General features: G+C 28.6%; 41 protein-coding genes (2 of these 41 running past the window's edge). 9 read left to right on the top strand and 32 right to left on the bottom strand.

Going from position 1 to position 57,671, the window contains the following annotated elements; all coding sequences use genetic code 11:
* The 5 genes in view from AELL_RS01775 to AELL_RS01755 are tightly spaced (at most 12 nt apart) and all read right to left on the bottom strand, a layout consistent with a single transcriptional unit that may run on beyond the window.
* A protein-coding gene (locus tag AELL_RS01775; protein ID WP_118916292.1) for a flagellar basal body-associated FliL family protein crosses the window boundary here: on the bottom strand, nucleotides 1–56 show its 5' portion. The gene continues 472 nt to the left of window position 1, outside the view; 56 of the gene's 528 nt are visible here — the first part of the coding sequence; it begins with the start codon at nucleotides 54–56; its stop codon lies beyond the left edge, outside the window.
* 1 nt (nucleotide 57) lies between these two features.
* Complete coding sequence (locus AELL_RS01770) at nucleotides 58–543, bottom strand: MotE family protein (RefSeq protein ID WP_118916291.1); 486 nt, start codon at nucleotides 541–543, stop codon at nucleotides 58–60.
* A 12-nt stretch (nucleotides 544–555) separates the two neighbouring features.
* Nucleotides 556–960, bottom strand: coding sequence for a hypothetical protein (locus AELL_RS01765; RefSeq protein WP_118916290.1), 405 nt, complete (start codon nucleotides 958–960; stop codon nucleotides 556–558).
* Between the two features lies 1 nt (nucleotide 961).
* Nucleotides 962–1,222 carry a flagellar biosynthetic protein FliQ gene (locus tag AELL_RS01760; protein ID WP_118916289.1) on the bottom strand — a complete coding sequence of 87 codons (261 nt, stop codon included), beginning with the start codon at nucleotides 1,220–1,222 and terminating at the stop codon, nucleotides 962–964.
* Nucleotides 1,223–1,224: 2 nt separating this feature from the next.
* The gene (locus AELL_RS01755) at nucleotides 1,225–2,445 is read right to left on the bottom strand and encodes a hypothetical protein (RefSeq protein WP_118916288.1); all 1,221 of its coding nucleotides are present in this window, start codon (nucleotides 2,443–2,445) and stop codon (nucleotides 1,225–1,227) included.
* A 90-nt stretch (nucleotides 2,446–2,535) separates the two neighbouring features.
* On the opposite strand from AELL_RS01755, the gene AELL_RS01750 reads away from it, so the two are divergent.
* Entirely contained in the window at nucleotides 2,536–3,591 is a 1,056-nt protein-coding gene (locus AELL_RS01750; RefSeq protein WP_226806003.1) for a flagellar basal body P-ring protein FlgI, read from the top strand.
* Nucleotide 3,592: 1 nt separating this feature from the next.
* A complete protein-coding gene (fliM, locus tag AELL_RS01745) occupies nucleotides 3,593–4,690 on the top strand; it encodes a flagellar motor switch protein FliM (RefSeq protein WP_118916286.1) in 1,098 nt (365 codons plus the stop codon).
* Between the two features lie 15 nt (nucleotides 4,691–4,705).
* Here the strand turns inward: fliM and pyrC are convergent, their stop codons facing one another.
* The 5 genes from pyrC to amt all read right to left on the bottom strand — a co-directional run bounded on the left by pyrC (nucleotide 4,706) and on the right by amt (nucleotide 9,038).
* The gene (pyrC, locus tag AELL_RS01740) at nucleotides 4,706–5,734 is read right to left on the bottom strand and encodes a dihydroorotase (protein ID WP_118916285.1); all 1,029 of its coding nucleotides are present in this window, start codon (nucleotides 5,732–5,734) and stop codon (nucleotides 4,706–4,708) included.
* Nucleotides 5,734–6,072: a P-II family nitrogen regulator gene (locus tag AELL_RS01735; protein ID WP_118916284.1), complete on the bottom strand. Its 339-nt coding sequence runs from the start codon at nucleotides 6,070–6,072 to the stop codon at nucleotides 5,734–5,736. Before AELL_RS01735 ends, pyrC begins: the two co-directional genes overlap by 1 nt.
* An 88-nt stretch (nucleotides 6,073–6,160) precedes the next feature.
* On the bottom strand, nucleotides 6,161–7,348 hold the full coding sequence (locus tag AELL_RS01730) for an ammonium transporter (RefSeq protein ID WP_118916283.1): 1,188 nt from the start codon (nucleotides 7,346–7,348) through the stop codon (nucleotides 6,161–6,163).
* Nucleotides 7,349–7,471: 123 nt separating this feature from the next.
* Entirely contained in the window at nucleotides 7,472–7,810 is a 339-nt protein-coding gene (locus AELL_RS01725) for a P-II family nitrogen regulator (RefSeq protein ID WP_118916282.1), read from the bottom strand.
* 13 nt (nucleotides 7,811–7,823) lie between these two features.
* Nucleotides 7,824–9,038 carry an ammonium transporter gene (gene amt, locus AELL_RS01720; protein ID WP_118916281.1) on the bottom strand — a complete coding sequence of 405 codons (1,215 nt, stop codon included), beginning with the start codon at nucleotides 9,036–9,038 and terminating at the stop codon, nucleotides 7,824–7,826.
* Between the two features lie 183 nt (nucleotides 9,039–9,221).
* Here amt and AELL_RS01715 point away from each other — a divergent pair, with 183 nt between their 5' ends.
* Nucleotides 9,222–11,147 carry an ankyrin repeat domain-containing protein gene (locus AELL_RS01715; protein ID WP_118916280.1) on the top strand — a complete coding sequence of 642 codons (1,926 nt, stop codon included), beginning with the start codon at nucleotides 9,222–9,224 and terminating at the stop codon, nucleotides 11,145–11,147.
* A gap of 93 nt (nucleotides 11,148–11,240) precedes the next feature.
* Entirely contained in the window at nucleotides 11,241–12,128 is an 888-nt protein-coding gene (locus AELL_RS01710; protein ID WP_118916279.1) for a hypothetical protein, read from the top strand.
* 39 nt (nucleotides 12,129–12,167) lie between these two features.
* Here the strand turns inward: AELL_RS01710 and AELL_RS01705 are convergent, their stop codons facing one another.
* Nucleotides 12,168–13,925, bottom strand: a complete 1,758-nt coding sequence (locus AELL_RS01705; protein WP_118916278.1) for an ATP-binding protein — start codon at nucleotides 13,923–13,925, stop codon at nucleotides 12,168–12,170.
* A gap of 191 nt (nucleotides 13,926–14,116) precedes the next feature.
* Here AELL_RS01705 and AELL_RS01700 point away from each other — a divergent pair, with 191 nt between their 5' ends.
* Both AELL_RS01700 and AELL_RS01695 read left to right on the top strand, forming a co-directional pair.
* Nucleotides 14,117–14,869 (top strand): sigma 54-interacting transcriptional regulator, encoded by a 753-nt coding sequence (locus AELL_RS01700; RefSeq protein ID WP_118916277.1) that lies wholly within the window; start codon nucleotides 14,117–14,119, stop codon nucleotides 14,867–14,869.
* The gene (locus tag AELL_RS01695) at nucleotides 14,866–17,406 is read left to right on the top strand and encodes a [protein-PII] uridylyltransferase family protein (RefSeq protein ID WP_118916276.1); all 2,541 of its coding nucleotides are present in this window, start codon (nucleotides 14,866–14,868) and stop codon (nucleotides 17,404–17,406) included. The genes AELL_RS01700 and AELL_RS01695 overlap by 4 nt, the downstream gene beginning before the upstream one ends.
* Before the next feature lie 7 nt (nucleotides 17,407–17,413).
* Here AELL_RS01695 and AELL_RS01690 read toward each other — a convergent pair whose 3' ends face one another.
* From AELL_RS01690 to AELL_RS01680, 3 genes are all read right to left on the bottom strand, one after another.
* Nucleotides 17,414–18,157, bottom strand: coding sequence for a CRISPR-associated endoribonuclease Cas6 (locus tag AELL_RS01690; protein ID WP_118916275.1), 744 nt, complete (start codon nucleotides 18,155–18,157; stop codon nucleotides 17,414–17,416).
* Between the two features lie 90 nt (nucleotides 18,158–18,247).
* Entirely contained in the window at nucleotides 18,248–21,727 is a 3,480-nt protein-coding gene (locus AELL_RS01685) for an acyl-[ACP]--phospholipid O-acyltransferase (RefSeq protein ID WP_118916274.1), read from the bottom strand.
* Nucleotides 21,724–22,365: a MerR family transcriptional regulator gene (locus tag AELL_RS01680; protein ID WP_118916273.1), complete on the bottom strand. Its 642-nt coding sequence runs from the start codon at nucleotides 22,363–22,365 to the stop codon at nucleotides 21,724–21,726. The genes AELL_RS01685 and AELL_RS01680 overlap by 4 nt, the downstream gene beginning before the upstream one ends.
* 171 nt (nucleotides 22,366–22,536) lie before the next feature.
* On the opposite strand from AELL_RS01680, the gene AELL_RS01675 reads away from it, so the two are divergent.
* Both AELL_RS01675 and AELL_RS01670 read left to right on the top strand, forming a co-directional pair.
* Nucleotides 22,537–24,027: a SulP family inorganic anion transporter gene (locus AELL_RS01675; protein WP_118916272.1), complete on the top strand. Its 1,491-nt coding sequence runs from the start codon at nucleotides 22,537–22,539 to the stop codon at nucleotides 24,025–24,027.
* A gap of 61 nt (nucleotides 24,028–24,088) precedes the next feature.
* A complete protein-coding gene (locus AELL_RS01670; RefSeq protein WP_118916271.1) occupies nucleotides 24,089–24,493 on the top strand; it encodes a DUF350 domain-containing protein in 405 nt (134 codons plus the stop codon).
* 13 nt (nucleotides 24,494–24,506) lie between these two features.
* Here AELL_RS01670 and AELL_RS01665 read toward each other — a convergent pair whose 3' ends face one another.
* The 11 genes from AELL_RS01665 to AELL_RS01615 all read right to left on the bottom strand — a co-directional run bounded on the left by AELL_RS01665 (nucleotide 24,507) and on the right by AELL_RS01615 (nucleotide 31,165).
* Nucleotides 24,507–24,836 (bottom strand): YnfA family protein, encoded by a 330-nt coding sequence (locus AELL_RS01665; RefSeq protein ID WP_118916270.1) that lies wholly within the window; start codon nucleotides 24,834–24,836, stop codon nucleotides 24,507–24,509.
* Nucleotides 24,837–24,843: 7 nt separating this feature from the next.
* Nucleotides 24,844–25,077 carry a thioredoxin family protein gene (locus AELL_RS01660; protein ID WP_118916269.1) on the bottom strand — a complete coding sequence of 78 codons (234 nt, stop codon included), beginning with the start codon at nucleotides 25,075–25,077 and terminating at the stop codon, nucleotides 24,844–24,846.
* A gap of 4 nt (nucleotides 25,078–25,081) precedes the next feature.
* Nucleotides 25,082–26,041 carry a permease gene (locus AELL_RS01655; RefSeq protein WP_118916268.1) on the bottom strand — a complete coding sequence of 320 codons (960 nt, stop codon included), beginning with the start codon at nucleotides 26,039–26,041 and terminating at the stop codon, nucleotides 25,082–25,084.
* On the bottom strand, nucleotides 26,034–27,179 hold the full coding sequence (chrA, locus tag AELL_RS01650; protein WP_118916267.1) for a chromate efflux transporter: 1,146 nt from the start codon (nucleotides 27,177–27,179) through the stop codon (nucleotides 26,034–26,036). Before chrA ends, AELL_RS01655 begins: the two co-directional genes overlap by 8 nt.
* 2 nt (nucleotides 27,180–27,181) lie before the next feature.
* Complete coding sequence (locus tag AELL_RS01645; protein ID WP_118916266.1) at nucleotides 27,182–27,592, bottom strand: arsenate reductase ArsC; 411 nt, start codon at nucleotides 27,590–27,592, stop codon at nucleotides 27,182–27,184.
* Nucleotides 27,593–27,601: 9 nt separating this feature from the next.
* The gene (locus AELL_RS01640) at nucleotides 27,602–28,075 is read right to left on the bottom strand and encodes an arsenate reductase ArsC (RefSeq protein ID WP_118916265.1); all 474 of its coding nucleotides are present in this window, start codon (nucleotides 28,073–28,075) and stop codon (nucleotides 27,602–27,604) included.
* Between the two features lie 21 nt (nucleotides 28,076–28,096).
* Complete coding sequence (locus AELL_RS01635) at nucleotides 28,097–29,347, bottom strand: arsenic transporter (RefSeq protein ID WP_118916264.1); 1,251 nt, start codon at nucleotides 29,345–29,347, stop codon at nucleotides 28,097–28,099.
* Nucleotides 29,348–29,704 (bottom strand): gamma-glutamylcyclotransferase family protein, encoded by a 357-nt coding sequence (locus AELL_RS01630; protein WP_118916263.1) that lies wholly within the window; start codon nucleotides 29,702–29,704, stop codon nucleotides 29,348–29,350.
* 2 nt (nucleotides 29,705–29,706) lie between these two features.
* Nucleotides 29,707–30,021 (bottom strand): ArsR/SmtB family transcription factor, encoded by a 315-nt coding sequence (locus AELL_RS01625; RefSeq protein WP_118916262.1) that lies wholly within the window; start codon nucleotides 30,019–30,021, stop codon nucleotides 29,707–29,709.
* A gap of 87 nt (nucleotides 30,022–30,108) precedes the next feature.
* Entirely contained in the window at nucleotides 30,109–30,822 is a 714-nt protein-coding gene (locus AELL_RS01620) for an LrgB family protein (RefSeq protein ID WP_118916261.1), read from the bottom strand.
* Complete coding sequence (locus tag AELL_RS01615; protein ID WP_118916260.1) at nucleotides 30,812–31,165, bottom strand: CidA/LrgA family protein; 354 nt, start codon at nucleotides 31,163–31,165, stop codon at nucleotides 30,812–30,814. Before AELL_RS01615 ends, AELL_RS01620 begins: the two co-directional genes overlap by 11 nt.
* 109 nt (nucleotides 31,166–31,274) lie before the next feature.
* Between AELL_RS01615 and AELL_RS01610 the strand changes: the two genes are divergently transcribed.
* Nucleotides 31,275–33,734: a transporter substrate-binding domain-containing diguanylate cyclase gene (locus AELL_RS01610; protein WP_118916259.1), complete on the top strand. Its 2,460-nt coding sequence runs from the start codon at nucleotides 31,275–31,277 to the stop codon at nucleotides 33,732–33,734.
* 36 nt (nucleotides 33,735–33,770) lie between these two features.
* Here AELL_RS01610 and AELL_RS01605 read toward each other — a convergent pair whose 3' ends face one another.
* From AELL_RS01605 to AELL_RS01575, 7 genes are all read right to left on the bottom strand, one after another.
* Entirely contained in the window at nucleotides 33,771–34,163 is a 393-nt protein-coding gene (locus AELL_RS01605; protein ID WP_118916258.1) for a tautomerase, read from the bottom strand.
* 12 nt (nucleotides 34,164–34,175) lie between these two features.
* Nucleotides 34,176–35,027, bottom strand: coding sequence for an NAD(P)-dependent oxidoreductase (locus tag AELL_RS01600; RefSeq protein WP_118916257.1), 852 nt, complete (start codon nucleotides 35,025–35,027; stop codon nucleotides 34,176–34,178).
* 126 nt (nucleotides 35,028–35,153) lie between these two features.
* Complete coding sequence (tkt, locus tag AELL_RS01595) at nucleotides 35,154–37,070, bottom strand: transketolase (RefSeq protein ID WP_118916256.1); 1,917 nt, start codon at nucleotides 37,068–37,070, stop codon at nucleotides 35,154–35,156.
* 84 nt (nucleotides 37,071–37,154) lie between these two features.
* On the bottom strand, nucleotides 37,155–37,955 hold the full coding sequence (locus AELL_RS01590; RefSeq protein ID WP_118918595.1) for a sensor histidine kinase: 801 nt from the start codon (nucleotides 37,953–37,955) through the stop codon (nucleotides 37,155–37,157).
* Between the two features lie 64 nt (nucleotides 37,956–38,019).
* The gene (locus AELL_RS01585) at nucleotides 38,020–55,167 is read right to left on the bottom strand and encodes a Calx-beta domain-containing protein (RefSeq protein ID WP_118916255.1); all 17,148 of its coding nucleotides are present in this window, start codon (nucleotides 55,165–55,167) and stop codon (nucleotides 38,020–38,022) included.
* Nucleotides 55,168–55,278: 111 nt separating this feature from the next.
* Nucleotides 55,279–56,706, bottom strand: coding sequence for an HlyD family type I secretion periplasmic adaptor subunit (locus AELL_RS01580; protein WP_226806002.1), 1,428 nt, complete (start codon nucleotides 56,704–56,706; stop codon nucleotides 55,279–55,281).
* 3 nt (nucleotides 56,707–56,709) lie between these two features.
* A protein-coding gene (locus tag AELL_RS01575; protein WP_118916254.1) for a type I secretion system permease/ATPase crosses the window boundary here: on the bottom strand, nucleotides 56,710–57,671 show its final stretch. The gene runs 1,198 nt beyond the window's last position; 962 of the gene's 2,160 nt are visible here — the last part of the coding sequence; its start codon lies beyond the right edge, outside the window — the gene reads right to left on this strand; its stop codon occupies nucleotides 56,710–56,712.

The raw sequence follows: 57,671 nt of genomic DNA, 5'->3' as shown, positions 1-57,671 counted from the left end.
ATAATTAAACCTTTTCCTCCACCTGAACTTTTAACTTCTTGATTTTCTTCTGCCATATTAATCCTTTTTCTCATTTTCTATATTATAATTCTCAAGCTTTTGAGTAATTATAGATGCATTTGTAACACTTAGAAATTTCATTATTTGAGTTACATTATTCTCTTTAAGTTTCAAAATTATATCAAAAACATCATCAATTTTGCCTTCATCTATCATTTGGTCAAAAATTTCAGCAGCATTTTTTGCCTTCATTGCATTATATATTTTAGCTGTTTTATTTTCAACTTCATTTCTTATATCTTTTAAAATTTGAAGATTATCATCATGTAATTTTTTGATTTGATTTTTCTCTTTTTCAATTTGAACAAGGATATTTTCTAACTCTTTTTTTCTATCTTGATACTCTTTTTCTTTTTCATTATAAAAATTATTTAACTCTTTTTTTAATTCCATAACTTCAATTTTTTGTCTTGTTAAAGAACTACTTGTTTCTTCTGCATTTAGGGAAATTCCTAAAAAAAGTAATATTATAATTTTTTTCATGAAATTCAACTCTTATCCTTTTATATATTTACTTTGCATATATTCATTAGCGGCCTCTTCTTCTGCTAATAATATCTTTTTAAAGGCCTCTTTTTTTTCTTCATCTAAAATATATTTAAATTGTTCAGCCTCTTTTTGAAGTTCAATTATCTCTTTTATCAAAGCTTGAACTTGTTTATTTAAAATTTCTTCTTCTTTTCTTAATTTTTGTATATGCATTTTCATTGTATTTTTATGAATTGTTAAAATCATAAAATCTGAAATTGCACCATGTTTTTCAACTGTTGCAGTATCTATTTTATTTTGAGTAAAAGCTATTTCTAAATTTATTTGTTCAATTTTTGATTCTAACTGAACCTTTTGCATCAACTTCTGATCAGTTTGATTCTTTTTTAGATTATATAACTTTTGAATCAAATTAATTTCCAAATATCAATATTAAATTCCACAAATCTTTTGTATATGTTTCAATGTGATCTCCAATCCAAGGAAGAGATATTAAAATAAAAGCCGAAACAAATATCATCTTAGGAACAAAAGATAAAGAAGCATCACTTACTTGTGTTACTGCTTGAAATATAGAAATTATAAGTCCAATTACCATACTTACAATTAAAGAAGGCAATCCTAAAATTAGGATTATTTTTACGGTATTTTCAGAGATCGCTATTAAATCCATACCTAATCTTTAAGTTTTATGGTTATCTCTAACGTTTTATTGTTTAGTAATTTAGAAATCAATAATGATAATTCATCAATATTTGAACTAGAAACATTTATTGTTTCATTATTATTTTTTGAAATTTCACTTTTTGTTTCTACTATATTACTATTTGAACTATTGTCATTTGTAATATTTAAAGCCTCTAATAAATCTTTTTCATTTAAAGAATCTAATTCAAAAAATTCATCATCACCCATTTTTTCTCCTTTTAAAGGCTCATTTTTTTCAACCTCAAATTCATCTTCTTTTGAAAAATCAAAATCTTCAAATTTTTCTTCTATCTCTTCTTCAAAATCTTCATTTTCAATATCTTCTTCTTTATCTTTTTTTGAAAATATTTCATCTAAAAAATTTACATCTTCAAATACTTCTTCAACATAATCTTCTTCATTAAATTTTTCTTCCTCAAGATTTTCATCTAAAAAGTTTGATAAAAAATCTTCATCACTAACTTTTTCACCTTTATCGTTTAAAATATCGTCATCGTCATTATTATTTACAATATCTTCATCATCATAGTCAAATGATATATTATTTAATCCAAAACTATCATTAAAATCGACCATATCGCTATCTGAATTGTTTTTCTCTTCTGTTCCAATTAAATTTTCCAATTCATCAAGATTTACTCCACTATCCATAGAACCAAATAAATCATCAAAATCATCATCTTTTTTTACTTCAAAATTATCATTTATACTTTTTTCTTCATATTCAATATTTTCTACTGGTTCTTCTTTTGCTAATAACATAGCAAGTTCATCATCTAGCTCTATTTTCTCTTTTTTCTCTTCTTCTTTAATTTCTATTTTTTCTTCTTTTTCTGCTTCTAATTCTCTATCTTCTTCATATTTTTTCAATATATATTTTGGTATTTCTTTTAATGAATTTATTGATAAATCTGCAATTCCACTATCAAGTAAAAACTCTTCATCTATTGCATCTTTTGGAGTTAGAAATTTTATTTTTTTGTTTAAAGAATTTTTTTTAATAATTTTTTCATCATCTATTAAATATATATCTTTAGGATTATTTTTAATGGTTTCTTTTAGCTCTTTTAAAGAGTCTATTTCTTTTATATAAGAATTCCCATCAAGTTTAAATTTGATATTTGAATGTTCTAATGTTTCTATAATCTCTTTTTTAAAACTTTGATTACCATAAATATAAATATTCAATATATAAACCCTGTAAAATAATTTTATTATGATTGATTATACCTTTTTTTATTAAATTTTCGATAAAATAAATCTAACTAATAATGGAGGATGATATTGAAATATTTTTTCATCGTAACACTTTTTTTATCATCGTTGTATTCGCAAACTATCAAAGATATTTCAAATGTAATAGGAATTAGAGAAAATCAGCTTATTGGTTATGGATTAATTGTGGGTCTTCCAGGAACTGGAGACAAATCAAAATTTACAATGCAATCTTTGCAAAATCTTCTTAGAAACTCTTATATAAAAATTCCAGCAGGTTCAATTAATTCTAAAAATATTGCAGCTGTTATGGTTACAGCTGATTTGCCACCATTTTCAAGACAAGGTGATAAAATAAAAGTTAAAGTTTCAACAATTGGAGATGCAAAATCTATTGATAATGGTGAACTTTTAATCACTCAATTAAAAGGTGTTGATGGTAATGTTTATGCATTGGCACAAGGTACTATTTTAGCTAATGAAAATAATAAAACTACTGGTTTTATTTATGATGGTGCAACTGTTGAAAATGAAATAGATTTTAATCTAAGAGATGAAACTTCTTTACAATTAAGTTTATTAAAAAATTCTGCTAAAAATGCAGATTTAATTGAAACAAAAATAAATGAAAAATTTGGAAAAAAATTAGCAACAGCTCTTGATACAAGAACAATTGAAATTAAAAAACCAGCAGATATTTCTATGGTAAAATTTTTGGCACTTGTACAAAATATTGAGTTAGATTCTACATTTAAAAAGAAACTTATTATTGATGTAAGTAGAGAATCTGTTATAACTGGTGGCGATATTCCAATTGACCCAGTAACAATTGCAAGAGATAAATTTACAATAAAAATTGCAAAAACTGATTTAGACAATAATCAATGGAATGACCCAAAAGAGAATCCTGGAGTTAGTGTTGATAAAGACGTTAAAATTGCTGATAAACCTATTATTAATATTGATAATGCAATGATAAATACAAAAGGAACACCTACAATATCTGATTTAGTTCGTTCAATGAAAGTTATGAAACTTCCTATGACTGAAATAATTGACACTATAAAAATGATAAAAGAGATGGGTGCAATTGATGTTGATATAGAAGTAAGAGGATAATATGGCAGAATTTTTAAGTCAAGATGAGATTGATGCACTATTAGATATTGCTGAACAAGGGGAAGATATTGATGGTAGTAATCCTCTTGATAAGGTTGTATCTAAAGAAAAAAATTATTCAATTTATGACTTTAAAAAACCAAATAGGATTACTGTTGAACAATTAAAAGCATTTTCTACAATGCATGATAAAATGTTAAGAGATTTTATTAACGATTTATCATCAATGCTAAGAAAACTTGTTGATGTAAAACTTTATTCTATTGAACAAATGACTTATGGGGAGTTTATCTTATCAATTCCTCAAATTACTTCACTAAATACTTTGTCTATAAAACCTCTTGATGGAAGAATTGTAATTGAGTGCAACCCAGCTATTTCACATAAAATTATTGCTGATTTATTAGGTTCTGGAGCTGTAAATACAACAGATAATATTGATAGAGAATTAACAGAGATTGAAGTTGAAATTCTTGAACATTTTTATAGAATGTTTATTAGAATTTTATATAAAACTTGGAGTGATATTTCAAGTTTAAATTTTAAAATTGAATCAAGAGATACAAATGCAAATGCAATTCAAATTGTATCAGACCATGAAATTGTTCTGCTTGTTGTATTAGAAATTACAATTGATGAAGAATCAGGATTTTTATCTATTTGTTATCCTATTTCATATTTTGAACCTCTTTTAAATAAAATTGTTGAAAAAATATTTACAGAGGGTAAAAATAGAAAAACAAGTAGAAAAAGAGATATTAAAACATTGATTTCTGGTGCAAGGATGAAAATAGAATCAATTATGGCAGAAACTGAATTAACTACTCAAGAAATTTTAAATTTAAGAGAAGATGATGTTATTGTATTCAATAAAAATGCAACCTCTTCATCAGCAACAATTTACATAAATAAAAAAGAAAAATTTAGTGCAATTTCTGGAATCTCAAATAATAGAAAAGCAATACAAATAAAAGCTAATTTAGATAGAGAAAAACAAGAGACTTTAGATACTCTAAGAGCAATGAGAGAAGAAAGAGAAATAAAAGCAAAAGAGACAGCAGAAAATATTAGAAAACTTCTAAATCAAAGAAATAGTTAATTTTAACTATCTCTTTTAATTTATACTTTCAATACTCCAAGAAATTGTTTCTCCTGCATACATAGGAACAACATTTTCATTTTTATACTCATAAATAGCTGGAACTACAAAATCTTTTTTTACTAATTTAATAGTTTTTTTCTCTAAATTTAAGTTATAAATTTTTTGTGCATTTAGTGAAACAAAAGCATTTAATTTATCAAGTGCATTATGTTTCTCAAAAAGTTCTGTTAAGACTTGTAAAGCAATAGGTGAAGTAAATACACCTGCAGCACAACCACAACACTCTTTTTTATGTTTAGGATGAGGAGCTGAATCACTACCAAACATAAGTTTTGGATGAGCTTTTAGTGCTGCATTTAATAAAGCACTTCTATCTTCAGGTCTTTTTGCAATAGGTTTACAAAATAGATGTGGATTTAACATTCCTCCTGCAACATCATCAAGTGTAATTATTAAATGATGAAGAGTTACTGTTGCGAATAAATTGTCGTATTTATCCAATAATTCAATAGCATCTTTTGTTGTAATATGTTCCATAATGATTTTTAAATCAGGAAAAGCAATTGCAATTGCTTCATAAATTGGCATAAACTCTTTTTCTCTATCCATTACAAAACCATTTGTTTCACCATGAATACATAATGGAATTCCCAGTTTACTCATAGATTCTAAAGTTGGTCTTAAAACTTCAACATCCATTGAAGCAACACCTGTTTCAGAATTTGTTGTAATTCCTGCTGGATAAAGTTTAATACCAATAATATCATCTTTTATATCAGCTAAAAAATCATATGAATAATCATTTTTAAAAAATAAAGTTACAAAAGGTTCAAATTTATCAGCTATACAAGCCTCTTTAATTCTTTGTTTGTAAGATAATAAAGCTTCTTTTGTTGTAATAGGTGGCACTAAATTTGGCATAATTAATGCACCACTAAATGTTTTAGAAGTTAATGGACCAACAAGTTTTAACATATCTGCATCTCTTAAATGAAGATGCATATCCAAAGGTTCATTAATTTCAAATGTTAATTCAGCCATTAAATAGCTTCCTCATCTTGCTCACCAGTTCTGATTCTTACTATTTTTTCAACTGGCGAAACAAAAATTTTACCATCTCCAATTTTCCCTGTTTTTGCTGCTTCAATAATTACAGAGATAATAGAATCAACACTATCATCTGCAACAATCAAGTCAATTTTAATTTTTGGTAAAAAATCAACTACATACTCAGCACCTCTATAAAGTTCACTATGACCTTGTTGTCTTCCATAACCTTTTACGTCTGATACAGTCATACCTGTTACACCAGCTTGTGCTAATGCATCTTTTACATCTTCTAGTTTAAATGGTTTAATTACAGCTTCAATTTTTTTCACTATTAATCCTTTTTTTAGTTAATATATTTTAACAAAAATTTATTAAATTAATATTATCTAACTATTTTGTTAGATAATATTAACAACTTTAGAATGCACGTTTAAATTCTGGATAAGCTTCAATTCCACATTCATCAACATCTAATCCTTGCATTTCTTCATCATTTCCTGCTCTTAAAGGTATAATTTTATTGATAATAAATAAAACAATATATGAACTTACAAATGCAAAAATAGCAATAAGTAAAATTCCTTTTAATTGACCTAATAAAGTTATATCATCTCCATTTGATGCAAAAATTCCAACAGCTATTGTTCCCCAAATTCCATTTACAAGGTGAACAGATAATGCTCCAACTGGATCATCAATTCTAAGTTTATCAAACATAGAAACACCTATTACAACTAATACTCCACCAATTGCACCTATTAAGATAGGTGTATAGATATCATATAAATCTGGACCTGCTGTTATTGCAACTAAACCACCTAATGCACCATTTAAAATCATAGTTAAATCTAGTTTTTTATACATTATTTGCATAATTATTGCAACAATTATAGCTCCACTTAAACCAGCTGTGTTTGTATTCATAATTGTTAAAGCAACTAAATCTGCATTCTCTTTTGATGCTATTGAACCAACACTTCCACCGTTGAATCCAAACCAACCAATCCATAATAAAAATGCCCCAAGTGTAACTAAAGGAATATTTGAAGCAGGAATTACTCTAATTCCACCTTCAGGAGTATATCTTCCACGTCTAGCACCAATAATTAAAATTGCAGCTAATAATGCCCAACCACCTGTACTATGAATTACACTTGAACCAGCTAAATCATACATTGATAATTCTAAAACCGTTCCTTCAAGAAAATTTGAACCCCAAGTTACATTTACAACTAATGGATATAAAACTGCTGCCATAATTACTGTAAATATTGCTAAAGGAATAACTTTAGCTCTTTCACTAACTCCACCACTCATGATATTTATTACTTTTCCAACGAATGCCATTTGAAATAAGAAAGCTGCATATTTACTCATTGTATCACTTCCTAATTCACCAAAGGCTAATGAATATCCAAATAATAAAAATGATAGTGATGCGATTGCATAAATAAGTGTATTTATAGTTAGTACTGCTGTAACATTTTTTGTTCTAACAATTCCTGCTTCTAACATTGCAAAACCTGGAACCATAAAAATGATTAAAGTCATTGCAAAGATTGCATACAGAGTATCAATAACGTAAGATAATGATTCTATACCCATATAATATTCCTTATAGTTTTTTGAATATTATAACAGTATACTTTTTATAATGTGAGTTAAGATTGTTTATATTTTATACACATATAGTAAGGAAAGTTTATTTCCTTACTATTGGTAGAAAAATTAAACTGCTTCGCTTCCTCGCTCTTCAGTTCTAATTCTTACTACTTCATCTAAAGATGATACAAAGATTTTACCATCTCCAATTTTTCCAGTTTTAGCTGAATTAACAACTGCATTTATAACTGTTTCAACCATCTCATCTTTTACCACTACATCAATTTTGATTTTTGGTAAAAAATCAACTACATACTCAGCTCCTCTATAAAGCTCACTATGACCTTGTTGTCTTCCATAACCTTTTACATCATAAACACTCATACCTGTAATTCCAGCTTCAACTAAAGCATCTTTTACATCTTCTAATTTAAAAGGTTTAATTATAATCTCAATTTTTTTCATTATTTATCCTTAATTATGCTCTTTTAAATTCTGGATAAGCTTCTAATCCAGTTTCATGAATGTCAAGACCATTTACTTCAGTTTCTTCATCAACTCTTAATCCAATGATTAAGTCTAAGATTTTCCATACAATGAATGATGAAATGAATACAAACGCACCGATTACAACAATTCCTTTTACTTGTGCTAATAAAGCAACTTCTGGATTGAAAATACCAACAGCTAATGTTCCCCAAATACCTGCAACTAAGTGAACAGATAATGCTCCAACTGGATCATCAATTCTAAGTTTATCAAAGAATGGTACTGCAAATACAACTAATGCTCCACCAATTAAACCTTCAATAAATGCAATATTCATACCTAAATCAGGACCTGCTGTACAAGAAACAAGACCAGCTAAAGCACCATTTAAAACCATAGTTAAATCAACTTTTTTATAGATAAGTTGAGTTAAAATAGCCGCCATTATAGCACCTGCACAAGCTGCCATATTTGTACTTGCAACAACTGATGCAATTCCATCAATATCCTCTTTAGAACCTAATGCTAATTGAGAACCACCATTAAATCCGAACCATCCCATCCATAAAATGAATGTACCTAAAGTAGCTAATGGTAAATTTGAACCAGGAATTGGTTTTACTTGACCATCTTTAGTATATTTTCCTTTTCTAGCACCTAAAATTAATACTCCAGCTAATGCAGCCCATCCACCAACAGAGTGAACAATCGTAGAACCAGCGAAGTCAGAGAATCCAGCAATTAATCCACCTAATTCACTTCCTCCCCATGTCCAGTGACCTTGAATTGGGTAAATTAAACCTGATAACACTACTGTAAAGATTAGGAAAGGCCATAATTTCATTCTTTCAGCAATTGTTCCTGAAACAACTGAAGCAGCTGTTGCAACAAACACTACTTGGAAAAAGAAATCTGCCATTACTGGATATCCTAAAGCTTCACTTGTTTTACCAGAAAGCATAGCACCACTACCAATGAATGAACTTCCTTCACCATACATGAAGTTATATCCTACAAAATAGAACATAATACAAGAAACTGCAAATAAAACAACATTTTTAGTTAAAACTGTTGCTGTATTTTTTGTTCTTGTTAAACCTGATTCTAACATAGCAAAACCAGCCGCCATCCACATTACAAGGATTCCTGCGAACACAAACAGAAAACCATCTAAAATATATTTTACATCAGTAAAATTTTCCATAAGACTCCTTTGTCAATTTATCTATTCAAATTATAGAAATTTTTAGACAATAAGTAAACATATATCTGTATATTTTTTATACATTATATTTGTTTTTTATTTTTATAGTTTTGAAAATTGAAAAATTTAAAATTTTTATTATATAATGTCTATTAAATTAAATTGCAAATAATGGGAAAAATAATGTTTAATAAACTTCTTAAGAAGACCAAAATAACCGAAGATGAATTTATAAAAGAGCTATTGAGTTCTTCTTTCAATTTAGAAAAAATAACTAAAATTTACACTCAATTAGACATTAACTTAAATTCATACTATTACAAAGATGAACATATTTTACATTATTGCTGCAAAAAAGAGTTATTTCAATCAGTTCAATGGCTTCTTGAACAAGGAGTTAGTCCTGAAATTGAAAATGCTCAAAAAGAGACTGCAATTTTTTATTCTATTCACTCTAAAAGTAGTGCTATTATTCAATTATTAGTTGATTATAAAGCAGATATAAATCACCTAAATATATATAAAAGAACTGCGTTACAAGATGCTGTAATAAGTGCAAATAATAGAATTGTAAATTATTTGATAGAAGTTACAACAAACTTAGGAAATTGTGATGTTCACGGAAACAATCTTATTTTTGATGCTATTGCTAATGGAAATTTAGAAATTATAAAAAGAGTCGCTTCGTTAAAAGAGGTTAATCTTAATCAAATTAATGAAGAGGGAAATACAATTTTACATAAAGAAATTGTATTAAAAAACAATAGTTTAGCTCTATTATTGATGGATTTAGGAGCAGACCCTACAATATTAGATAAAAATGGTAAAAATTTTCTATTTTATGCCATAACAAAAGGTATTGAAAATATTAGTATTATTGAAAAAGCTGTAAGTCTTGGATGTAATATAAACAGTAGAAGTTCTCAAAATACAACTTTATTGATGGAATCAGTTAACTATTTTTTAAATACTCCAAAAGAAGATATTGAACAAAGAAATAGCCATTTTGAGATGATTAAAGAACTTATAAATCTTGGTATAAATGTTGAAGCCTTAGATAATAAAAATGAAAATGCGCTTTTTTTAGCTACAAGAAGTGAAGATAGAGATTTGATTAATCTATTTTTAGAAACATCAAATATTCACTTAAACCATGAAAATAATAATGGTGAAACTGTTTTATTAATTCTAGTTTTAAATGGTATTAGAAACAGTGATTTAATAAAACTTTATTTGGGAAAAGGTGCAAATCCAACTTTAGTAAATAAATTTGGGAAATCTATTATTGAAATTTTAATTGATATTATTTTACATATTCAAAATAGAAAAGATTTAGACTTTGAATATAAAATTGTATTAAATGATGATGCTGAATATCCAACTGTTTTAGAAAATCTTTTAAGAAATTGTAAGATTGATTTAAACCAGTTGAATTCAATGGGAGAGCCTATGTTTTTCCAATCTATTTTGCATTTTAATTTCAAATTATTTAAAATTCTTAGAATAAAAAATATTAACCTAAACCAAAAAGATAAAGATGGGAATAACATAATCTTTAAATTGATGGAATATAACTACCAAGGTAAAATAAAAGACAAAAAGTTATACTTAAATACTTTAAAAAGCCTTATAAATTCAGGTGTTGATATAAATGCAAAAAATAATGAAGGCTTAACTGCTTTACATGTTGCTGTTACAGAAAAATGTGAATATACAATAAGATTATTATTAGAATTAAGAGCTGATTGTTATATTACAGATACAAAAGGAAGAAGTATTATTCATAATTGTATTTGGAAAAATACTACAAAATATTTTAAATTAATTCATAACTACAACAAAGAAATAGTAAATATTCCTGATATGTTTGGAGTTAGACCTATAAATTATGCAGCTTTTATGGGTAAAAAAGATTTTGTTATTGAACTACTTGATGAAGGTGCTTTAGTAAATAATCCTATGAAAAAAGACCCTAAAATACTTAAGTTTCTTGAAAAATACCATTCAAATATTATAAATTTGACAAAAGGTGTAGAAAAAGAAGTTGATAAAGCAAACTTAAAATTACTTGCAGACAATATGATTAAAGAGTTTGGTATTAAAATATAAATTCTTAACTGATTAGTTAATAAACAATATATTCTCTTTCCTATGGTAAATTTTTTATATAATTACATAAAAAATATACAATAGGAATATATTATGAAAGAATTTTTTGAAACCTATATACAACACCAAGAAGATATTGAATATTTTTTACAAGAGAGTTTAAAAAATATTGGGAGTTTATCATCTCACAAAAAAAACGATTTTAAACAGCTTTATAAAATATTTCCATCTTTAGAATTAGTTTATATTATCAATAAAGATACAAAAATCCAAACATCAAACAATTTTTATAGATATAAAATTGATGAGAATGGAAAAGATAAAGATAGATCACATTTAATCTCAAAACTACACTTCAAAGAATCAAATATGGCTTTTTCAAAACCATATATAAGTAGTGCAACTAGAAGTACATGTGTAACTGTTACAATAAAAGAGGGAGATGAAATCTTTTTTTTAGATTTTCAAATTGATGTTTTATTACAGAAATTAAATTTAATTGAATTAAATAAACCATTTCATAGCCTTACAAAAGGCTTTTATATTTTAGCTGGTTTTTCTATGATGCTTTTAGCATTGGCAACAATAATCTTTTCATTATACGATTTTGTAATCTATATTTTTTCTAAACATGATATTGTTTTAGAAATGATTTTTAAACCTATTATTGCTTTAACTTTAAGTATTGCAATATTTGATTTAGCAAAAACAATTTTAGAACAAGAAGTATTTTTTAAATCTTATTCAAAAAATTCAAGAGTTGAAACAAAACTTTTAACAAAATTTTTAACAACAATTATCATTGCCTTATCTATTGAAGCTTTAATTGTTGTATTTAAAATTGCAATTAATGACTATGACCAGATGATAAATGCTTTTTATTTAATAGCTGGAATTGCCTTGATTCTTATTTCATTAACTGTATTTATTTACTTTTCATCAAAACGATACAAACAAACTACAGATTCACAAAATCTATAATCTTAATCTTTTTGCAATGGCTTTAATAGCCATTGCTTTTTATGAAATAGGTATACTTATTTTAAACATTGCTCCTATATACTCTTTATTTTGATAAACATATTTTTCATTTGAAACACTAATAGTTCCTTTTATATGTTTATTTATTATCTCTTCACACATATATAATCCTATTCCTGTACCTTTACTTTTATGTTTAGTAGTAAAATATGGTTCAAAAATTCTATCTATTATCTCTTCTTTTATTCCACCTGCATTATCTTTTATAAAAATTTCTAAAGTATTTTTTTCTTTAACTATTTTTATAAATAAATATTTTTCAAAATCTTTCTCTTTTTTTATTAGTTCATCTTCTGCATTATTTAAAATATTTATTATCACTTGTAATAACTCATTTTCAAAAGTTAAAACTTCACAATCTTCAATCTCTTTTATAATTTTTATATCATTTTTATTAAATGAAATTTTTACGATATTTAAAGCTTTTTCTATCAAATCAATGCTTTTGAATAAATTCTTGTTTTTCTGTGGAGAAAAATAGTATCTAAAATCATCTATAGTATTTGATAAATAATTTGCTGTATCAATTATATAATTAAGAGATTCTTCACACTCTTTATCTTCTAAAACTCCATACTCTTTTTTTAATTTTATTGAAGAAGCTGATGTTGTAATAATAGATAAAGGTTGTCTCCATTGATGAGCGATATTTTCTATCATTTCACCCATTGCTGCCATTTTATTTTGTTGAAATAAAAGTTTATTTTTTTCATCATTTTTTATGATTTCTTTGTTTACAGTTTGTTGTAAATATAAATTCAACTCTTTTAATCTCTTTGAATAAATATAATAACTAATAATTAAAACTGTTAAACATAAAAGAATTAAAAATAGAATCAAATATAAAAAGGCATGTTGTTTGAATTTTATTATTTCTGATATATCAATTAAATTCAAATCTTTAAATACCAAAATATTTGCCAATTTAACATCATCTTGATAAATCTGAAAATTTGTAATTATTTTTCCATCTTTTATTAAATAACTATTTATTTTCAAAAAGTTTTCTATCTCTTCTTTTTCTAAATAACTCAATAACTCTTTTGAAACATCAATATTTGGGACATAATAATCTTTAAAAAATATCTTACTAAAACTGTTCTCTTTTAGTTGTTTAGTAAAATATTTATCCACTAAAATTATTGGTTCTAAGTTATCAATTTCTCTTAAATCTTTTGTAATAGAGTTAAAATGTGTTATTCCTTCTAATATTCCTATAAAATTATTATCTTCATAAATTGGAACAATTGATTTGAATGTAATATCATAAATTCCAACACTTATTGTATTTTTTATTTGAGGTTTTTCTAATATTTTTTGTAAATCCAATCTATATAATTTTATTTCATCGTTTTTATCTTTTGTCCAACTTCTATAAACAGAGATTCCCTCTTTATTAATTATTTGGAACCAAACATTTTTAAAATCTGTATAATCTCTTAATTTTTTACTTAAAATATCCAAATCATAAAAATTTTTTTCATTTGTTTTAAGAATAGGTTTTTTGATATTTTCATTTTCAGCTAAAGTCAAAGTAATAGCTAATGTTGCATTTTTTTTAGAAAGAATCAAAGAATTAATTTTATCTTTAATATTGATTGTTACACTATTATATTTCTCTTGTAAAAGCTCTTTTTCTTTTTTAAGAATAAACTGAGTACCACCTAAAGCCGTTATAAAACAAAGAAGAACTAGCACTAAAAAATTTATTAAAATATATTTACTTTTCTTCTTCAAATAAAGCCTTCTTATTTATTATTCTGTTGTTTAGAGTATTACATATTTTTAATTAAATAATAATTTTATTTATTGTTACAATTGTTTATTTTTTATACATTTTTTTAGTTTTTTTTCATTTTTATACAGTATAATATTTTAATAACGGATTTTCTATTCAAAATTTTCAGATTCAGTAGAGGTAATATAGTATGCAAGAATATATAGCAAAAGATAGTATTTCCAAGGAGATTTTAAACTCAGCTAAACTTTTACAAGCAGTAGAAGTAAACGCTTTAATTCTTGGAGAAAATGGTGTTGGTAAAAAATCTTTAGCAAAATATATATTACCCCAATCTGAAATTTATGAAGCAAAAAATTTACAAAAAGATATCGTAGATGATGTACTAACTTTACAAAATGAAGCTATTATTATTGACAAAATAAATGAAATCACTAACATAGATATATTTTTAAAATGGATAGAAGAGAACTCTATAAGAATTATTGCTATTTCTCCAACAGAAAATCTAAATCAAAAATTAAAAGATATCTTTTCAATTAACTTAGAAATTCCTGTTTTAAGTAAAAGAGAAGAGGATACAAAAGCTTTAGTAAATAAATTTTCGCAAGAAGCTAGTGCTATTTTAGATATGCCTTTAATTCCCCAATCAAAACTAATTATAAATATTTCCAACAACTCGCATAGTTTAAGAAAATCTATCTATTTTTCTTACCTTTTTGAAACTATTGGAGAACATGAAATTTTAATGTTTTTAGAAAAATATATAAGTGAAAATTTATATGGAGAAAATTCTTATAAAGATTTATCATATATTTTTGAAGTTCCTTTACTAAAAGCTGCAACAAAAAAATATAAATCTCAAGTTCAAGTTGCAAAACACTTAGGTTTAAATAGAATTACTCTAAGAAAAAAATTGGAAATTTATAAAGACTTATTATGACAGAATTAAATATTCAAATTGAAGAACTAATCTCAAATAATGCAACAGATTTTCAAATTTCTAAAGTTTTTAAAACATACTATAAAAACTATTTAGACTCAATTGATACAACTGTTGAAACAACGGGTGGAAAAGATTTTTTCATCAAACATACAAAACATACAGATAAATTTTTAATCCTTTTATACAAATATATCCTAAGAAAAAATTTTGGTTCTCATCAACCAATGAGTACTTCAATTCCAATTTCTTTGATTGCTTTAGGTTCTTATGGAAGAGAACAACTGTGTATTTATTCTGATATTGATATTATGATTTTATATGAAAATATCAAAGGTTATAATCTAAAAGATATTATGGAAGAGTTTATAACTTTGGCTTGGGATTGTGGTTTAAAACTAGGTTCTAGGGTTCATGAACTAAAAGAGATAAGTGAAGCTGTAAAAGAAGATATTACAATAAAAAGTTCGATTTTAGAATCAAGAATGATTTATGGTTCTAAAATTTTGTGGTTTAGATATGAAAATGTATTAAAAATCATTAGAAATACAAATCAAAAAGAGTTTATTTTAGAAAAACTTGAAGAACATAAACAAAGACTTTTAAAATATCCACTAAAAATGGAACCGAATATAAAAGATGGTTATGGTGGGATTAGAGAATCAAATATGATGTATTGGATGGCTAATATATTGTATGGAGTTACAAATACAAAAGATTTAGTTGGAAGACAATTTACAGAAGATGAATATAGAAAATATCGACAAGCCTTAGAATTTATTTTTCAAGTTAGAAATGCTTTACATAATATTGCTAGAAAAAAATTAGACCAAGTAACTTTTGATATATTGCCTGATTTGAGCTCAAAACTCGGATTTAAAAGTACATCAAGATATACAAAAGATAGACTTTGTATGACAAAAATCATCTCTTGTTTACATATTATTCATAATTTCACAGCAACTATGGTAAAAAAATTCACAAGAATTGCTTTGTTTGAAGCTACTAATATTACAAAATTAAAAACAAAAAGATACAAAAAAAATCTTTACATAATAGAAAATGAACTCTATTGTTCTTTTAGTACAAAACCTCAATCTTTAAATAATCTACTTAAAGAATTAATTGAATTACCTTCAAATGTTGAAAAATTCGATAGGTCATATATCTATTATGCAAGTAAAACTAAACTTCCAAAAGTTCAAACTAAAGAGCTGAAAAAAACTGTAAAAACTCTTTTGTGTAAACCAAATTTGTATCCGTTGATTAAACTTATTTATAATGCAGGACTATTTAGGGCTGTACTTCCTAGTACAAAAACTATGATAGATTTACCACAATTTGATGGATATCATAAACATCCTGTGGATATTCACTCTATAAAAACATTAAAATTTGCTCAAAATATTGAAAATGAACATGTAAAATCAATTTACGATGAACTTACAAATGAACAAAAAATTATCGTAAGACTTGTATCATTTTTCCATGATATTGGAAAAGGAAGAAAAGAAGATCATCATATCGTAGGGGAAAAACTATTTAAAAGTATGATGAAATCTTTTGATTTTGATGAAGAGTTTATAAAAGTTGGTGCAAATTTAGTTAGGTATCATAATATGATGTCATATATGGCAACCCATGAAGATATTTATTCTGAAAAAACTATTTTAAACTTTACAGGTCTTATAAAAACAAAAGAGTCTTTAAATATGTTATATGTGATTACATATTGTGATATTTCTGCTGTTGCAAAAAATATTTTTAATAGTTCTATTTCTTCATTATTAAGACAATTATATTATCAATCTTTACCAGCTTTTGAAGATGAAGAGTTTTTAAATGAGAGTAAAAGAAGAATTGCAAAACAAAATGCAATCAAAAATCTTGAAAGATATAAAGACCTTCCTTCAATTTTACAAAAGAAAATTATGTATATAGCTTCAAATCAAATCTTTTTACGATTAAAAGCTGAAGAGATTTTAGATATTGCAATAAAAGCAAAAGATGTTGATACTTATATTTATAAAATCACTAATGAGCCTCAATTAACAATTAGAATCATTAGAAAATCACCTTTAAATCTTGGTTATTTATTAGGAAAGTTAGAGTTTTTAAATATTGCCTATATGAATATTTTTAAACTTTATGACAATAAAAAAGCCTTTGAAATCTCTTTTTCAGAAAAAGTTGATAATGAAGATATTTATTTTATTGAAGAGATTATAAAAGACTCTTTTGATATGAGTAAAACAACAACTCTTCTAACTCCAGTTATAAAAAAAGAGAATATAAAAATTGATTGTAATCACACAGCATATCTTGCAGCTATGCACATAATAGCAAAAGACCAAAAAGGTTTATTTGCATATATAGCTAAAATCTTTGATGATTTTAATGTTGAAATTGAAAGTGCAAAACTTCACACTTTAAAAGGTTATGCAAGGGATTTAATTTTGATTGAAAAGAATGGAAATTTTTGTTCAAACCAAGATGAGATTGTAAATCTTATGTGTAGAGGGGATAAAACAGAATAAAACTGTTTTAAGCTCCTCTTCCAAAACAAAAACCTCCACCTAAACTACTTTTTTCACCTAAACCTACAGCAAGGGATAAAAAAGCTAGTTTTTGTGATATTTCATCTTTATTTGGCACAATTCTTAATTTATTACCAATTAATCTTACAATTTTTTCTTTACTATTTTTTGTTGTTTTAAAATAGATTGATTGAGGTTTTTCATTTTTTAATTCAATTTCTTGAATAAAACTATTTGAATCATTTACCTCTTCTTTGTAAAACTGTTTTAACTTCTTTTCTAAATTATTTTGAAGTCTTTTTTGTAAAGATGAAATATCTCCATTGTAATATAGTGACCAAAATAGTTGTTTTCCTTGAGAATCTCTTCTATCAGATACAATTACAGGAGTTGCACTATATAACTCTTTAATAAAATATTGTTTTATATCTTTTTTTTCTACATTTATTACTTGTAAAAATTTATTGTTTACATTTTGATAAAGTAAAATTTCTAATTCATCAATTAATTCTTTATCAATACTTCTAATTACAAATTTATAAACCTTATCTTTTTTATAAATTCTATCACTCTCTGTTGGGTAGAAATTCCCAAAACAGTAGTTATTCATAGATTTATCTTTATTTTCTAAATCCAACTTTTTACTTTGGTAAATAGAAAAATTTATATATTTTGATAAGATATCAAAACTCTCTTTTAATTCTATAAAATCTTTTAAATATGCTTCGCATTTTAGTTCAAATAAAGTCATTTAAAACTCTTTGTTACAATTTATTTACAAAGTAAACATTCTAACAAACAAAAGACTCATAAAAGACTCTTTTTTTGATTTTGAAAAAAATCAGTCTTTTGCTTTTAATTTAGCTGCATTAAAATCTTTCTTTCCACTCCCAAGTTTTGGGATTTCATCAATAATTTTTATATTTGAAGGTATCATTAATTTATTTTCAAAATTATTCAAAATTTTCTCTTTTAATTTTAAAACATACTCTTCATCTACGTTTGAGATTAATAAGACTATTTTTTCACCTTTTTTTTCATCTTCAACACTTGTAACAATAAAATCAACCGAACTATCATCTTTTAACTCTAAAAGTCTTGAAATTTTCTCTTCAACTGCACCAAGACTTATCATCTCTCCACCAAGTTTTGCAAATCTTGAATATCTATCCACAATAGTTATAAAACCATCTTCATCAATTTTTCCCTTATCTCCTGTTATATAATAAGTTTTTCCTCTAATTGTTTTTAAAACTTGTTTTGTTTTTTCTTCATTTTTTAAATACCCTTTCATTACTTGGATGCCTGAAATTAAAATCATTCCCTCTTCATTTGACTCTAACTCTTTAAAAGTCTCTGGATTTACAATTTTTATTGTAGTTCCTGGAATTGCCATTCCAACTGTTCCTACTTTTTGTCCTATTTGAACTGTAAAATCAGAAGCTAATACATCAGGAAGATTACAGCTTGCAACTGGTGAAGTTTCTGTTGCTCCAAAACCTTCAAGAATATCTTTTCCAAATCTTTTTTTGAACTCAAATTTAACATCTTCTCTTAATTTTTCAGCACCAGCAACAACAAGTCTTAAACTCTCAAACATCAAAGGATGAATTTTCTGATTTTTAGCATATAATCTAAAGAAAGTTGAAGTCCCACACATAATTGTAGCTTTATAAGAACTTACTAATTTTGCTATTCCAAGTCCATCTGTTGGGTCTGGATGAGCAACACATTTTATACCTTCAATTAATGGTAAATAAGTTGTAACTACTATTCCAAAAGCGTGGAATAGAGGTAAAGAGCCAACTATTGTATCTTCATTACTTACATTTATAATATTTGCAATTTGTTGTGCATTTCCTAAAATATTATCACCACTTAGTTCTACACCTTTTGGTTTTCCTTCACTTCCAGAAGAGAATAAAATCATCACCGTATCATCTTTATTTGTTTTTGTTAAATGTATCAATTTTAAAATACAAGAAGGTAAAAACTTTACACTTAAATAGGTAAATAAACCTTTATTTTTAGATATTTTTGTTTTTATATCTTCTAAATAAATTACCTCAACCAACTCTAAAATCTCTTTTATATTTATAGCTTTTGATTCAAGTTTTTCAACAAACTTTTTTGAAGCTATTATAGTTTTTATTTCTGCTAATTCTATAGAAGATTTTAAAGAGTTTATTTCACTTGTATAGTTTAGATTTATTGCTGTTTTTCCCATCATTAATACTGTGTAATTTATAAATGCACCACTTGCTGTTGAAGGAACTAACAGACCTATATTTTGACCTTTTATCTCTTTTTTTAATAAATCTTTAAAAAGTATTGATGCTGTTAAAAATTTATTTCCACTCAATTCTAAACCAGTTGAATCAGCAAAAACAATTTCAGAAGAGACCTCTTTTAATCTATCAAATATAGTTTCATTTAAAGGTTTCAAATTTCTTATATGCTCTTTCCAAGATTTTGAAGAGAGTTCAAAAACCTCTTTTTTAACGCTTACAATATTTGCTCTTGATTTATTCATACTTCTTGCAAAAGATACTGTTACATTAGAAGTTCTTTTTGATTTTTTAAATTTTTTATTGGCTCTACTAAACATAGATTCCCAAAGTCCTCTAATATAAAAAGGAATAACTTTTATCTCTGTTTGTGTTAGTTCTAATACTTTTTCAAATCCTTTTTTAAACTCACCTAAATGCCCATTTCTTGTAATACTTCCCTCAGGGAAAAGAACAACAACACTTCCACTATCCAACTCTTTTGCTATTGTTTGAATCGTTGATTTACTTGAAATATTTGAAATTGGGATTGCTTTAAACATTTTTAATATCCAAGTTATATACCATTTACTATAAATTGTTTTATCCATAACAAACTTAACTTCCCTTGGAACTGCCATTAAAATAATCGCCCAATCAATCCAAGAAATATGATTTCCTAAAAGTAAAACTCCTCCTGATGAAGGTATATTTTTTATTCCATCTACTTCAAGTTTATATTTTAATCCAACAATACTTTTTAGAAAAAGTAAAATCAAAGATTGAGGTAATTTATAGATTGTATATGCTGTTCCAATTACAATTATTGTAAGTATTAAATATATAGTTTTTAATGGGTCTAATTCAAAATAAGATACGATTGTTGTCATACAAAGCATCAAAAACATAGACAATGAATGAAACCAATTATTTCCAGCTAAGATTGTTCCTAAAACCTTTTTCTTTGCATTAAATTGAATTAAAGCATTCAAGGGAACTACAAACATTCCACCAAAAACCCCAAACATTAAAAATGTGATTGCTAATAAAAATGGTGTTTGAACTACTGTTGAAATATATAAAGAAAAAGCCATACCAAAAGATGCTAAAGGGATAGTTCCTACTTCAATATAATGTTTTGATATTCTTGAATATAATACTGAACCAATTGCAATTCCAACTCCTGAAGCTGCAATCACACCATTTATTAAAAATACATCTGTAATATTTAGATATTGTTTTACAAAAGATGGAAATACTGCCATTGTAGCTTGAGAAACTCCCCAAAATACAGATAATCCTATAACTGATAAAAAAATTACATCATGAGAAAAAATTGTTTTTATATTTTTAACTAATAACTTACCTTTAAAAAACTCATCTTTATTTAAAGATAAATTTTCATCTTTTACATAAACTGTGTTTATTCTTCTTAAAAACAGAAATGAAACTACCATTTCTAAAAAGGCAACTGGTAATATATAGTAAGTTAGAGGTAAAATTGCTGTTAATAACTCCTCTTTTGAAGTTAAACTTTGAAGATTATTTAGATTATAAAAATTTTCAAAAACAAAAGAAGCAACACCAATTGAAAATAAAATTGCAATTATTGAAATAGCTTGTAAAGCAGCATTTCCACGTGAAAGATTTTTTTTACCATAAATATCAAGAATAAGCCCAAATTTTGCAGGAGAATAAATAGCACTTTGAACAGCTAATAAAACTAAAGAAAACATTGCAAAATAAAAATTTTCACTCATATATGAAATTATCATCAAAACTGATAATAAAAAAGATGATACTGCCCCATAAACCATAATATTCTTTTTATTATATTTATCAGATAGATAACCACTTAGAGTAAATAGAAGTAAAAATGGAATTATAATCATTGCATTGATTATTGAAATCCAAATAACTTGCGTTGTTCCATCAAAAACTTTGAAAGCTATGTTTTGTAATAAAACTTTGTGGGCAACATCAACAACAGCATTACAAAAAACTACAAATAAAAATGCAATTTTTATTGATAAAAGATTATTTATTTTTGTCATTTATTATCCTTTTTAAACTCAATGATTGTGTGTCGATTGAAAATATATGGTTTGAATGAATTTAAAATATCAAGCACTAAAACTTCAGGCAAAAAACCATTTTTTTCTAAAACTTTACTTGTTAACTCTTTTTCTAAAAGTGCCAATTTTTTACTTGTTTTTACATATTCATTTATAAGTTCTGTTGAAATATCATATTTTCTTAACTCATTGAAAGTATTTAAAACTTCTATCTCTGTTTTAAAATAGACTTCTTTATCATCTAATAAATCTAATTTTATAGCTTCTTCTATATTTTGATTTAATAAATCTTTTTTAAAAATTGGATTTTTAATCTCACTACTTAACATCTGTATAGATTGTAAAATCAAATCTGACCTGTCATCAAAATTTATTTGATAATAATCAAATAACTCTTTTATATAATCAATTGAAAAATTCAGATTATCTTTGAAATATTTGATTAAATTTAAAACTGTAATTGTAATTTCTGGATAATATTTCATATTTTTGGAAGTACTTAGAGTATTTGGTAATAAACCTTTTTTATCATAAAATGAAATTGTATGGTTACTTAAATTTGTTAATTCAACCAATTGAGACATTTTATAATAATTTTTATTCTCTATTATTTTCATTATTTTTCCTTAAAAGTATAAAGTCAAACTCTTTACTTTTGAAAGTCTATAAAAATAAATACAAAAAGTCAAGAGTTCAACTCTCTACTTTTTATTTATCAACTATTAACCACCAATTGGATAAAATCTGATTATCTATCAAATTAAAAATAATCATTATTAAGGAATTCTATGTACCAAACCATAAAAAATGAATGGTTTTTCAATATTCGTGCTGATATTTTATCAGGTCTTGTAGTTGCACTTGCACTAATCCCTGAAGCAATTGCTTTTTCAATAATTGCAGGAGTTGACCCAAAAGTTGGACTTTATGCCTCTTTTTGTATAGCTGTTGTTATTTCTTTTGTTGGAGGTCGTTCAGGAATGATAAGTGCTGCAACTGGAGCTATGGCTTTGGTTATGGTAACACTTGTAAAAGAGCATGGACTTCAATATTTATTGGCTGCTACTATTTTAACAGGAATTATTCAAATATTTTTATCATATATTGGTATCCACAAACTTATGAGTTTTGTAGCAAGGGCTGTTGTAGTTGGATTTGTAAATGCTTTGGCGATTTTAATTTTTATGGCTCAACTTCCAGAACTTACTAATGTAACTTGGCATGTTTATGCCCTAACTGCTGTGGGACTTGGAATAATTTATCTATTTCCTTATATTCCAAAAATTGGAAAAGTTCTTCCCTCACCACTTGTAACCATAGTTGTTTTAACTATTTTTGTATATTTTATTGGTTGGGATGTAAGAAATGTGGGAGACATGGGAGAACTTCCTGATACTTTACCTATATTCTTACTTCCCCAAATTCCTTTAAATTTTGAGACATTAAGCATTATTTTTCCTTACTCTTTTGCTTTAGCAATCGTTGGTCTTTTAGAGTCATTTATGACTGCAACTATAATTGATGATTTAACAGATACAAAAAGTAATAAACAAACAGAAGCAAGAGGTCAAGGAATTGCAAATATAGCCTCAGGTTGTATTGGTGGAATGGCAGGATGTGCTATGATTGGGCAATCAATTATTAATATAAAATCAGGTGGAAGGGGAAAATTATCTACTTTTATTGCTGGATTTTTTTTACTTATAATGGTTGTATTTTTATCTGATATTATCTCAATTATTCCTATGGCTGCTTTAGTTGCTGTTATGATTATGGTATCAATTAGTACATTTAACTGGACTTCAATAACTGAATTAAAGACTCTTCCATTTTCAACAAATCTTGTAATGCTTTCAACAGTTGCTATAACTGTTTATACACACAATCTTGCAATGGGAGTATTAACAGGAGTTTTATTAGCTTCTTTATTTTTTGCAAACAAAATCTCTCACTTTATGTACAATGAAACCTTTTATAATGAAGATAAAAGTGTAAAAACTTATAAATTTGTAGGTCAAGTTTTTTTTAATAGTGCCGATAGATTTTATGAAATGATAAATTTCAAAGAAGATGTTAAAAAAGTTATAATTGATGTAACAAGAGCTCATTTTTGGGATATTTCTGCTGTTTATGCCCTTGATAAATCTGTAATTAAATTACGAAAAGAGGGAAAAGAGGTTGAGATTATTGGGCAAAATGAAGCTACTAAAACTATTATAGATAGATTTGGAATTCACGATAAACCAGAAGAGATAGAAAAAATTATGGGTGGGCACTAGAACTGCCTAATAAGCCATATAGTAACTTTTTGCTAACATTCAAAGAAAAAAAAGGATTAAAATGGAATTAGATTTATATATAGGATTTATAAGTTTCTTTTTTACAGCAGTTGCTTTAGTTGTAGTTTTTCTTTATTTATATGCGATTGTTACGCCTTATGATGACTATAAACTTATCTTTGAAGATAATAATATTGCAGCAGCTTTAGGTTTTGGAGGAGCGATTATTGGAGTTGCAATTCCACTTTATAGTGCTTTAGTTCACTCAATTTCATATAGCGATTTTGTGATTTGGGGAGGAGTTGCAATATTTATTCAATTAATTTTTGCATTTATCGTAACTAGACTTGGTGGAAAATACTCTTTTAAAACAAAAATCTCTCAAGGTGTTATTCCCGTTGGAATTTTAATGGCATTTTTATCAATCGCAATTGGTTTATTAAATGCTGGGTCAATGAGTTATTAAAACTCATTGATTTTTAAACTTTTTGATTTCCAAATAAAATCACAAAAACTCCCAAAATACAAAGACTTGAACCTATTAAATCCCATCTATTAAACTCTTGTTTTTCTACAAAATATAACCAAAGAAGAGATGAAACTATATAAATTCCACCATAAACAGCATAAGCTCGTCCAGCAAATTCTAAATTTACTTTTGTTAAAGCATAAGCAAAAGCAATCAAAGATAAAACTCCAAGAGCTAAAAACCAATAACTTTTACCAAGTTTAAAATAAACCCAAAAACTATAACAACCAAGTATCTCAAAAAAAGCTGCTAAAAAATATAAACTAAACTCTTTTATCAAATTTTTTCTACTTTGAAAGTATAGTTACTATTTCATCGACACTCAAAACTTTTCCAGTAGATTTTACAACTCCATCAACAACAAGTGCGGGTGTACTCATCACACTATAATTCATAATTTCAACAATATCTTCCACTTTTTTTATTTCATGAAATCCACCAATTTTTGCAACTGCTTGTTTTGTATTTTCTTCAAGATTTTTGCACTTTGTACAACCTGTTCCTAAAATTTCTATTTTCATTTTTTCATCCTACTAAATAATTTAAAGTATACCCAGTCAAAAGAATAGCAAGACCAACTACTCCAAAAAATATTCCAATTAATTTTATTGATATTACTCTTTTTAAAATCATGGCTTCTGGTAAACTAAGAGCAACTATCGCCATCATAAAAGAAAGTGCTGTTCCTATTAAAACACCTTTTTGTGTTAAAACTTCTATAATTGGTAAAATTCCCAATTCATTTGAATACATAGGAATTCCAGCTATTACTGCAACTATTGGTGCATACCAAACATCGCCACCTGCATATTTACTAATAAAATCTTCTGGAATAAATCCATGAATAAATGCACCAACTCCAACTCCAATGATTATATAAAGATATATTTTTTTAAAAATATCTACTGAATAATCCCATGATTCTTTTATTCTATGTTTAAATAAAGTTCCATCTTCTGTGTAACTTATATTATCAAGAGGTTTTACTTCAATTAAAACCTCTTTTTCCATATTCATAGCACCAATTATAAGTCCTACAACAATAGAAATTATTACTCCAAAAGCAACATAAAGTATAGCTATTTTCCAGCTAAACATTGAGATTAAAAGAGCAAATACAACAGGATCACTAAGTGGTGCTGAAACTAAATAACTAAAAGCAACTCCTAAAGGAATTCTTGCTTGTAAAAATCCTAAAAAAAGAGGAATTGCACTACAAGAACAAAAAGGAGTTATAATCCCAAAAATTGAAGCTAAGATATGTCCAATTATTTTATTTTTTCCACTTAAATATACTCTTATTTTTTCAAGAGGGAAATAACTTCTTAAAAATGTAATCAAATATACAATAAGTATTAAAAGAATAAATATTTTAATCGTATCAAAAATAAAAAAATGAACTGCATCGCCAAGCTTAGTACCTTTTACAAGTCCTAATATATCAAATACTAAGATAGCACTTAGATTATCCCACCACTCAAACATATAAACTCCTTATAAATCCATATCCACAATAAAATAAAATCAAAAGTAATACAGATATTTTAAATCTTCTAATCACAAAAAATCCAAGTATTGCAAAAATCAAATCATAAATATTTAAAATTCCACTTGGAATAACAATTGTAACTAAAACACTAAACAGTATTGCAACAACACTTGCGTTAATTCCAGTAACTATTTTTGATATAGTTGAATTTTTTGAATAACTTTCAAAACTTTTGTAAAAAGCTAAAATCAAAAGAAACCCTGGTAAAAAAATAGCAAATGTTGCAACAAGTGCACCTAAAAATGGTGATTCTTCAAAAGCAACAACTCCAATATATGAAGCAATAGTAAACATAGGTCCTGGAACTGCTTGAGCTAAAGAATAAGCTACTAAAAAACTATTTTCATCGATATTGATATTACTTTTAATCAAAGGAAGAACAACATGCCCTCCTCCAAAAACCAAACTTCCAACTTGATAAAAAGAGTTGAATAGACTTAATAATTTGTCTTGATTTACAAAAAATGGCAAAAATATCAATAAAATGAAAAATATAACTAAAGGTAAAATATACGGTTTTTGATATGTTATTTTAGTTTCATTTTTCTCTTTTATAAAAAATAATGCAACCAAACCAGAAACAACTAAAACTAAAATTTGAGCAAAAAATGTTTGATAAAAAATCAAAAATAACGTTGCAAAAACAAAAATTATTTTACTTAATGTAGTTTTACACAAAGAGTTAAACATACTATATGTTGCATCTGCAACAATTACCACAGCAAATAGTTTTAATCCACTTATCAAAGCATAAATAACATTATTATCTTCATATATATTTTGAAAAGTTGCAGCGAAATATAAAAGTAAAAAAGAGGGTGTTGTAAATGCAATAAAAGCCAATATTGAACCAATAATTCCACCTTTTTTTAACCCAATTGTAAAGCCAACTTGAGATGAACTTGGACCTGGTAAAAACTGACTAAGTGCTACGATTTTAGAAAACTCTTCATCACTTAGCCATTTTAATTCTTCAACAAATTTTTTCCTAAAATAGCCAATATGAGCTATTGGTCCTCCAAAACTAAAAAGACCTAAGATAAAAAAATGCCAAAAAATTGATATATTTATCATTATTATTTTAAAGCCTCTATTACTTTTGGAAGTAAAATTTCTTCTATCTCTTTGTATGTAGCTTCAAATGCTTCAAAACCTTTTCCATCTGGGTCTTCAAATCCAACATGAATAACCTTTACAGCTTTTGGAAACATTGGACAAGTTTCATTTGCATGGTCACAAACAGTTACCACTAAATCATAAGCATTGTCTATTACTTTATCAATAGTTTTTGAATGGTACTCTTCTTTCCAAATCCCTTTATCTTCAAGTAACTTTTTAGCATTTGGATTTACTCTTCCACTTGCTCTAACACCTGAACTATCTGCACTAATTCCTTCTAATTTTGCATTTATTAAGGCTTCAGCGATAATACTTCTACAAGAATTTCCTGTGCATAAAATTAAAACTTTTTTTTCTGAAATGCTCATTTTTTATCCTTATTTATTTAATTGCCAAGATTCTGGAAATCCATCTTTTATATGTTGATTTTTTACTAACTCAATAAATTTTAGAATATTTGTTTTTATCTCATCTTTTGATACTCTAATTTTTGCTTTTTTCTCTTCATCACTTCCATTACTTGCTGGACTTGTAATATTCCAGTGTAATACTCCATCAAGACTAGGAAAAATTGGACAAGGTTCTTTTGCAGCTTCATCACAAACAGTTATCACATAATGATAATGTCGTCCTTCTTTAAAATAATCCATCACTTTATTTGTAGTATAAGAAGAAATATCCATATTCTCATCTTCTTTAATCACTTCAACGGCTAAAGGATTTAGTACACCTGGATTTATTCCAGCACTATCCACTTCAAAATCTTCTCCACCAAATTTTCTTAATAATGCTTGAGCCATTTGGCTTCTTGTTGTGTTAGCACTACAAACAAATAAAACTTTTGTTTTCAATCTTTTCTCTCCCTAATAAAATTAAACTGCTAAAAGTACTATAAATAGCACTGGTGGTGTAATAATTAAACCAAATTTACTATACTGCCAAAAGCTAATTTTAACACCTTTTTTTGCTAAAACGTGAAGCCATAATAGCGTAGCAAGGCTACCAAATGGTGTCATTTTTGGTCCAAGGTTACATCCAATTATATTTGCATAAGCTAAAGCTTGATTTGGAATATCTATTAAAGCAATATCCATAATCATAACTGTTGGCATATTGTTCATAATTGCACTTAAAAAGGCTGCTATAAATCCTGTTCCAAGAATTGCAATTGTGTCACCTCTTGATGCTAAATCTTTTAAAATAATTGTTAAATAATCAGTTAATCCTGCATTTTTTAAACCATAAACAACTATATAAAGTCCAATACTAAACCATACAACTTGCCATGGAGCTTCTTTTATAATATGTTTTGGTTTTACAGTTTTTGAAATAGTTGCAATTATTAAAAATATAATTGCCCCACCTAAAGCAAAAATAGAAATAGGTAAATTGTAAGCATCTCCTACAAAATATCCAGCTAAAAGTACTCCTAAAAATATCCATGAAAAATAGAATAAATTCATATTTTTTATAACACTTTTTGGCTCTTTTAATAAAGTAATATCCACAAATTTTGGAATATCTTTTCGTAAAAGTAACCATAAAAATAGTGTTGAAACAACAACACTCACAATAAATGGAACTATCATATTTAAAAAGTATTCAACAAATCCAATACTAAAATAGTTTGCCGTTACGATATTTGTTAGATTTGAAAATACAAATGGTAAAGAAGCACTATCACTTATAAATCCACCTGCAAGTAAAAAAGCAACTATTGTTTTCATATTTAGTTGTAAAATTCTCATTTTTGCTAACAAAATTGGAGTTAAGATTAACGCTGCCCCATCATTTGCAAAAAGTGCTGAAACAAATGCTCCCAATAAAATAGAATAGATAAACATCAACATTCCATTTCCATTTGAAAACTTTGCCATTTTAAGTGCTGCCCACTCAAAAAATCCAATTTCATCTAAAACCATAGATAAAATAATAATTCCAATAAATGCTAAAGTTGCATCCCAAACTATATTTGTTACAGCAAGTACGTCATCAAAATTTACAACTTGAAAAATCAAAGCAGTAATTGCACCTAAAATTGCAGTTGTTCCTATTTGTAAACCACGTGGTTGCCAAATAACAAATATTAAAGTAACTATAAAAATCAAACTTGCAATTAACATCTATTTTTCCTCATGCATTTCTAAAATCTCTGATTTTAAAGTATAAATATAAGTGTCCACTTCAATTTCATCAAATCTTTCTACTCTTACAGGTGTTCTTTCAAACTCTTGCCCTTCAAACTCATCTAAATAATCCCAATAGTTTATTAAGTTATCTGAATAAAATAAAAATCCATGAATCGTATCATTTCCAGCATCAAGCCTAATTCCAGGATATCCCATACTTGCACTCCAACCTGCATCAATTAATTTTCCTTTTACAGTTGCTGGGACAAATTTCCCAACTATGTTTTCTAAAACATGAGCATTTGGACAATTTGGCATAAGTGTTCCATATACAAAAAGTGTCTCTTTCAATTTTATTCCTTAATTTCACAAACTTTTTTTAGAGTTGGTAACTCTATTTGAAGAGTCATTATCTCTTTTATACAACTTTGTCTAAATTCATCAAGTGGTGTTCGAATAGAATAATAAGCCCATCTTCCATCACGTTCTAGTTTTAAAAAACCAGCTTCTTTTAAAATCTTTAGATGACGTGAAAGTCTTGATTGAATCATTTCAAATGAGTTTTCCAAATCACAAACACAACATTTCCCATAAATATTTATAAACTTAATTAGCTTTACTCTTGTCTCATCATTTAAAGCACTAACTGTTTTTAAAAATATATCCATACTTGCTCCTTAATGATTTTTGTGATTATATCAAAATTAAATTAATATATCAACATATCTTGATATATTTAATTATAAAAATAGTAATTACTTAAAAAAAGTAATTACCATTGGAAGAAAAATAGCAGTAAATACTCCACTTAAACCCATTGCAAGTGCTGCAAAAGCTGCTGCTTTTTCACTTATTTCAATAGCTCTTGCTGTTCCAATTCCATGTGATACAAGTCCTAAAGCAAAACCTTTTGAAGTTTCATATTTTACTTTGAATATTTTAAACACAATAGTTCCAAAAAGTGCTCCTACAATTCCAGTTATTAACACAAAACCAACAGCAAGTGAAGGAATAGCTCCAATTTGTTCTGACGTAATAATTGCAATTGGAGCAGTGATAGATTTTGTTGTCATTGATAAAATCGTTGGAAGATGTGCTCCAAAAATATAAAGCAAACTAATTGCAATCACTATTGAAAAAACTCCAGCAATAAAAAGTGTTAAAACTATTGGTAAAAAAAGTGATTTTATATACTTCAAATTTTTATAAAGTGGAAGGGCAAGTGCAACAGTTGCAGGGCCAAGGAAAAAATGAATTATTTCAACACTTTTAAAATATTTTTCAAATGAAGTATTTGTATAAACAATCAAAGATAAGATAATCACATAAGCTATAATAATTGGCTGTAATAAAGTATGTTTATTAAACTTTTCATAAATTATTATCCCTAGTTTAAAAGCCGCTAATGTGATAATTAGCCAAGTAAGTGGTGTTGAACTAATATAATTTGTTAATGCTTCATAATTCATCTTTATTCACCTTTGAAGTTAAAAAATCCATAAATTTAGCAGCAAAAACTAAAGCTATTAATGTTCCAAAAAACAAAGCTATAAATATAGCCCAAAACTCTTTGGTAATAATATCTATTTGAGTAATTATTCCCATAGCTGCAGGAATAAAAAGTAATGGAAGATATCTTAAATGAAGTGCAACAGCATTATCTAAACTAACAAAACTTCCTTTTCTAAGTAATAAAAAGAATAATAATAGAACCATTCCTATAACTGGACCTGGAACTAAAAGAGCAAAAAACTTCGCTATACATTCACCTAAAAATTGAAAAACCAATAAAATAATTATTCCTCGTAACATCTAAACGCCTTTTTGTAAAAGTCGTACTATACTAAAATTTATCTTAGGAGAAAAAGTAAAATATTAAAAATATTGTTATATAATCTATCATAGAGATAAAGGATACAGGATGTATAACTTTTTATTAAAACTTTCAATAATCTTTTTATTAGTCTTAGATTTATATGCATCCAAAGTTGAAGTATTAAATAATAATATTAGTACAAATATAGATAAACTATCAAATCAGTTGAAATATCTTCTTCCAAATTATAAAGAATCTTCAAATGATATTTCTAATCTTTTAAATATTTATTATCAACATTATGAAAAAATTCAAGCTTTTGAAATAGTTCTCAATAATAAAACTATCTATAGTTCATATAAAAATAGTTCTGATATTTTTATTTTAAAAGATGAACCTTTGCCAATTGAGATAAAAAAAACTCCTGAAATTTATGAAAAAGATATTTTAAGTAATGATAATAAATTTTTAGGAAAATTAATCGTTTATTTTAAAAATGAGATTAACTTTACTCAAGAAGAGTTAGATTATTTAAAAAATAAAAAAATATTAAAAGTTCAAAATGATTCAAATCTTACTCCTTATAATTTCAATGAAAATGGTATTGCAAAAGGTTATTCAATAGATTATATGAATTTAATTGCAAATAAATTGGCTTTAAGAGTTGAATATATTCCTGGTATTTGGGATGATTTTTTAAATATGCTTGAAAATAATCAATTGGATTTGATGCTAAATGTTTTAAAATCAAAACAAAGAGAAGAGAGATTTTTATTTTCTGATATTCCATATCTTTTATTAAGTCCAGCAATGATTACAAGAATCGGAGAAAGAGATTATCACTCTTTTAGTGAAATTGATGGAAAAACTATCGCCCTTGTAAAAGGTTATCACAGTTACGATAGAGTAAAAAAAGATTATCCAAATGTAAAAATATTTCCAACTGATAATACACTTGAAATGATAAAAGCTGTTGCAAATAAAGATGCTGATTTAGCCTATGGATTAAGAGATGTTTTAGAATATAACATAAATAAACATCTAATTTCTAATCTAAAAATTTCAAATAATATTGATGATGAAAAATTTGGGTTTTATATCACATTTAACAAAGAAAATGAAATTCTAAAAAGTATTATTTATAAAGCAGAAAAATTAATATCAAAAAGTGAATTAGAGGAATTAAACCAAAAATGGTTTCATAAAATTATGCAAACTCAATTTAGTGGAGAAAATCATCTATTTTCAAAAGAAGAGATAAATTACTTAAATGAGAAACAAAATATTTCTATTTGCGTTGACCCAAATTTTTTACCATATGAACAAATAACAAAAGAGGGAAAATATGTTGGAATTGTTTCAGATATAGTAAAACAACTATCACAAAACACCAATATAAAATTTCAATTAAATGTAACAAAATCATGGAATGAATCATTTGAAATGGTAAAAAATAAAGAGTGTGATATTTTGCCTTTTGCTGTTCAAACAAACAGTAGAGAAGCTTTTTTCAACTTTACACAACCCTATTTAAAATTTCCAATAGTTATTGCAACAAAAGATAATGAATTTTTCATAAATTCATTAAAAGATATCGAAAATGAAAAAATTGCAATGATAAAAGATTATGCACTTATTGAAATACTAAAATATAAATATCCAAATATTAATATTGTAGAAGTTAATAATACAAAAGAAGGATTAGAAAAAGTAAATAAAAATGAAATCTATGCTTTTGTTGATTCTTTGCCTAGTATCACATATGCTAGACAAAAAAATAATATTCAAAATATTAAAATTAGTGGGAAAATTTCTGAAGATTTACTTGCAAGAATTGCAGTTAGAAATGATGAACAAATTTTATTAAACATTTTAAATAAAGCAATTAATTCATTAAAAGATGAAGAAAAAGATAGAATCACAACAAAATGGATAACAATTGTTAAAGAAAAACAGTTTAATGCCGAACTATTAATAAAAATTGTTTCTACTGTTGTTGCTTTATTTGTTTTTACAATTATATTTTTAATTTATCGTTCTAATTTAAAACTAAATATTCTTAACAAAAAACTTGAAAAACTATCACAAACAGATAAACTCACTTCTCTTTTCAATAGAGCAAAACTTGATTCTATTTTAGAAAGTGAATTAAATGTTTATAAAAGATATAAAGAGCCTCTTAGTTTAATAATTGCAGATATTGATTTTTTCAAAAATATAAATGATACATACGGTCATACAACTGGTGATGTTATTTTAAAAGAGTTTGCACAAGTTTTATCTAAAAATATTAGAGAAACAGATTTTATTGGAAGATGGGGAGGAGAAGAGTTTTTAATTATTCTGCCAAAAGCAAAAGAAAATAAAGCTCTAATTACAGCTGAAAATCTAAGAGTTGCTGTTGAAAAATTCAATTTTTATCATAATATAAAGATTACAGCAAGTTTTGGTGTTTATGAATGTAAAGAGAGTAATCCAACAAAATGTATTTCAAAAGCGGATAAAGCCCTTTATAAAGCAAAAAATTCAAATAGAAATTGTGTTAAATCTTATAGTGAGATATAAAATAGAGCTTTTAAAACTCTATTTTATATTCTAATTCTAAGCAAGTGGATCTTCTCCACTTGTCCAAGTTGCCAAATATTTTTCAACTAAATGAAAATCTTCACCTTTATGTTCAGTGAAAGTTATATATTGATTTTTAGTCTCTATTCCAAAATTGTGTTTTACAATCTCCATATATTTTAAAGCCAACTCTCTTCTTTTCTCAATTGTTCGCCCTTCCCTAATATCAAGATTCATCAAACATATATCATCGTTTATATCAGCTCTTCCAATAGTAAGATTATATTTATCATACTCTCTTAAACTAACAGCAATATGGTCAGTTCCTGTATCCATAACTTCACTAAAAGTTTTTCTTATCTCATTTACGAAAATCTCTTTTGATTCATATGATACTTTTTTATTTATTTCAAACTGTAAATGTGGCATAAACTATCCTTTTTATTTTTTAAATAATTGATAAATTGAAGAGAAATCCTCTTCACCTTTTCCCATCATCTTCATTTTAGAAAACAGCTCTTTTGGGACGCACGCACTATAAAGTGGTAATTTTAGATTATATGCTAAATCTTGTAAAAGATGCAAATCTTTATTTATTGCATTATTTGAAAAATGAGCAGAAAAATCTTCATCTATTAGTTTTTGAGTTTTTGCTTTTAATACAAGTGATTGACCACCACCAACTCCTAAAATTTCCAAAGCTTTTGTTTTATCTATATTACAATTTTCAGCCAAAGCTGTACACTCTGCAAGTGTTGCCATAAATGAACCTAAACATAGATTGTTTATAAGTTTCATTTTTGTGGCACTCGCTGGTATTTCTAAATGAAAAATCTCTTTTGCAATTTTTTCTAAAAGAGGTTTTACAGCCTCAAAAACTTCTGTTTTTCCAGAACTTACAACTGTTAATTCACCTTTTAATGCAGGAGCAACTGAACCAAAAACAGGATTTTCTAAATAATTTCCATTCATTGAATTTACAGCATCATGGAATTTTAATACATCTTCATAATGATTTGTTGTTAAATCAATTATTGTTTTTCCCTCAATTATTTCACCTAATAAGCCATTTTCACCCGATAAAATATGACTTACCGCATTACTATCAAAAAGACACATAAAAACAATATCACATTTTAATAACACATCTCTTGGTGTATCAGCTTTTTCATAAGGTAAATCTTTTATTTTTTCTTTATTTCTATTATAAACTACTAATGTTTCGCCAACATCGCTCAATCTTTTACAAATGGCTTGTCCTAAATTTCCCAATCCTATAAATCCTATTGGCATACAATTCTCCTTAGACATTTACTTTATATTATAGAGAGTTAAAATAAAAAAAAGATGATATTTTGAAATTAGTTTTAAGATAATTAAGAAGTTAATAGATGAGAAAATCTCATCTATTTAAAAAAGTTATTTTTTGAAGTCTGCTACAATTTTTGCTTTTAAAGTATCAATTGTAAATCCAAACTCTTTAAATAAGTCATTAGCAGGTCCACTTGCTCCAAATGTATCCATTCCAAATACAACATCAGCAAATCTATAATACTCTAAACCTCTTGCTGCTTCAACTGCATAAACTCTTGTATTTTTATCAATAATTTTTTCAATATAAGCTGCATCTTGCTCTAATAATAAATCAAAACAAGGAACTGAAACAACATTTGCAATAATTCCTTCATCTTCTAAAGAACAAGCTGTTTGTAAAGCTAACATTAACTCAGAACCAGATGCCATAATAGTAATGTTTGCATTTTCTCTTTGTTTTAATAAATAAGCACCATTTGCTACACTTCCGTAAGCTTTTTCATCTTTTAATACTTTTAAACCTTGTCTTGAACAAACAAATGCAGTTGGAGCTTTCATTTTTAAAGCTACTTTCCATGAATCAACATTTTCTGTTGCATCTGCTGGTCTAAATGTATAGAAATTTGGTAATGCTCTAAATTGTGATAAATGTTCAATTGGTTGGTGAGTTGGTCCATCTTCTCCAACACCAATAGAATCGTGTGTCCAAACAAAGTGTTGAGGAATTCCTGCAAGTGCTGCAATTCTTGCACTTGGTTTTAAATAATCAGAAAAAACAAAAAATGTTGCAGAATAAACTCTAAATAAACCATATAAGTTCATAGCATTTGTAATTGCTGCCATTGCATGTTCTTTGATACCAAAATGAATATTTCTTCCATTTGGGAAATCACCCATTCCCATTAATTCTGTTTTATTTGAAGGAGCTAAATCTGCACTTCCTCCTAAGAATCCTGGAATTGCTTTTGCAATTGCGTTTAAGATTTTATGATTTGAATCTCTTGTTGCAACACTTGAATCAGCTTCAAAAGTTGGATATTCAATAGAATCAAAATCTGGATTTTGTAATTGAGCAATTTTTGCTTTTGTTTCAGCAGAAAGTGATTCCATCCAAGCATTTTGAGCAGTAGAACCAACGATTAATTTATCAAAAGCACCTTTTACATCAGCTGGTACAAAGAATTTTTCTTCAGGATTAAATCCTGCTTTTTCTTTAGATTTTGCAATTTCATCTTCACCTAATGGAGCTCCATGAGAATGATGACTTCCTTCCATTGTTACTGCACCTTTAGCAATTGCTGTTTTTGCAATAATTAATACTGGAAGTGTTGATGATTTAGCAGCAACTAAAGCTTTATCAATTTGGTCAAAATTATGTCCATCTATTTCAATAACTTCAAAATCAATAGCTTGGAATCTTTTTTTAACATTTTCACTCCAAGCAATTGTAGCTTCACCCTCAATAGTAATATTATTTGAATCATAAATAATTACAAGATTATCAAGTTTTAAATGTCCAGCTGTCGCAGTTGCTTCATAAGAGATTCCTTCTTGTAAATCCCCATCTCCACATAAACAGTAAACTTTATGATTAATTACATCACTACCAAGAAGATTTTGTGCATATTTTCCTGCCATTGCAAAACCAACTGCATTTGCAATTCCTTGTCCTAATGGTCCAGTTGTAATTTCAATACCATGAGTATGTCCATATTCTGGATGTCCTGGAGTTTTAGAGTGAGTTTGTCTAAAGTTTTTCATATCATTTACTGATACATCAAATCCCCAAAGATGTAATAAAGAGTAAACTAAACCTGTTGCGTGACCACCTGAAAATACTAATCTATCTCTGTTTAGCCATTTTTCATCAGCTGGATTTACATTTAAGTGTTTACTTAATACTGTTGCAATATCAGCAAGTCCCATAGGAGCACCAGGATGTCCTGAATTTGCTTGTTGCACCATATCAGCTGCTAAAAATCTGATAGTATCTGCTTGTTTTTGTAATAATTGTTTTGACATGATTATCCTAATAATGAGTGAAGTTTTCTAAATTTTTCAGGATTATATCTAAAATTGATTGAATAGAAAATGAAGTGATTTAGTTTAGTTTTTTGGGATAGAAATCTTAAAAAAAGCACCCTTTGAAGAATTTTTTACTGTTAATTTACCATTCATATTATTTTCAATAATTAATTTTGACATAAAAAGTCCAATTCCTGAACCATTAGCTTTTTGGTAAGTAAAAAAAGGTTCAAATATTTTATCAATTGGTTCAACCTTTATTCCACCAGCATTATCCTCAACTGTTGTAATAATATTTTCATCTTCTTGAAATATTGAGATTTTTATATATGGATTTTCTATTTTTCTTTCAACTAATGCATCTTTTGAATTATTAATTATATTTATCAAAACTTGTGAATAATCATTTTTATAACCAATTAATTCAGGATTTTTATTCATTATGATGTCAAGTTTGATATTGTTTACTTTTAAACCGCCACTGATAATATTTATCGTTGAATTTATCTGCTCCAGCAACTTAAATTTTATTTTCTCTTTATCCGTTGCAAAAAAGTTTTTAAAATCATCAATAGTATTTGACATATATCTCGTGATGTGATTTAATTTATCAATCGCTTCTAAAATTTCCTCTTTTTCTAAAGTTCCACCTAAAGATATTTTTGCTTCAATAGGTAAAAATAGAGAATTGATTTCCATTAAAGGTTGTCGCCATTGATGGGAAATATTTCCTAACATTTCCCCCAAAGAAGCCAATTTTGCTTGTTGAAACATAAGCTTATCTTTTTCTCTATTTTTAGCTACTTCTTCTTTTATTCTTTTTTCAAGCTCTTTATTGTGGTGTTCTAATTCTAAAAATTCATCAATTTTTGTTTGTCTCATTAAAAATTTAAAATCCAATTGTAAAATTTAAAAAAGTATAAATAGGAAAAACTCCTATTTATACTTATATATTTGGTGTTACATCAATATCATCATCAATTAATAATTTAATTGTAGAATTAACACCTGTTCCTGTATAAACTTTATAGTTAACTCCATCTAATTGTTCTTTTCCAACATTTGACCAATCGCTTGGAGTATCAAGTTGAACAATGTCTCCTTTATCCCCTTTTACTATTAATTCTTTATCTTCTTGAATTAATATATCTTTTAACTCTATCGTTATTTTATCTAATTTAGAATTTTCAAAACTAACAATATTTGTATCTTTTGTTACATATTGTGTTAAGTCTATATCTTCTTCCATTAAATTTACATTTTCCTCTGTATTATTATTACTAACTAAAAGTTCCAGATCAATTAAATTAGCACTAGTTTTACTATCTTTTAATCCTTCTGTATCTTCTACAACTATAGATAATTTTCCAAAAACATCTACATTTGTTCCAAGTAAACTATCTAATAATCCAGAATAATCCATTTTTATTTTAGATAATAATGTATTAAATTGAGCCGTTGTTGCACCATCTGCATCATTTGCAACTATAGTTAAGCTGTCTGTTCCTATACCATTAATTTTGAATCCTTCTACATTTACACTTGAATCAAAATTAAATACAAGTTTTCCTGTAATTGGTCCTAATAAACTAGATAATAATCCCCCTGATGAAATTTTAACAGACTTAATATTATCATCTTGGTCATAAACTGCAAACATTTGATTTGATTGTAATTTAATTAAATTTGCAACATTGACATCTATCATTCCTAATAATGGAGATCCATCATTTGTAATATAAGCTATTGGTGCTTTATTCTCTAAATATTGTGAATCATTAACATTAATTTTAATATTAACATCTAATGATGCTTTATCACCATCTTCATCTGAAACATTTACTTTAAATGTTTTTGTTGTATCAGATGTAAACTCAGATGATTTTCCAGTATAAGTATAAGCACCTGTATCAAAATTAAATACTAACTTACCATCACCATCAAGAGCAACACCATCTGTTGGGAAAGTAGTTTTTGTATACTCTCTTCCATCAACAATAATACTGTCTATTGTTTTAATTCCATCTCCACCAAAAATATTATCTGCAACACTACCAGAAATAGAAGCTGTAATTGTTCCTAAAAGGGTATCTCCTAAAGTAGCATCAGTTGTTGCCATAATTACCTTATCACCCTCTTGTACTTGAATAATTTTTAATGGTGCTTCTTGTGCCCCTGCTCCTACTCCAACTACATATAATGTATTAATATTTGCATTTACATAATTTTTCCAAGCTACTATTGTTGCATCACTATCTTGATCGATTTTATTCTTATTCTCATTTGGTACTCCATCTGATAAGAAATATGCAACTGTATTATCTGCTTTATGCCCAGTAAAATTAATACTCATTGTCGCATTTAATCCATCATAATAATCTGTATATTTATCAGTTAAACCAGAGATTGAACTTCCATTGTATTTAATATTACCAGATGTATCCATAGTTAATTTACTTAGATAATCTATTGCCTCATCTGCTGTTTTCCATCCAATATTTTTTCCACCTGAATTAAATAGTGTAAGATTTACTTCTGTTGTTCCATTCGCTTTATAAGCATTAATAGTTGATATTATAGAAGCTTTTGCTATTTCAAATCTTGTTGTAGAAATACCACTACTATTTTTTACAATATCTTTCATAGAACCAGACACATCTAGTGTAAACAATAAATTAGTTGTTGCTTTACCAAATGTTAAAGTATTTGTTTCATTTATAGCATACACAATTGCATCGCTATCATATGCTGATGCTGAGTGATTATTACTTTTTTCTGTTGCTGTTGCTTCAATTTTTAAAGTAAATGCTCCAACACTTAAAGGAACAGTCATTTTAACATCCGTATAATTTATAGATGTAGCATTTTCAGGAATTACTATTTTCCAAACACCATTATCATTTATTACAAATTGTGAATCAAAAGTAGCACCTGCTGGTACTCCAGTTATTATAGCAGTTAAAGTTTCACTTCCATCTGTATCAGTTAAAGCTGCACTTAAATCAACACTATATTCTACTGTTGTATTTGCAACAACATTAACTTTTCCAAAGGTATTTCCATCAGCAAAAATTATTCCCTCTATATTATTAACAACTAAAATACCACCTGTATCTTTATCTTTTAATTGGAAATCCATATCAGGGTGACCTTGCTCATATCCATTATAATTTAGAATTTCATATTTACTCATAGGTTTTCCTAGATATAAATAATCTGTTCCATTATCACCAGCAAATGAACCTCCATATATATTTCCAAGGATTGCAACAATATCATTACCATCTGTTGAATTGATATTTGTACCAAATTTTACATCTCCATTAATAATGATGATATCATTATTTACAGTTCCACCAACCATATCATTTTGATTTAATCCACCATTTACAGTAATTTTTGTTGTATTATCATTATCCATATCATAATTATTTCCAACATTTGACTTTTGTTTAAATTGTGTAGAATCATTTTTATTTGCTAATAATTCTGTAATGTTATATGTATTGTTTCCTACTTTAACAACTATATCGTCAGCTATTGAAGAAACTATTTTTGTAACATCAATACTTGCAGTTGGTTTATCTGCCTCTGCAATTACATTAACCTTTGTTTCATATGATGTTGTACTCCATAAAGTTCCATTACTAACTTTGAATATAAAATTACTATTTAAATCTGTATTCTTATTTGATAAAAATTCTAATTTTCCACTTGATATATCACTTTTATTTATTTCTTGTCCAGCAACAACTACAACTCCTGCTAACTTTAAAACTCCATTTGTTGGTAATATTTCTATTTTAATTTTTGTTATGTCATTACTTAAAGTACCAAAATCATCTACTTGTAATATATAAGATTTATCTTCAGTTGGTTCAATAACATCATTTGTTGAAACTGGTAATTTATTTACTCCTATACTAATAGAACTATTTACACCATCCCCATCTGCATCAACAACTCTATAATTAATATCTAATACCTCTTCAGAACCATTACCAATTAAGAAATCTTGATATTTATAGAATTCCCACTTCCCTGTACTTGGAGTTAATTGAACTTGGAATACTAAAGCACCATTTCCATCTTTTGCGATAATAGAATTATCTGTTACGGTCATTACTACTGAACTTCCATTAGTTAATTTAACAATATCACTAACTTCAGTAAATCCAATTTTTCCAGCACCATCTGCTCCATATCCATAAGAAATTATTCCTTGTGCATAAGAGATAGGTTGTGCTGATGTTGTTCCTAAGAATTGCACTCCTGTAACAGCAAAATCACTATTATCTTTAATGCTAAAACTATTTCCATTATCAGTTGCTTTTATAATTATTTTATCGAATCCACCATCTAAAACTTCAAAATTTGCAGCATAATTTCCACTTGATGCATTTGAACTAAATGTTTGTGTTGAAACTAAAACACCACCTCTATAAAACTCTGCAACTCCAACTTCTAACTCTCCACCATACATAAATGCAAAGTTAATTTTTGCACCATACGATATTTTTCCAGCTGCTAATTTTATAATCAACTCTTCAGAAGCCGCTTGCCCATCAGCAGTTTTTCTAAAATCAACTTCATTTGCAACATTATGATAAGGTGATGATGTACTTGCAACACCTAACCCTCCAGAACTTTGACTTAAATTGGAATCTTTAAGAGTTAAATCTGTACTACTTGTAAATCCTTTTCCTGTAACTATTACTGCACCATCTGCAAATGTATACAAAGATTTACTCCCCCCATTTCCTGCAAAACTTACACTTCCTGAAAAAATATCAGGAATATCAATAGACTGAGTCCAAGTTGTAGATGAAGTTTCAATTGTTGGCATATCATCTTCAATATTGATTGTTAATTTAGCTTCTGTCTCAAACGAACCATCTTTTAACTTTATATTCACATCAAAACTTTCTATATCTTCTACACTATTAATCGCATGATCAATTGGTTTTAACAATTCAACTGTATATTTACCATTATTATCTATTGTAATTTTTATTGCATTTTCACCATTTACTTTACCAACTAATTCTTTATTCTCATTATTTAATTGCCAAACTATATTATCACCATTTGAAGTTAAAGATATTGTTGGAATATTTAAAAAGAACTCTTTATTTGATGAAAGTGTTAAGTTACTAATATTAACATATCCTTCGACTTTAGTTTCATTTGTTATATCTGTTGGCACTCCACTATTATCGATAATACCATTTATTAAACCCTCTTCAGATACTGTAACTGTAATTGGTGCAATATCATTATCTAAAATTGTTCCTGTTCCTGTTGCAGTTTGTGTTGTAATTTGTGCATCTGTTGTTGTTGCTGTTAATGTTACTGTTTCATCATTTTCAGTTATTGCATCATCTTTTACTGTTACTTTTACAAGAACTGAAGATCCATCTGCTGGCAGAGTTACTTTTCCAGTTGCTGGTACATCTAACCATGTTGTTCCACCATCTGTTGAGTATTGTAATGTATTTTCATAATCACTACCTCTTGTAGCATCTCCACCTGTTGTTAAATCTACTTCTACATCTGATCCAACTGCGTTTGATAGTTTTACTGAATATGTTAAAGTTGCTCCATCTGCTTCTTTTACACTTCCTGCATCACTTACTTCAATATTTGCTTTTACATCTTCATCTATTGGAGCATCTGGTCCTTTATCATCTGTGATTGTTCCTGTTCCTGTTGCAGTTTGTGTTGTAATTTGTGCATCTGTTGTTGTTGCTGTTAATGTTACTGTTTCATCATTTTCAGTTATTGCATCATCTTTTACTGTTACTTTTACAAGAACTGAAGATCCATCTGCTGGCAGAGTTACTTTTCCAGTTGCTGGTACATCTAACCATGTTGTTCCACCATCTGTTGAGTATTGTAATGTATTTTCATAATCACTACCTCTTGTAGCATCTCCACCTGTTGTTAAATCTACTTCTACATCTGATCCAACTGCGTTTGATAGTTTTACTGAATATGTTAAAGTTGCTCCATCTGCTTCTTTTACACTTCCTGCATCACTTACTTCAATATTTGCTTTTACATCTTCATCTATTGGAGCATCTGGTCCTTTATCATCTGTGATTGTTCCTGTTCCTGTTGCAGTTTGTGTTGTAATTTGTGCATCTGTTGTTGTTGCTGTTAATGTTACTGTTTCATCATTTTCAGTTATTGCATCATCTTTTACTGTTACTTTTACAAGAACTGAAGATCCATCTGCTGGCAGAGTTACTTTTCCAGTTGCTGGTACATCTAACCATGTTGTTCCACCATCTGTTGAGTATTGTAATGTATTTTCATAATCACTACCTCTTGTAGCATCTCCACCTGTTGTTAAATCTACTTCTACATCTGATCCAACTGCGTTTGATAGTTTTACTGAATATGTTAAAGTTGCTCCATCTGCTTCTTTTACACTTCCTGCATCACTTACTTCAATATTTGCTTTTACATCTTCATCTATTGGAGCATCTGGTCCTTTATCATCTGTGATTGTTCCTGTTCCTGTTGCAGTTTGTGTTGTAATTTGTGCATCTGTTGTTGTTGCTGTTAATGTTACTGTTTCATCATTTTCAGTTATTGCATCATCTTTTACTGTTACTTTTACAAGAACTGAAGATCCATCTGCTGGCAGAGTTACTTTTCCAGTTGCTGGTACATCTAACCATGTTGTTCCACCATCTGTTGAGTATTGTAATGTATTTTCATAATCACTACCTCTTGTAGCATCTCCACCTGTTGTTAAATCTACTTCTACATCTGATCCAACTGCGTTTGATAGTTTTACTGAATATGTTAAAGTTGCTCCATCTGCTTCTTTTACACTTCCTGCATCACTTACTTCAATATTTGCTTTTACATCTTCATCTATTGGAGCATCTGGTCCTTTATCATCTGTGATTGTTCCTGTTCCTGTTGCAGTTTGTGTTGTAATTTGTGCATCTGTTGTTGTTGCTGTTAATGTTACTGTTTCATCATTTTCAGTTATTGCATCATCTTTTACTGTTACTTTTACAAGAACTGAAGATCCATCTGCTGGCAGAGTTACTTTTCCAGTTGCTGGTACATCTAACCATGTTGTTCCACCATCTGTTGAGTATTGTAATGTATTTTCATAATCACTACCTCTTGTAGCATCTCCACCTGTTGTTAAATCTACTTCTACATCTGATCCAACTGCGTTTGATAGTTTTACTGAATATGTTAAAGTTGCTCCATCTGCTTCTTTTACACTTCCTGCATCACTTACTTCAATATTTGCTTTTACATCTTCATCTATTGGAGCATCTGGTCCTTTATCATCTGTGATTGTTCCTGTTCCTGTTGCAGTTTGTGTTGTAATTTGTGCATCTGTTGTTGTTGCTGTTAATGTTACTGTTTCATCATTTTCAGTTATTGCATCATCTTTTACTGTTACTTTTACAAGAACTGAAGATCCATCTGCTGGCAGAGTTACTTTTCCAGTTGCTGGTACATCTAACCATGTTGTTCCACCATCTGTTGAGTATTGTAATGTATTTTCATAATCACTACCTCTTGTAGCATCTCCACCTGTTGTTAAATCTACTTCTACATCTGATCCAACTGCGTTTGATAGTTTTACTGAATATGTTAAAGTTGCTCCATCTGCTTCTTTTACACTTCCTGCATCACTTACTTCAATATTTGCTTTTACATCTTCATCTATTGGAGCATCTGGTCCTTTATCATCTGTGATTGTTCCTGTTCCTGTTGCAGTTTGTGTTGTAATTTGTGCATCTGTTGTTGTTGCTGTTAATGTTACTGTTTCATCATTTTCAGTTATTGCATCATCTTTTACTGTTACTTTTACAAGAACTGAAGATCCATCTGCTGGCAGAGTTACTTTTCCAGTTGCTGGTACATCTAACCATGTTGTTCCACCATCTGTTGAGTATTGTAATGTATTTTCATAATCACTACCTCTTGTAGCATCTCCACCTGTTGTTAAATCTACTTCTACATCTGATCCAACTGCGTTTGATAGTTTTACTGAATATGTTAAAGTTGCTCCATCTGCTTCTTTTACACTTCCTGCATCACTTACTTCAATATTTGCTTTTACATCTTCATCTATTGGAGCATCTGGTCCTTTATCATCTGTGATTGTTCCTGTTCCTGTTGCAGTTTGTGTTGTAATTTGTGCATCTGTTGTTGTTGCTGTTAATGTTACTGTTTCATCATTTTCAGTTATTGCATCATCTTTTACTGTTACTTTTACAAGAACTGAAGATCCATCTGCTGGCAGAGTTACTTTTCCAGTTGCTGGTACATCTAACCATGTTGTTCCACCATCTGTTGAGTATTGTAATGTATTTTCATAATCACTACCTCTTGTAGCATCTCCACCTGTTGTTAAATCTACTTCTACATCTGATCCAACTGCGTTTGATAGTTTTACTGAATATGTTAAAGTTGCTCCATCTGCTTCTTTTACACTTCCTGCATCACTTACTTCAATATTTGCTTTTACATCTTCATCTATTGGAGCATCTGGTCCTTTATCATCTGTGATTGTTCCTGTTCCTGTTGCAGTTTGTGTTGTAATTTGTGCATCTGTTGTTGTTGCTGTTAATGTTACTGTTTCATCATTTTCAGTTATTGCATCATCTTTTACTGTTACTTTTACAAGAACTGAAGATCCATCTGCTGGCAGAGTTACTTTTCCAGTTGCTGGTACATCTAACCATGTTGTTCCACCATCTGTTGAGTATTGTAATGTATTTTCATAATCACTACCTCTTGTAGCATCTCCACCTGTTGTTAAATCTACTTCTACATCTGATCCAACTGCGTTTGATAGTTTTACTGAATATGTTAAAGTTGCTCCATCTGCTTCTTTTACACTTCCTGCATCACTTACTTCAATATTTGCTTTTACATCTTCATCTATTGGAGCATCTGGTCCTTTATCATCTGTGATTGTTCCTGTTCCTGTTGCAGTTTGTGTTGTAATTTGTGCATCTGTTGTTGTTGCTGTTAATGTTACTGTTTCATCATTTTCAGTTATTGCATCATCTTTTACTGTTACTTTTACAAGAACTGAAGATCCATCTGCTGGCAGAGTTACTTTTCCAGTTGCTGGTACATCTAACCATGTTGTTCCACCATCTGTTGAGTATTGTAATGTATTTTCATAATCACTACCTCTTGTAGCATCTCCACCTGTTGTTAAATCTACTTCTACATCTGATCCAACTGCGTTTGATAGTTTTACTGAATATGTTAAAGTTGCTCCATCTGCTTCTTTTACACTTCCTGCATCACTTACTTCAATATTTGCTTTTACATCTTCATCTATTGGAGCATCTGGTCCTTTATCATCTGTGATTGTTCCTGTTCCTGTTGCAGTTTGTGTTGTAATTTGTGCATCTGTTGTTGTTGCTGTTAATGTTACTGTTTCATCATTTTCAGTTATTGCATCATCTTTTACTGTTACTTTTACAAGAACTGAAGATCCATCTGCTGGCAGAGTTACTTTTCCAGTTGCTGGTACATCTAACCATGTTGTTCCACCATCTGTTGAGTATTGTAATGTATTTTCATAATCACTACCTCTTGTAGCATCTCCACCTGTTGTTAAATCTACTTCTACATCTGATCCAACTGCGTTTGATAGTTTTACTGAATATGTTAAAGTTGCTCCATCTGCTTCTTTTACACTTCCTGCATCACTTACTTCAATATTTGCTTTTACATCTTCATCTATTGGAGCATCTGGTCCTTTATCATCTGTGATTGTTCCTGTTCCTGTTGCAGTTTGTGTTGTAATTTGTGCATCTGTTGTTGTTGCTGTTAATGTTACTGTTTCATCATTTTCAGTTATTGCATCATCTTTTACTGTTACTTTTACAAGAACTGAAGATCCATCTGCTGGCAGAGTTACTTTTCCAGTTGCTGGTACATCTAACCATGTTGTTCCACCATCTGTTGAGTATTGTAATGTATTTTCATAATCACTACCTCTTGTAGCATCTCCACCTGTTGTTAAATCTACTTCTACATCTGATCCAACTGCGTTTGATAGTTTTACTGAATATGTTAAAGTTGCTCCATCTGCTTCTTTTACACTTCCTGCATCACTTACTTCAATATTTGCTTTTACATCTTCATCTATTGGAGCATCTGGTCCTTTATCATCTGTGATTGTTCCTGTTCCTGTTGCAGTTTGTGTTGTAATTTGTGCATCTGTTGTTGTTGCTGTTAATGTTACTGTTTCATCATTTTCAGTTATTGCATCATCTTTTACTGTTACTTTTACAAGAACTGAAGATCCATCTGCTGGCAGAGTTACTTTTCCAGTTGCTGGTACATCTAACCATGTTGTTCCACCATCTGTTGAGTATTGTAATGTATTTTCATAATCACTACCTCTTGTAGCATCTCCACCTGTTGTTAAATCTACTTCTACATCTGATCCAACTGCGTTTGATAGTTTTACTGAATATGTTAAAGTTGCTCCATCTGCTTCTTTTACACTTCCTGCATCACTTACTTCAATATTTGCTTTTACATCTTCATCTATTGGAGCATCTGGTCCTTTATCATCTGTGATTGTTCCTGTTCCTGTTGCAGTTTGTGTTGTAATTTGTGCATCTGTTGTTGTTGCTGTTAATGTTACTGTTTCATCATTTTCAGTTATTGCATCATCTTTTACTGTTACTTTTACAAGAACTGAAGATCCATCTGCTGGCAGAGTTACTTTTCCAGTTGCTGGTACATCTAACCATGTTGTTCCACCATCTGTTGAGTATTGTAATGTATTTTCATAATCACTACCTCTTGTAGCATCTCCACCTGTTGTTAAATCTACTTCTACATCTGATCCAACTGCGTTTGATAGTTTTACTGAATATGTTAAAGTTGCTCCATCTGCTTCTTTTACACTTCCTGCATCACTTACTTCAATATTTGCTTTTACATCTTCATCTATTGGAGCATCTGGTCCTTTATCATCTGTGATTGTTCCTGTTCCTGTTGCAGTTTGTGTTGTAATTTGTGCATCTGTTGTTGTTGCTGTTAATGTTACTGTTTCATCATTTTCAGTTATTGCATCATCTTTTACTGTTACTTTTACAAGAACTGAAGATCCATCTGCTGGCAGAGTTACTTTTCCAGTTGCTGGTACATCTAACCATGTTGTTCCACCATCTGTTGAGTATTGTAATGTATTTTCATAATCACTACCTCTTGTAGCATCTCCACCTGTTGTTAAATCTACTTCTACATCTGATCCAACTGCGTTTGATAGTTTTACTGAATATGTTAAAGTTGCTCCATCTGCTTCTTTTACACTTCCTGCATCACTTACTTCAATATTTGCTTTTACATCTTCATCTATTGGAGCATCTGGTCCTTTATCATCTGTGATTGTTCCTGTTCCTGTTGCAGTTTGTGTTGTAATTTGTGCATCTGTTGTTGTTGCTGTTAATGTTACTGTTTCATCATTTTCAGTTATTGCATCATCTTTTACTGTTACTTTTACAAGAACTGAAGATCCATCTGCTGGCAGAGTTACTTTTCCAGTTGCTGGTACATCTAACCATGTTGTTCCACCATCTGTTGAGTATTGTAATGTATTTTCATAATCACTACCTCTTGTAGCATCTCCACCTGTTGTTAAATCTACTTCTACATCTGATCCAACTGCGTTTGATAGTTTTACTGAATATGTTAAAGTTGCTCCATCTGCTTCTTTTACACTTCCTGCATCACTTACTTCAATATTTGCTTTTACATCTTCATCTATTGGAGCATCTGGTCCTTTATCATCTGTGATTGTTCCTGTTCCTGTTGCAGTTTGTGTTGTAATTTGTGCATCTGTTGTTGTTGCTGTTAATGTTACTGTTTCATCATTTTCAGTTATTGCATCATCTTTTACTGTTACTTTTACAAGAACTGAAGATCCATCTGCTGGCAGAGTTACTTTTCCAGTTGCTGGTACATCTAACCATGTTGTTCCACCATCTGTTGAGTATTGTAATGTATTTTCATAATCACTACCTCTTGTAGCATCTCCACCTGTTGTTAAATCTACTTCTACATCTGATCCAACTGCGTTTGATAGTTTTACTGAATATGTTAAAGTTGCTCCATCTGCTTCTTTTACACTTCCTGCATCACTTACTTCAATATTTGCTTTTACATCTTCATCTATTGGAGCATCTGGTCCTTTATCATCTGTGATTGTTCCTGTTCCTGTTGCAGTTTGTGTTGTAATTTGTGCATCTGTTGTTGTTGCTGTTAATGTTACTGTTTCATCATTTTCAGTTATTGCATCATCTTTTACTGTTACTTTTACAAGAACTGAAGATCCATCTGCTGGCAGAGTTACTTTTCCAGTTGCTGGTACATCTAACCATGTTGTTCCACCATCTGTTGAGTATTGTAATGTATTTTCATAATCACTACCTCTTGTAGCATCTCCACCTGTTGTTAAATCTACTTCTACATCTGATCCAACTGCGTTTGATAGTTTTACTGAATATGTTAAAGTTGCTCCATCTGCTTCTTTTACACTTCCTGCATCACTTACTTCAATATTTGCTTTTACATCTTCATCTATTGGAGCATCTGGTCCTTTATCATCTGTGATTGTTCCTGTTCCTGTTGCAGTTTGTGTTGTAATTTGTGCATCTGTTGTTGTTGCTGTTAATGTTACTGTTTCATCATTTTCAGTTATTGCATCATCTTTTACTGTTACTTTTACAAGAACTGAAGATCCATCTGCTGGCAGAGTTACTTTTCCAGTTGCTGGTACATCTAACCATGTTGTTCCACCATCTGTTGAGTATTGTAATGTATTTTCATAATCACTACCTCTTGTAGCATCTCCACCTGTTGTTAAATCTACTTCTACATCTGATCCAACTGCGTTTGATAGTTTTACTGAATATGTTAAAGTTGCTCCATCTGCTTCTTTTACACTTCCTGCATCACTTACTTCAATATTTGCTTTTACATCTTCATCTATTGGAGCATCTGGTCCTTTATCATCTGTGATTGTTCCTGTTCCTGTTGCAGTTTGTGTTGTAATTTGTGCATCTGTTGTTGTTGCTGTTAATGTTACTGTTTCATCATTTTCAGTTATTGCATCATCTTTTACTGTTACTTTTACAAGAACTGAAGATCCATCTGCTGGCAGAGTTACTTTTCCAGTTGCTGGTACATCTAACCATGTTGTTCCACCATCTGTTGAGTATTGTAATGTATTTTCATAATCACTACCTCTTGTAGCATCTCCACCTGTTGTTAAATCTACTTCTACATCTGATCCAACTGCGTTTGATAGTTTTACTGAATATGTTAAAGTTGCTCCATCTGCTTCTTTTACACTTCCTGCATCACTTACTTCAATATTTGCTTTTACATCTTCATCTATTGGAGCATCTGGTCCTTTATCATCTGTGATTGTTCCTGTTCCTGTTGCAGTTTGTGTTGTAATTTGTGCATCTGTTGTTGTTGCTGTTAATGTTACTGTTTCATCATTTTCAGTTATTGCATCATCTTTTACTGTTACTTTTACAAGAACTGAAGATCCATCTGCTGGCAGAGTTACTTTTCCAGTTGCTGGTACATCTAACCATGTTGTTCCACCATCTGTTGAGTATTGTAATGTATTTTCATAATCACTACCTCTTGTAGCATCTCCACCTGTTGTTAAATCTACTTCTACATCTGATCCAACTGCGTTTGATAGTTTTACTGAATATGTTAAAGTTGCTCCATCTGCTTCTTTTACACTTCCTGCATCACTTACTTCAATATTTGCTTTTACATCTTCATCTATTGGAGCATCTGGTCCTTTATCATCTGTGATTGTTCCTGTTCCTGTTGCAGTTTGTGTTGTAATTTGTGCATCTGTTGTTGTTGCTGTTAATGTTACTGTTTCATCATTTTCAGTTATTGCATCATCTTTTACTGTTACTTTTACAAGAACTGAAGATCCATCTGCTGGCAGAGTTACTTTTCCAGTTGCTGGTACATCTAACCATGTTGTTCCACCATCTGTTGAGTATTGTAATGTATTTTCATAATCACTACCTCTTGTAGCATCTCCACCTGTTGTTAAATCTACTTCTACATCTGATCCAACTGCGTTTGATAGTTTTACTGAATATGTTAAAGTTGCTCCATCTGCTTCTTTTACACTTCCTGCATCACTTACTTCAATATTTGCTTTTACATCTTCATCTATTGGAGCATCTGGTCCTTTATCATCTGTGATTGTTCCTGTTCCTGTTGCAGTTTGTGTTGTAATTTGTGCATCTGTTGTTGTTGCTGTTAATGTTACTGTTTCATCATTTTCAGTTATTGCATCATCTTTTACTGTTACTTTTACAAGAACTGAAGATCCATCTGCTGGCAGAGTTACTTTTCCAGTTGCTGGTACATCTAACCATGTTGTTCCACCATCTGTTGAGTATTGTAATGTATTTTCATAATCACTACCTCTTGTAGCATCTCCACCTGTTGTTAAATCTACTTCTACATCTGATCCAACTGCGTTTGATAGTTTTACTGAATATGTTAAAGTTGCTCCATCTGCTTCTTTTACACTTCCTGCATCACTTACTTCAATATTTGCTTTTACATCTTCATCTATTGGAGCATCTGGTCCTTTATCATCTGTGATTGTTCCTGTTCCTGTTGCAGTTTGTGTTGTAATTTGTGCATCTGTTGTTGTTGCTGTTAATGTTACTGTTTCATCATTTTCAGTTATTGCATCATCTTTTACTGTTACTTTTACAAGAACTGAAGATCCATCTGCTGGCAGAGTTACTTTTCCAGTTGCTGGTACATCTAACCATGTTGTTCCACCATCTGTTGAGTATTGTAATGTATTTTCATAATCACTACCTCTTGTAGCATCTCCACCTGTTGTTAAATCTACTTCTACATCTGATCCAACTGCGTTTGATAGTTTTACTGAATATGTTAAAGTTGCTCCATCTGCTTCTTTTACACTTCCTGCATCACTTACTTCAATATTTGCTTTTACATCTTCATCTATTGGAGCATCTGGTCCTTTATCATCTGTGATTGTTCCTGTTCCTGTTGCAGTTTGTGTTGTAATTTGTGCATCTGTTGTTGTTGCTGTTAATGTTACTGTTTCATCATTTTCAGTTATTGCATCATCTTTTACTGTTACTTTTACAAGAACTGAAGATCCATCTGCTGGCAGAGTTACTTTTCCAGTTGCTGGTACATCTAACCATGTTGTTCCACCATCTGTTGAGTATTGTAATGTATTTTCATAATCACTACCTCTTGTAGCATCTCCACCTGTTGTTAAATCTACTTCTACATCTGATCCAACTGCGTTTGATAGTTTTACTGAATATGTTAAAGTTGCTCCATCTGCTTCTTTTACACTTCCTGCATCACTTACTTCAATATTTGCTTTTACATCTTCATCTATTGGAGCATCTGGTCCTTTATCATCTGTGATTGTTCCTGTTCCTGTTGCAGTTTGTGTTGTAATTTGTGCATCTGTTGTTGTTGCTGTTAATGTTACTGTTTCATCATTTTCAGTTATTGCATCATCTTTTACTGTTACTTTTACAAGAACTGAAGATCCATCTGCTGGCAGAGTTACTTTTCCAGTTGCTGGTACATCTAACCATGTTGTTCCACCATCTGTTGAGTATTGTAATGTATTTTCATAATCACTACCTCTTGTAGCATCTCCACCTGTTGTTAAATCTACTTCTACATCTGATCCAACTGCGTTTGATAGTTTTACTGAATATGTTAAAGTTGCTCCATCTGCTTCTTTTACACTTCCTGCATCACTTACTTCAATATTTGCTTTTACATCTTCATCTATTGGAGCATCTGGTCCTTTATCATCTGTGATTGTTCCTGTTCCTGTTGCAGTTTGTGTTGTAATTTGTGCATCTGTTGTTGTTGCTGTTAATGTTACTGTTTCATCATTTTCAGTTATTGCATCATCTTTTACTGTTACTTTTACAAGAACTGAAGATCCATCTGCTGGCAGAGTTACTTTTCCAGTTGCTGGTACATCTAACCATGTTGTTCCACCATCTGTTGAGTATTGTAATGTATTTTCATAATCACTACCTCTTGTAGCATCTCCACCTGTTGTTAAATCTACTTCTACATCTGATCCAACTGCGTTTGATAGTTTTACTGAATATGTTAAAGTTGCTCCATCTGCTTCTTTTACACTTCCTGCATCACTTACTTCAATATTTGCTTTTACATCTTCATCTATTGGAGCATCTGGTCCTTTATCATCTGTGATTGTTCCTGTTCCTGTTGCAGTTTGTGTTGTAATTTGTGCATCTGTTGTTGTTGCTGTTAATGTTACTGTTTCATCATTTTCAGTTATTGCATCATCTTTTACTGTTACTTTTACAAGAACTGAAGATCCATCTGCTGGCAGAGTTACTTTTCCAGTTGCTGGTACATCTAACCATGTTGTTCCACCATCTGTTGAGTATTGTAATGTATTTTCATAATCACTACCTCTTGTAGCATCTCCACCTGTTGTTAAATCTACTTCTACATCTGATCCAACTGCGTTTGATAGTTTTACTGAATATGTTAAAGTTGCTCCATCTGCTTCTTTTACACTTCCTGCATCACTTACTTCAATATTTGCTTTTACATCTTCATCTATTGGAGCATCTGGTCCTTTATCATCTGTGATTGTTCCTGTTCCTGTTGCAGTTTGTGTTGTAATTTGTGCATCTGTTGTTGTTGCTGTTAATGTTACTGTTTCATCATTTTCAGTTATTGCATCATCTTTTACTGTTACTTTTACAAGAACTGAAGATCCATCTGCTGGCAGAGTTACTTTTCCAGTTGCTGGTACATCTAACCATGTTGTTCCACCATCTGTTGAGTATTGTAATGTATTTTCATAATCACTACCTCTTGTAGCATCTCCACCTGTTGTTAAATCTACTTCTACATCTGATCCAACTGCGTTTGATAGTTTTACTGAATATGTTAAAGTTGCTCCATCTGCTTCTTTTACACTTCCTGCATCACTTACTTCAATATTTGCTTTTACATCTTCATCTATTGGAGCATCTGGTCCTTTATCATCTGTGATTGTTGTTGTTACTGGTGTTTTATCAATTGTAACACTATCAAATTGCTCTTGATTTGAAGCTGTATCTATTGATATATTAAATGATTCAATATCCTCCGTTAAATTATCATCAACAGTTGAAATTTCAAAAGTTATTTCACTTTGACCAGCAGGTATAGTTACACTACCAACTTCAGTTATATCTTCACCTGAAGCAGTAGTATATGTATATGTAAATGTTATTACCATATCTTCTGTTGTTACAATAACATTTCCATCATCATCTGTTAATGTTATTCTATAACTCGCATTTTTACCTTCAATTACAGATGTATTTATACCTTCTAGTTTCACATTTACATTAATTAACTCAATAGGTAAAATTGTTGCCACAGTATTTCCTGTTTCAACAGGAGTTGTAGAAATAGATTCTGTTAAATTTTCCCAAACAGCACTATCTGCTATTCCATTTAATGAATCTTCGATTGTTCCAAAAATAGAATTAAAACTAGAACCATTTGCAGTAGCATTACCTTGCTCTCCACCAGCTGCAGCTGCATCAAGTGTTTCAATTAATGATTGAAAATCAGAAATTATTGCTAGTTTATCACTATTATTCGCACCTAAATCAACTGGATTTGAGATTAAAGCTTCAAGTCTATCAATAATTTCACTTCCATTAAATTCAGCATTATCAACTATATTATCAACATCTTTTTCATTTGCATTTTTATTAATAATTACTAAAGTTGGATTTTGTAGACCTTCTACATTTTCTTGTAAAAGTGGAACAATTCCTTTTAAATCAACTTTTATTGTTTTACCATCAACTTTAAAAGTTAATTCGACAGATTGTTGATTATCTTTGAAATTTAAAACATAACTTGTAAAACCATTAGAAAAGATGTATTGTTCACCTTTATTCACATTAAACTGTAAATCTTTATCTAAATCTACAACCTTACTTTGACCATCTGATTTTATAGTTAACTTCATTTTATTTCTCCATTGATAATTTAACACTATTTTATTGGATTATATTACAAAAATAAAGTCTCTAAAAAGTTTTTTTATTATTATTTTTGACAAAAGATAATTTTAATTAAATTATCTTTCGTGAAGTGAGTCTTGTTTTACTTTAAGTATAGGTTTTAATATGAAATCTAAAATTGTTTTTTTACCAGTAACAATATCTACAGTTGCTACCATTCCGGGAATAATAGGAAGTTTTTTACCTTTTCTTTCTAAATAATTTTTATCAGTTTTTACTAAAACTCGATAATAACTTTTCCCTTCTTTTGACTCTTTATCAACAATTGTATCAGCAGAAATTTCTACAATTTTTCCATCTAATCCACCATAAATAGAAAAATCATAAGCCGTTATTTTTATAATAGCTTTTTGACTTGGATTTATAAAAGCTATATCTTTAGGATCAATTTTTGCCTCTACAACAAGGGCATCACTTAATGGTACAATTTCAATTAAATCCATACCAGATTGAACAACTCCGCCAATTGTATTAAAATTTAATTGTTTAATAATACCATCTACTGGAGATGTAATTGTAGTTTTAGCAACTTTATCCCTATCTCCAACAAGTTTTGCTTCAAATCTATTTATTTGACTAACAGTCTTTTGTAATTCTGTTGATGCTTCTGACCTAAAAGTGTTTAATTTTTCTTGTATTCTATTACCTGCTTCTAATATTGCAAAATTTGATCTTGAAATTGAAAGTTTCGCAGTTTGTAAATCACCTTTTGTTTGATTGTACTCTTTTTCAATATCCAGTAAATCATAATTTGATTTAATTCCTCTTTCCACAAGTTTTCGTATAGTCTTTCTTTGTTCTTCAATAAAACCTAAACTATCAGTTAATTTTTTTATTGTACTTTCTATCTCTTTTAATTCTTGAATTTTTTGATTCTCTTGATTTTTTAATACATTAACTGATGATTTCAACTCTCTAAATCTATTTTCTAATAACATTTTTTCGTTTATATCATATCTTGAAGAATCACTTAAAATTTTTTCATCAAACTTCAATTCTGGCAAATCTTTTTCTATATCAATAGTTGATTCTATTTCTAATCTTGCTTTTAAAGCTAGTAATGATAAATATTCTTGACGACTCTCTTCTAATGTGGCTTGAAATCTTGTAGTATCAATTTTCATTAAAGGATCATCAAATTTTACAATATCACCCTCTTTTACAAAGATTTCAGAGATAATCCCACCATCTAAAGATTGTACAGTTTGAATTTTATCTGTTGGAATTACTTTTCCATTTCCTCTTGCTAATTCATCAATTTCTGCTAAACTAGCCCATAATAAAAATATTATAAAAATTCCACTAATTAACATAAAAATAATTCGACTTACATTACTTGGATGTTCATTAGAATTAGCGTAAGATGAGTATATAAACTCTAAATCTTCTTCTTTTTTATCTTCTAACCCATAAAGTTTTTTGATTTTTTCAATCCACGAAAAATATTTTTTTTGTTTCTTTAGATTTTTTTCTTCATTACTCATAAATCAACCTACTTTTGTTGTAAAAACTTCATCTTTTGGTCCATCGACTACTACTTTACCATTTTCGATTATAATAATTCTATCAACCAATTGTAACAATGATGTTTTATGCGTAACAACTATCAAAGTTTTTTCTTGTACAATATTTTGTAATCTATTAATAAAAGCTTTTTCTGTTTGTCTATCCATTGAATTTGTTGGTTCATCAAGCATAATTATATTTGGGTCAGAAATTAAAGCCCGCGCTAAAGTAACTGATTGTCTTTCACCTCCTGAAAGTCCATCACCTCTTTCTCCAACAAGTAAGTCATAACCTGCTTCATGTTTTCCTAGAAACTCATCTAATCCAGCAATTTTTGAAACTCTTAATAACTCTTCATCAGAAACATACTGCTCACCAATTGTAAGATTATCTTTAATTGTTCCCATAAATAAAAATGGCTCTTGAGGAACACTTCCTATTGCATGTCTTAAATCAACTGGGTCAATTTGTCTTGTATCTAAACCATCTATTAAAACAGAACCTTTTGTTGGTTCATATAAATTCATAATAAGTTTTAATAGAGTTGATTTTCCAGAACCAATTTTCCCTAAAATTGCAACTTTTTCACCTTGCTTTATTTTTAAATTTATATCTTTTAAAGTTTGATGATTTTGGTCTTTATATGCAAATTGTACATCTTTTAATTCAATATCACCTTTTAAATTAGGACGGCTTATATATGATTTATTCTCTTTTTCAACAGGCATTTTCATTACCTCATCAAGATTATTTAATGAAAGCATCGTTCTATCAAATTTTATAATCATACTAACCAATTGAGAGATTGGAGCAATAACTCTTCCATTTAAAATCATAGCTGCAATAATTGCCCCCATTGTAATTTCACCATCTTGAGCTAAGTAAACTCCAGCTGCAACTATTGCAATATTTGAAAATTGAGAAATAAAAGCTGTAAAATAAG

The organism is Arcobacter ellisii, assembly GCF_003544915.1.
Lineage (GTDB): Bacteria > Campylobacterota > Campylobacteria > Campylobacterales > Arcobacteraceae > Aliarcobacter > Aliarcobacter ellisii.
This window is presented reverse-complemented; position numbering and strand designations above follow the sequence as displayed.

Bases quoted from the DNA above. Each gene is read 5' to 3' on its own strand.
- AELL_RS01700 (WP_118916277.1), top strand. From the start codon at position 14,117: ATGCAAGAATATATAGCAAAAGATAGTATTTCCAAGGAGATTTTAAAC.
- AELL_RS01670 (WP_118916271.1), top strand. From the start codon at position 24,089: ATGGAATTAGATTTATATATAGGATTTATAAGTTTCTTTTTTACAGCA.
- pyrC (WP_118916285.1), bottom strand. From the start codon at position 5,734: ATGGCTGAATTAACATTTGAAATTAATGAACCTTTGGATATGCATCTT.
- chrA (WP_118916267.1), bottom strand. From the start codon at position 27,179: ATGATAAATATATCAATTTTTTGGCATTTTTTTATCTTAGGTCTTTTT.
- AELL_RS01680 (WP_118916273.1), bottom strand. From the start codon at position 22,365: ATGAAAATAATAGAGAATAAAAATTATTATAAAATGTCTCAATTGGTT.
- AELL_RS01760 (WP_118916289.1), bottom strand. From the start codon at position 1,222: ATGGATTTAATAGCGATCTCTGAAAATACCGTAAAAATAATCCTAATT.
- AELL_RS01685 (WP_118916274.1), bottom strand. From the start codon at position 21,727: ATGACAAAAATAAATAATCTTTTATCAATAAAAATTGCATTTTTATTT.
- AELL_RS01770 (WP_118916291.1), bottom strand. From the start codon at position 543: ATGAAAAAAATTATAATATTACTTTTTTTAGGAATTTCCCTAAATGCA.
- AELL_RS01655 (WP_118916268.1), bottom strand. From the start codon at position 26,041: ATGTTTGAGTGGTGGGATAATCTAAGTGCTATCTTAGTATTTGATATA.
- AELL_RS01695 (WP_118916276.1), top strand. From the start codon at position 14,866: ATGACAGAATTAAATATTCAAATTGAAGAACTAATCTCAAATAATGCA.
- AELL_RS01580 (WP_226806002.1), bottom strand. From the start codon at position 56,706: ATGAGTAATGAAGAAAAAAATCTAAAGAAACAAAAAAAATATTTTTCG.
- AELL_RS01645 (WP_118916266.1), bottom strand. From the start codon at position 27,592: ATGAGCATTTCAGAAAAAAAAGTTTTAATTTTATGCACAGGAAATTCT.
- AELL_RS01590 (WP_118918595.1), bottom strand. From the start codon at position 37,955: ATGAGACAAACAAAAATTGATGAATTTTTAGAATTAGAACACCACAAT.
- AELL_RS01710 (WP_118916279.1), top strand. From the start codon at position 11,241: ATGAAAGAATTTTTTGAAACCTATATACAACACCAAGAAGATATTGAA.
- AELL_RS01750 (WP_226806003.1), top strand. From the start codon at position 2,536: ATGATATTGAAATATTTTTTCATCGTAACACTTTTTTTATCATCGTTG.
- AELL_RS01605 (WP_118916258.1), bottom strand. From the start codon at position 34,163: ATGCCACATTTACAGTTTGAAATAAATAAAAAAGTATCATATGAATCA.
- AELL_RS01600 (WP_118916257.1), bottom strand. From the start codon at position 35,027: ATGCCAATAGGATTTATAGGATTGGGAAATTTAGGACAAGCCATTTGT.
- AELL_RS01675 (WP_118916272.1), top strand. From the start codon at position 22,537: ATGTACCAAACCATAAAAAATGAATGGTTTTTCAATATTCGTGCTGAT.
- AELL_RS01725 (WP_118916282.1), bottom strand. From the start codon at position 7,810: ATGAAAAAAATTGAGATTATAATTAAACCTTTTAAATTAGAAGATGTA.
- AELL_RS01615 (WP_118916260.1), bottom strand. From the start codon at position 31,165: ATGTTACGAGGAATAATTATTTTATTGGTTTTTCAATTTTTAGGTGAA.
- AELL_RS01690 (WP_118916275.1), bottom strand. From the start codon at position 18,157: ATGACTTTATTTGAACTAAAATGCGAAGCATATTTAAAAGATTTTATA.
- AELL_RS01730 (WP_118916283.1), bottom strand. From the start codon at position 7,348: ATGGGTATAGAATCATTATCTTACGTTATTGATACTCTGTATGCAATC.
- AELL_RS01660 (WP_118916269.1), bottom strand. From the start codon at position 25,077: ATGAAAATAGAAATTTTAGGAACAGGTTGTACAAAGTGCAAAAATCTT.
- fliM (WP_118916286.1), top strand. From the start codon at position 3,593: ATGGCAGAATTTTTAAGTCAAGATGAGATTGATGCACTATTAGATATT.
- AELL_RS01585 (WP_118916255.1), bottom strand. From the start codon at position 55,167: ATGAAGTTAACTATAAAATCAGATGGTCAAAGTAAGGTTGTAGATTTA.
- AELL_RS01625 (WP_118916262.1), bottom strand. From the start codon at position 30,021: ATGGATATATTTTTAAAAACAGTTAGTGCTTTAAATGATGAGACAAGA.
- amt (WP_118916281.1), bottom strand. From the start codon at position 9,038: ATGGAAAATTTTACTGATGTAAAATATATTTTAGATGGTTTTCTGTTT.
- AELL_RS01715 (WP_118916280.1), top strand. From the start codon at position 9,222: ATGTTTAATAAACTTCTTAAGAAGACCAAAATAACCGAAGATGAATTT.
- tkt (WP_118916256.1), bottom strand. From the start codon at position 37,070: ATGTCAAAACAATTATTACAAAAACAAGCAGATACTATCAGATTTTTA.
- AELL_RS01620 (WP_118916261.1), bottom strand. From the start codon at position 30,822: ATGAATTATGAAGCATTAACAAATTATATTAGTTCAACACCACTTACT.
- AELL_RS01610 (WP_118916259.1), top strand. From the start codon at position 31,275: ATGTATAACTTTTTATTAAAACTTTCAATAATCTTTTTATTAGTCTTA.
- AELL_RS01635 (WP_118916264.1), bottom strand. From the start codon at position 29,347: ATGTTAATTGCAAGTTTGATTTTTATAGTTACTTTAATATTTGTTATT.